This is a genomic window from Streptomyces mobaraensis, assembly GCF_020099395.1.
GTDB lineage: Bacteria > Actinomycetota > Actinomycetes > Streptomycetales > Streptomycetaceae > Streptomyces.
This window is the reverse complement of record NZ_CP083590.1, coordinates 3,143,362-3,198,281: the sequence shown is the minus strand read 5'-3', so window position 1 is coordinate 3,198,281 and position 54,920 is coordinate 3,143,362. Positions and strand designations below refer to the sequence as shown.

The window sequence follows — 54,920 nt, the reverse complement described above, 5'->3', positions numbered from 1 at the left end:
CGTGGTCGTCGCCCCGCCGGACGGCGAGGCCGAGGTGCGGTCCCTGCTCGACGAGTTCCCGCTCGCCGGCGACCGGACCGAGGTGGTGGTCGTCCCCGGCGGAGCCACCCGGCAGGAGTCCGTGGGCCTGGGCCTGAGGGCGCTGCCCGACGACGTCGGGACCGTCCTCGTGCACGACGCGGCCCGCCCGCTCGTCCCCGTCGACACGGTCGACTCCGTCGTCGCGGCCGTCCGCGCCGGTCACCCGGCCGTGGTGCCCGCCCTGCCGCTGGCCGACACGGTCAAGCAGGTCGCCCCGCGGGACGGGGCGGACGCGACCGCTCCCGAGACGGTCACCGGCACCCCGGAGCGCGCGCTGCTGCGCGCCGTGCAGACCCCCCAGGGCTTCGACCGGCGCACGCTGGACGCGGCCCACGCGCGGTTCGGGAAGGCGGTCGGCGACGGCGCCACCGACGACGCCGGGATGGTCGAACGGCTGGGCGTCCCCGTCGTGGTCGTCCCCGGCCACGAGGAGGCGTTCAAGGTGACCAGGCCGCTGGACCTGGTGCTGGCCGAGGCAGTGATCGCCCGGAGGAGGGCAAATGACGGTTTTTAGCCCGGGGCTCCTGCCTCTGGTGGGCATCGGCACGGATGTGCACGCCTTCGAGGAGGGCCGCGAGCTGTGGTGCGCGGGCCTGCTCTGGGAGGGGGCGACGCACGGACTCGCCGGCCACTCCGACGGTGACGTCGCCGCGCACGCCGCCTGCGACGCGCTGTTCTCTGCCGCGGGCGTCGGCGACCTGGGCGCCCACTTCGGCACCGACCGGCCCGAGTGGTCGGGTGCCTCCGGCGTGACCCTGCTGGCCGAGGCGGCCCGCATCGTCCGTGCCGAGGGCTTCGCGATCGGCAATGTGGCGGTGCAGGTCATCGGCGTCCGGCCGAAGATCGGGAAGCGGCGGGCCGAGGCGCAGCGCGCGCTGTCCGAGGCGGTCGGCGCGCCGGTGTCCGTCTCCGGGACGACCACCGACGGGCTGGGTCTGACCGGCCGCGCGGAGGGCCTGGCGGCGGTGGCGACGGCGCTGGTGTACCGGCGCTGAGCGCCTGGGGCGTTACGCCCTTGTGTGACGGCACGGTGGCATACCGTGATCCGGTACCGACACTCCGTCGTGCGCGCGCCCGCCCGGCGCGCGCCCGTCACTCAAGGGAAGGGCCCGGATGCTCTCGGACGACCTGAAGCAGTACCTGGACGACAATCCCGCCTTCGTCACCGTCGCCACGGTCCAGCCGGACGGCAGCCCGCAGCTGTCCGTCACCTGGGTCAAGCGGGACGGCGACGACCTGCTGATCTCCACGACCGCCGGGCGCCGCAAGGAGAAGAACCTCCGCCGCGACCCGCGGATCACCGTCATGGTGAACCCGCCGAACGCCCCCTACACCTACGCCGAGGTCCGCGGTGAAGCGACCCTGACCACCGAGGGCGGTCAGGAGCTCATCGACGAGCTGTCCCGGAAGTACACGGGCAAGGCGTACGCGGACTTCAACCCGGACGCGAAGAACGACGCCGAGCGGGTCGTCGTGCGTGTCTCGCCCCGCAAGGTGGTCGGCAGCCTCTGAGCGGCCGTGCGCGCCCGCCGTTCCCCGGCGGGCGCGTGCGCGGGGTCGTCCGTCAGCCGGCGTCGCCCGTACCGGCGCCCACGCGGCCGGAGTCGGCCGGTTCGAAGGGCTTGGGGTGGCGGGGCTCCTGGAGGATCGTCAGGCCGCTCTGCGGGTCGGGTGCGCGCAGGGCGGGGACGGTGGAGTTGCGGCGCATCTCCTCCATGCCCTGCTGCATCGCGCGCCTCAGGCGTTTGCCCACCGGGCGTTCGACGCACCGGTGGATCAGCCAGGCGGCCGTCAGCATCACCGCGATCAGGCCGGCCACCAGCGGGTACGGCGGGATGTACGAGCGCAGGCCGTGGATGACGGTCATGCCGATGTACTGGTGGATCAGGTACAGCGGGTAGGTGAGCGCGCCGGCGGTGGTGAGCCAGCGCCACTGGATCCGGTTGAAGTACCCCAGCGCGATCAGCGCCATGATCACGAAGGCCGCGAACACCAGCAGCTTGGCCGGCCAGGTGGGGATGCTGCTGTTGGTGTTGTCGGCGACCCGCTTGGGCACCCCGTGCAGCGCGATCAGCAGGGAGACCGTGACGATGGCCCACAGCAGCGCCGTGGGCTTGAACCGGTGCATCAGGTAGAAGGCGATGCCGGCCACGAAGTAGGGCGTGTAGAGCGGGGTCGCCCACATCTCCAGCAGCTTGCTGCCGGACTGCGGGGCGACGACCGCCGCGACGGTCCAGACGCCGCAGAACAGGACGCACTTGCGGTACGTGACGCCGGTGGCCACCACGATCGCGAAGAGGACGTAGAACTTGAGCTCGATGAACAGCGTCCAGTAGACGCCGTCCACGTCCCACACCCCGAAGGCCTCCTGGACCATCGTGAGGTTGGTGAGGACGACGTCCCAGCTCTCCACGCTGCGCACCTGCGGCCACAGCGTGATCACCCCGGCGGTGAGGAAGACCGCGAACCAGTAGGCGGGGTAGATCCGGGAGACGCGGGAGACCACGAAGTCGCCGAGCGACCGCCCCCAGGTGCTCATGCAGATCACGAACCCGCTGATCAGGAAGAAGACCTCGACGCCGACGAAGCCGTAGCGGGTGACCGTCCGCAGGACGGGGAAGACCTTGTCCGGGTGCTGGTCCCAGCCGCCGCGCAGGGCGGTGTAGTGGAAGACCACGACCATGAGGGCCGCCACCAGACGGAGTCCGTCCAGTACGGCGAGCCGGGGTGCCGGGCGCCGGACGGCTCGTGGGGCGCCGTCGAGTTCACCTCGCCTGGCGAAGCGCATGTCGTCCTCTTCCGTTTCCGTGGGCTAGTCGGATCGTCATACAGAGCGGGGGCGTGCGGGAATGCTGACACAGAGGACGTGCGCATGGCTGCGACCGTGGTCTCCTGTCCCTGTTTTTCTCCACCGTCTCCCCTGGATGGTGGTATTCATCCACGCCCTTCGCCGACGGTTCGGTGACGACCGGGTGACCGGACGGTGCCGGTGGCACCCGGCGGCCCGGCTCCCCGCCGGGTGACGGCGCGCCGGAGCGCGTCCCCGAGCCGGCGGGCCAGCGGGCGCTCGATCCCCCGGTGCACCAGCCAGGCGGCCGTCAGCGCCCCCACCAGCAGGAGAGGGAGCAGCACCAGGCGCGGAAGGTGTCCGTCCGCGTGCCGGATGACCACCCACCCGACGCGCTCGTGGAGCAGGTAGAGGGGATAGGTCAGTGCACCCGCGGTGGACAGCCAACGCCAGTCGAGCCGCCGTGTCCACCCCAGTGCGACCGCCATCACGGAGAGGTAGAACACGCCGACCAGGGCGAGGGTGGGCCAGTGGGGCACCCGGTGGCCCATGTACGCCTCCGCGCGGCGCTCCGCGACCAGCAGGTCGTGCTGGGCGATGAGGAAGGTGCCGCCGACGATCAGCCAGAGGAGCGGGGCCGGGCGGAAGCGGTACATCAGGTAGAAGGCGATGCCCGCGATGAAGTACCAGCAGTCGTAGGGCAGCAGGACGCGTTCGAGCAGCGGGTCGCCGGTCACCCGGGCGACGACCGCCCCGGCGCCCCACAGCCCGCAGAAGGCCACGACGCGCCGGTAGTCGAGCCCCTTGTGGACGACGAGCGCGAACAGCAGGTAGAAGCGGACCTCGATCCAGAGGGTCCAGTACACGCCGTCGACCGGTTCCACTCCCAGGGGGTCCTGGAGCATCGTGAGGTTGACGGCGACGTCCTGGAGGGCGGTGGGGGAGTTGACCACGGGCCACAGCCGGACGACGAGGGCGACCAGCGGCACCGCGAACCAGTAGGCGGGGAAGAGGCGGGTGATCCGGGAGACGGCGAACCGCCCGACGTCCTTGCCCCAGCCGCTCATGCAGATCACGAACCCGCTGATCAGGAAGAAGAGCTGGACGCCCAGCCAGCCGTAGGAGGCCGGCAGGTACGCGGTGGGGAAGAGGGCGCGGGCGGAGCGGTGGCCCCAGGCGCCGCTGTCGAAGGCGATCCAGTGGTACGCGACGACCATCAGCGCCGCGCACAGCCGCAGCCCGTCCAGGGCGGCCAGCCGGCCCGGGCGGCGCGCGGGGGGTGCCGGTGGCCGCGCCCGGGGTTGGGGGTGGTCCTGTTGTACCGGCAGAGTGGAGTGCAACGCCCCTCCTGGTGTCCGCGGCGCTCCGGTCCCGAGGTGTGCCCGGGAAGTTACCACGCGGAATTGCATTTTTGCCGCAAAACATTAAATAGCGGGCAAAGCGTGCCGAGCGGGCGCGCGCGGACCGCTCCGCGCCCCGCCGCGCACGCCCCCGAGGGCACCGGGGGTCCGGATCAGGGACGGATCAGGGTGCCGGGCGCCCGGGGCACTGCCGTGGGCCCACTACCCTGGTTCCGTGACTATTCGCCTGTACGACACCAGCGCCCGGCAGATCCGTGACTTCTCCCCGCTCGTCCCGGGCTGCGTCTCGATCTACCTGTGTGGCGCGACCGTGCAGGCCGCGCCGCACATCGGACACATCCGGTCGGGGCTGAACTTCGACATCATGCGCCGCTGGTTCGCCTACCGCGGCTACGACGTGACGTTCGTCCGCAACGTGACCGACATCGACGACAAGATCATCAAGAAGGCGGCCGAGCAGAACCGCCCCTGGTGGGCGATCGGCTACGAGAACGAGCGCGCGTTCAACGCCGGCTACGACGCCCTGGGCTGCCTGCCCCCGACCGTCGAGCCGCGGGCCACGGGCCACGTCCCCGAGATGATCGAGATGATGCGCGGGCTGATCGAGCGCGGTCACGCCTACGCCGCGGACGGCAACGTCTACTTCGACGTCCGCTCCTACGCCGACTACCTCCGCCTCTCCAACCAGGAGCTGGAGAATCTCCTCCAGCCCTCCGGCGAGGGCGAGACGGGCAAGCGCGACCCGCGCGACTTCGCCATGTGGAAGGCGGCCAAGGAGGGCGAGCCCAGCTGGGAGACGCCCTGGGGCCGCGGCCGTCCGGGCTGGCACCTGGAGTGCTCGGCCATGGCGCACAAGTACCTGGGGACCGCCTTCGACATCCACGGCGGCGGCCTCGATCTGATCTTCCCGCACCACGAGAACGAGATCGCCCAGGCCAGGGCCTTCGGCGACGACTTCGCCGCCTACTGGGTGCACAACGCCTGGGTCACCATGAGCGGCGAGAAGATGTCCAAGTCGCTGGGCAACTCGGTGCTGGTCTCCGAGATGGTCAAGGAGTGGCGCCCGATCGTCCTCCGCTACTACCTGGGCACCCCGCACTACCGCTCGATGATCGAGTACAGCCCGGAGGCGCTGCGCGAGGCCGAGTCGGCGTTCGCGCGGATCGAGGGGTTCACGCAGCGGGTCGTCGAGAAGGCGGGGCCGGTGGAGCCCGCGGCCGAGGTGCCGCCGGCGTTCGCCGAGGCGATGGACGACGACTTCGGCGTCCCGCAGGCGCTGGCCGTGGTGCACACCACGGTCCGGCAGGGCAACGCGGCCCTCACCGCCGACGACAAGGAGGGCGCCGTCGCCCGCCTGGCCGAGGTGCGGGCGATGCTCGGCGTCCTGGGCCTGGACCCGCTGGACGAGCGGTGGTCCGGCGGGGACCGCGGCGACGACCTGCACGGCGTGGTCGACTCGCTGGTCCGGATGGTGCTGGAGCAGCGCCAGGCGGCCCGCGTCCGCAAGGACTACGCCACCGCCGACGCCCTCCGCGACCAGCTCCAGCAGTCCGGTCTCGCGATCGAGGACACCCCGTCCGGCCCGCGCTGGTCGCTGTCCTGAGCATTGGTCGCCGTCCTGAGCGACACTTTTCGTACGTACGTCTACTGAGCCGCGGCCAGCGGCTCTGGCAGTGAAGAAACAGGTGACCCCATGGCCGGCAACAGCCAGCGCAGGAACCGCCGCACGTCCAACAAGAAGGGCGCGACGGTCGGCAGCGGCGGCCAGCGGCGCCGGGGCCTGGAGGGCAAGGGCCCGACCCCGCCCGCGCACATGCGCAAGGGCCACAAGAAGAACCGCGTCGCCAACGCCGCGGCCAAGCAGGCCGCCCGCCGCCCGGCCCCGCGCCGCGGCGGCCCCAAGGGCACCAACGAGCTCGTCGTCGGCCGCAACTCGGTGGTCGAGGCGCTGCGCGAGGGCGTCCCCGCGACCACGCTCTACGTCCAGCAGTACCTGGACAACGACGAGCGCGTCCGCGAGGCGATCCAGCTCGCCACGGAGAAGGGCCTCAACCTCATGGAGGCCCCGCGTCCGGAGCTCGACCGGATGACCAACGGGCTCAACCACCAGGGCCTGGTCCTCTCGGTGCCGCCGTACGACTACGCGCACCCCGAGGACCTCACCGCGGCGGCCCAGGCCGACGGCGAGGACGCGCTGATCGTCGCCCTCGACGGCATCACCGACCCGCGCAACCTCGGCGCCGTCGTCCGTTCCGTCTCCGCCTTCGGCGGGCACGGCGTGGTCGTGCCGGAGCGGCGCGCGGCCGGCATGACGGCCAGCGCCTGGAAGACCTCGGCCGGCACCGCCGCCCGGACGCCCGTGGCCCGCGCCACCAACATGACGCGGATGCTGGAGGCGTACCAGAAGGAGGGCCTGATGGTCGTCGGCCTGGCCGCCGACGGCGACGTCGAGCTGCACGAGCTGGACGCTCTGGAGGGCCCGGTCGTGATCGTCGTGGGCAGCGAGGGCAAGGGCCTCTCCCGGCTCGTCGGCGAAACCTGCGACTTCCGGGTGCGGATCCCGATGCCGGGCGGTGCCGAGTCGCTGAACGCCGGTGTCGCGGCGGGCGTCGTGCTGTACGAGGCGGCGCGCCGCCGGGCGTGAGGTTCCCGCCGTCCGCAAGGCCCCGGACGGGCTGATTCCCGCCCCGTCCGGCCCTTGCGGGCCCGCTCGTTGTCCGCCTTGACGGGTCTCGGACACCCGTGTCGGTCAAGGCAGTGTCCTAAGCTCCGGTCACTCGGTTAGATGAGCGTGGACACCAGAACACCCCGCACACCTACGGGGGGAAGCTCTTCCGGGTACGACGACCAGCCCGCGCTGAGTACGGTGAAAGTCCCGTCCGACCCCGCGCAGGTCTCCGGCAACCACCTGAGCTTCCGCGTGCAGCTCGCGCGTCCCCCGCACGCCGCCGCCCGGCACTACGCCGGAGTCGCCGCCGACACGGCGCAGCTGCCCACCGTCAAGGGCCCGGCCAGGCGCCGGGCCCCCGTGGTGTGGAGCGGGCGGGCCGAGCCCGGGGACGCGGCGCCGACCCGGCTCCTCGACGCCGTACGGGAGTCCGGGGCCGCCCGCACCGCCGGGGGCGGCGAGGCCGGGGCCACCCAGGTCCTGCCGCGGATCGGCGTCGACGACGCCCCGACCACCGTCATCGGCCCCCGCGGGCCCCTGGAGCCGGGGGAGCCGCTGCTCAGCGGCGTCCGCACGGCCCATGGCGCGTTCGACGAACAGCCGTACGGCCACGGCGGGTTCGACGAGGCCGGCGACGACTGGGCCGACGAGGACGACGAGGGCGAAGGCCGCGACCGCGGCGACTCCCTCCTGCACGCCTACTACCCCGGGCGCCGGATGAACCTGGGCGTCGTCCTGCTGCCGCTGCGCGTCTTCCTCGGGCTGATCTCCGTCTACGCCGGCATGGGCAAGCTCTGCGACCCCGTCTACTTCGACGGCGGCAAACGCGGCTCCATGGTCACCTGGCTGACCTCCCTGCACCCCTGGCCCGCCGCCGCCCCGCTCCGGGAGCTGGCGCTGGCCCACCCGGTGGGCGCGGGCCTGACCGTGGCCTTCCTCCAGATCATCGTCGGCGTCCTCACCATCTTCGGCCTCTGGCAGCGCCTCGCCGCGGCCATCGGCGTCCTGCTCTCGGCCACCCTGCTGGTCACCGTGAGCTGGCGGACCGTGCCGGCCTACGACGCGCCGGACATCATCTACCTGGCCGCCTGGAGCCCGTTGGTGATCGCGGGCGCCCCGGTGTACTCCGTCGACGGCCGGCTCGCGAGCGAGGCGTGGCGGCGGCTCGGCCCCCGGGCCGGGATCGGGCAGCTGCGACGGCGGGTGCTGCGCCGCGGCACGATCATGGCGACGGTGCTCATCGGCCTTTCCCTGCTGGTCGGTTCGATGCTCGGCGGCGCGGTCCGCTCCTCGCGGCCGGCTCCGGCCCCGGGCCCGTCCGCCCCGCCGGTCAACAACCTGCCCGGCTCGCCGCTGCCGCAGCGTCCGTCGGCCGGTTCCTCCCCGCGCGGCGGGACACACGGCCCCGCGACGCCGGGGACGCCCCGGCCGAGCGCCACGGGCCACAAGTCGCCGTCGCCGAGCGCGAAGCCGGCCGTCCCCGGGTCGGTCAAGACGCCCACGGGAGCGGCGACTTCCGGCCATGCGGAAGCCGGCACCGGCGGTCCGCGCCCCGCGACCCGGACGCCCCACCAGCGTCCCGCCGCCCCGGCGGCACCGCACAGCCCCTCGGGCGCCGCGAACACCGGAGGCTCGGGCGGCGGCGGGACGACGTCGGGCGGCACGGGAACGTCCGGCGGCACGACGGGCGGTGGCGGCGCCCTCGGCGGCCTCCTGGGCTGACGAACCGGTATCGCGCGCCGCGACCTCGTACCCACCCGGGTACGGGGCCGCGGCGCGTGCCGTGGGCGTCAGCCGGCGAGTTCCCTGGCCGCCTCCGTGAGGTCCTTGGCCGTGTCGATGGCCCGCCAGTAGGCGCCGTGCGGCAACGGGTAGCCGGCCAGCCGCCGTTCGCGGGCGAGGCGGGGGAAGGTAGTGCGCTCGTGGTCGCCGCGCTCGGGCAGCAGACCGGCGAAGTCCGCCGAGAAGACGTAGACGCCCGCGTTGATCAGGTAGGGCGAGGGCGGGGCCTCGATGAAGTCCAGGACGTGCCCGAACTCGTCGGTCTCCACCGCACCCCAGGGGATCCGGGGCCGGGCCAGGGCGAGGGTCGCGGTGGCGTCCCGCTCGTGGTGGAAGGCGGCCATCTCGCGCAGCGAGAACCGCGTCCAGATGTCCCCGTTGGTGGCGTACCAGGGCCGGTCCGGGTGGGGGAGCGAGGCGGCGGCGTGCCGGAGGCCGCCGCCGCGGCCGAGCGGCTCCTTCTCGACCACCGTCGTCACCCGCAGCGGGAGATCGGCCGACGCGAGCCACGCCTGGAGCACCTCGGCGAGGTGGCCGCAGGAGACGACGGCGTCGGTGACGCCCTCGGCGGCGAGCCAGGCCAGCTGGTGGCCGATGATCGGCATGCCGGTGCCGGGGATCTCGACCATCGGCTTGGGACGGTCGTCGGTGTAAGGGCGAAGCCGTGACCCCTGGCCTCCGGCCAGGATCACGGCTTGCGCGGGTGTGGGGACGGGGTGCGTGCCGGTCATGCCCCGCACGATATGCCGTGCCGCGGGGTGCGGTGCGACCGGCCGCCGCCGGGGGCGGGAGGGCCGTCAGTGGCCCTGGGCCACCCCGGAGGCGTACGAGGTGTCGCAGACCGGGCGCGAGTACGCCTGGGCCTTCTTCGCGGAGTGGTACTTGGCGACGGCGGCCTGGCCGAGGACGCGGGCGATGTCCACGCAGTAACGGGCCAGCGAGGGGCGGCCGTTGGTGGCGGCCTGGAGGTGGGTCAGGGCCACCCCGGGATTCTTCTCCTGGAGCTCCGTGAGCAGCTTGTCGCGCAGCACCTCGTGCGGGGCGCGGGCCCTGGCCTGGCTGGAGGCGGTGTCCGAGGACGCGGTGAGCACCTGGGACTCGGCGTTGGGCGCCGCCCACGGGACCCGGGTGACGGCGAGGGTCCCGGAGAGCACCATGACGACGGGGAGGACGAGGGCGAGGGTTCTGCCGATGCGGCGGGCGGCCTGGTTCATGCCGCAGATGGTAGCGAGGCGTAATGAGACCGCGACATTTAGTCACCCGATCGGGTGGCATTACCTCGGCCCTTCGGTGGGAAGGGTTGACGCCCGGGGCGCCGGACCAGGGAAGGACGGCGCCAAATCGGTGACGCGCCCGGTTGACTGGCCGTGAGGGGCGTCGCGCCGCCCGTCGTGCGGCTGTCGTGCGGTCCGTCGCGTCGCCCGTCCGCGGCCGTCGCGCGGTCCGTCGTGCCGCCCGCGCCGGGGCGGGCGGCACGACGGCGGGAATCAATCGCTCAGGCGCTCGCCCGACGAGGTCGAGAAGACGTGCAGCTCGCCCGGGCGGGGGACGACGTGGAGGGCGGAGCCCTTCTCCGGCACCCGCCGGCCGTTGACGCGGACGACCAGGTCCTTCTGCTCGCCGCCGACCTCCGCCGTGCCGTACACATAGCCGTCGGCGCCCAGCTCCTCGACCACGTTGACCGTGACGGCCAGCCCGGCGGGGGCGTCGGCGGCCTCCTTGCTCAGCAGCCGCGCCGTCTCGCCGTTCTGCTCGACGACGTCGAAGTGCTCGGGCCGGACGCCAACGGTGACCGTCCGGTCGCCGCGGTCGGCCGCGGCGGCCAGCGCCTCGCGGGAGACCGGCACCACGCTGTTGCCGAACTTCACACCGCCGTCGGTGATCGGCACCTCGACCAGGTTCATGGCCGGGGAGCCGATGAAGCCCGCGACAAAGAGGTTGGCCGGGCGGTCGTACATGTTGCGCGGCGAGTCGATCTGCTGGAGCAGCCCGTCCTTGAGCACCGCCACCCGGTCACCCATCGTCATGGCCTCGACCTGGTCGTGGGTGACGTAGACGGTGGTGATGCCCAGGCGCCGCTGGAGGCCGGCGATCTGGGTGCGGGTCTGCACGCGGAGCTTGGCGTCCAGGTTGGACAGCGGCTCGTCCATCAGGAACACCTGGGGCTCGCGGACGATCGCCCGGCCCATCGCCACCCGCTGCCGCTGGCCGCCCGAGAGCGCCTTCGGCTTGCGGCCCAGGTACTCGGTGAGGTCCAGGATGCGCGCCGCGTCCTCGACCTTCTGCCGGATCTCCGCCTTGGGCACGCCCGCGATCTTCAGGGCGAAGCCCATGTTGTCGGCGACGGTCATGTGCGGGTAGAGCGCGTAGTTCTGGAACACCATGGCGATGTCCCGGTCCTTCGGCGGCAGGTTGGTGACGTCGCGGTCGCCGATGCGGATCGAGCCGCCGTTGACGTCCTCCAGCCCCGCGAGCATCCGCAGTGAGGTGGACTTCCCGCAGCCCGAGGGGCCGACCAGGACGAGGAATTCGCCGTCCTCGATCTCGATGTCGAGCTGGTCGACGGCGGGCTTGTCGGAGCCCGGATAGATCCGGGTCGCCTTGTCGTACGTGACCGTGGCCATGGTGGTGGGTCCCTTCACCGGCAGGAACGTGCCGGACGATCCGAGTAGAGGGAGTGGTGCTGAGTGGTCCAGTCCAATGCGGACGGGATGCGGTGACGGTACCTGGGGAGCGGGCCGTTGTCAGCAGGTCGCGGTCGCGAAAATTGGGGGGAGCGACGAGGCTGTCTCCGGTTAGACTGCTCTCGCGTGCTTGCCGCGTGCCGCCTTAGCTCAGCTGGCCAGAGCACCTGTCTTGTAAACAGGGGGTCGTCGGTTCGAATCCGACAGGCGGCTTTTGCTGCGCGTAGCGCGAAGCCCGGGCCTTCGGCCCGGGCTTCGTCGTTGCCCCGGTCCCGCCCTTTCACCGTTTCCTGGGGGCAAGCCCCCAGACCCCCCTTGTCGCGGCTTCGCCGCTCGTCCTCAAACGCCGGACAGGCTGGATAGCGTGCCCGGGCGCGCACTCCAGCCTGTCCGGCGTTTGAGGACAACCGCGCGAAGCGCGGTTTCGGGGGTGCGGGGGCTTGCCCCCGCTAGAAACGGTGAAAGGGCGGGACCGGGGCTCCCCCCACCGCGGCAGCGGCGGAGGGAGCCACCGGGCTCCTACCGGTGTCCGCTGTACGACGGCGCGTCGTGCATGCCGCCGTACTCCGCCTTCGGCGGATCCTGACGCGGAGCGTCCTGGTGGCCCGGCCACCACGCCTTGTGCCCGAGCAGCGACGTGACCGTCGGCACGAGCAGCATGGCCATCACGAACGCGGTGAGCAGGATGCCGAAGGCGACCGCGAAGCCCATCTGCTGGAGCATGGAGTTCTCGGCGAGCAGCAGCACACCGAACGTACCGGCGAGGATGATCGCCGCGGAGGCGACCGTCGGGGCCGACTGGGCGACCGCGGTGCGGATGGCCTCGCGTGGGGCCACGCCCTTGCGGACCTCCTCGCGGAGGCGGGCGACCATGAGGATGTTGTAGTCCGTGCCGATCGCCACCACGAAGAGGTAGATGATGATCGGCAGCATGAAGAGCATGCCGTCCTCGCCCTTGAGGTCCTGGAAGAGCCAGACCGTGGAGCCGAGGGTGGCGCCGAAGCCGAGGGCGACGGCGATCATCAGGTAGAGCGGGGCGACGAGGCTGCGCAGCAGCAGGCCGAGGATCAGCATGATCGCGAGGCCGGCGACCGGGAAGACGACCTTGTAGTCGTGCTGGACGGCGTTCTCGATGTCGGTGAGGACCGCCGAGGTGCCGCCCACCAGGGCCTTGCTGCCCTTGGGGGCCGCTTGGTGCGCCGTGTCGCGCAGTTCGCCGCCGACGAGCTTGATGGCCTCGTCGTGGTTGGGCTTGGCCTTGGTGACCACGCTGAACTGGGCGACGGACCCGTCCTTGTTGGGCAGGGCCGGGCTGACCGAGGCCACGCCCTTGACGGCCGCGAGCTTGCCGCGGAACGCGTCCAGTTCGCCCTTGTCGAGCCGTGCGCCGTCCTTGGCCTTGACGAAGACCATGGCCGGGTCGGCCTGGCCGGCGGAGAAGCCCTTCTGGAGGTCCTTCATCGCCTGGACGGACTCCAGCTTGTCGGGCAGCTGGCTGTCCATGTCCCACTGCGACTTGAAGCCGAAGGCGCCGATCGCCAGGACGGCGAGCACCACGGTGGACAGCGCCGCCACGATGCCGGGGCGCCGGGAGACCAGGCCGCCGACGGCGTTGGCCGTGCGGTTCTTCGGGGTCTTCTTCCAGGCCTTGGAGGGCCAGAAGGCCTTGGTGCCGAGCAGTGAGAAGACGGCGGGGACCAGCGTCAGGGCGGCGATCAGGGTCACGCCGACGGCGATCGCCAGGGACGGGCCCAGGGCCTTCATCATGCCCATCGTGGACAGCAGCAGGGCCAGGAAGGAGGCGATGACCGCGCCGGCGGCGGAGGCGATGGTCTCGCCCACCCGCGCGACGGCCTCGGCCAGGGCCGCCTTGGGCTCCTCACCCTTGCGCAGCAGCTCGCGGTAGCGGAACAGCAGGAAGAGGATGTAGTCGGTGCCCACGCCGAAGAGCACCACGATGAGGATCGGGGTGACGCTGGCGTCGGCCTTGAGCCCGCCGACGTCGGCCGCGGTGCCGATGAGGCCGTTGGCCACCGAGGTGACGAGCAGGATGATGAGGACCGGCAGGATGGCGATGAGCGGGCTGCGGAAGATGGCCAGCAGCAGCACGATGATGAGGACCAGCGTGGCCATCATGATCATGCCGTCGGTGTCGCCGGACTGCTCCTTGGAGTCGAGGTTGGACGCCGCCGAGCCGGTGACGCCCAGCTGCAACTGGGTGCCCTTGAGCAGGGGTTTGGCGTCCTTGCGGAGGGACTTGACCGACTCCATGACGGTGTCGTCCGACCAGTTCTTCTCGCCGGAGTAGATGTTGGCCAGGGCTATCTCGCCGTTGGGCGAGACCGCTTCCGGCCCCGTCGTCACCTTGGATATCTTCTTGTAGTGCTTGTCCTGGAGGGCGGCGGCGATCTTCGCCACGTCGCGCTTGTCCTGGGCGGTGAGCTTCCCCCCGTCGGAACGCTTGAAGACGCCGACGGCGGCGGCCTGTTCGTCCTGGGGGAACGCCTTCTCCTGGACCTTGCCCGCCTGCACGGACTCGTAGTGGGACGGAAGGAACTCCGCCTGGTCCGTGGTGGACTTCAGGCCCGGCGCCAGGACACCGAGGGCCACGGCTGCCACGACCCAGGCCAGGATCGTGAGCCAGGGCCGGTGGACGGCGAACCGTCCGACTCGTCGGAACATGGTGTGGAGCTCCCCCTTGGAATTACGTGGATCTACGGCAACACTGAGTGGATACTGAGTGGGTGGTGCAAGGATCGGCGCGGCCCGGCGGAGGGTACTGATGTCCGAACGGGCATCCCTACGCTAGGGACGCTCTTTACCCGGGTCCAACGATTACTCGAGGATTAGGGGAAAATCGGTCCTGGGGTGGGGTCGTCTCCTCCCCTCGGAGGAGAGACGTCTCAACCCTGGGGTAGAGATCACCTGCCGAACGTCTCCACCCGGATTACGCTGCACCCATGGCGATCACGTCGATGGAAGCGTCCTCCGGCCCGCTGGGACCGGAGCACTACGCGGCCCGGATGGAGCGCGCGGCCCGCTCCGCCGCCCAGGCCGGCATGGCCGGACTGATCATCGCGCCCGGCCCCGACCTGGCCTGGCTCTGCGGCTACCACCCGCCCGTCACCGAGCGCCTCACCGCGCTGGTGGTGACCCCGGGCCGCAGGCCGCTGCTGCTGGTCCCCGAGCTGGAGCGGCCCGACGCCGAAAAGGCGCCCGGCGCGCAGGCGTTGACCGTCGCCGGCTGGCGGGACGCCGAGAGCCCCTACGACGCGCTCGCCGGGCACCTCGAACCGCAGGGCCGCTACGGGGTGTCCGACAACACCTGGGCGCTGCACCTGCTGGCCTTCCAGCGGCTGCGCCCCGGCGGTGCCCACGCCGCGCTGACCGAGGCGCTGCCCATGCTGCGGGCGGTCAAGGACGCGTACGAGGTCGAGCGGCTCGCGGCGGCGGGCGCGGCGGCCGACGCCACGTACGAGGAGGTCGTCCGGCTGCCGTTCGCCGGGCGCCGGGAGCGCGAGGTGGCCGCCGACCTGGACCGGCTGCTGCGCGAGCACGGCCACCAGCAGGTGGACTTCACCATCGTCGGCTCGGGCCCCAACGGCGCCAACCCGCACCACGAGGCGGGGGACCGGACGATCCAGGACGGCGACATGGTCGTCATGGACTTCGGCGGCCTGATGGACGGCTACGGCTCCGACACCACCCGTACGGTGCACGTCGGGGAGCCGGGCGCCGAGGAGCGCAAGGTCCACGACCTGGTCCGGGAGGCGCAGCAGGCCGCGTTCGAGGCCGTCCGGCCCGGGGCCGCCTGCCAGGACGTCGACCGGGCCGCCCGCCAGGTGATCGCCCGCAACGGGTACGGCGAGTACTTCGTCCACCGGACGGGCCACGGGATCGGCGTCACCACGCACGAGCCGCCGTACATGGTCGAGGGCGAGCACCTGACGCTGGTGCCGGGGATGTGCTTCTCGATCGAGCCCGGGATCTACCTGCCGGGCCGGTTCGGGGTGCGGATCGAGGACATCGTGGTCTGCACGGAGGACGGCGGGCGGCGGCTGAACACGACGGGCCGGGAGCTGCTCGTCGTGTCGTGACGGCGGCCCTACGGGCGGGTCCGGCCCGGCTCCCGTGCCGTCCGGGCCCCGCCGGGCTCGCCCTCCGGCGTCCGGTCGCCGTGGCGCGGGGCCGGGGCCGTGATCACCACCCAGGCCACCGCCGAGGCGGCCAGCATGATCACCGAGGCCACGGCCAGCCCGACGTGGAAGCCGTGCACCACCCCGTCCTTGGCGATCGCCGAGCGCGCCGCCGGCGTCACCGGCCCGGTGGCCGCCGCCGACTTCAGGTGCGCGGCGATGTACGTGCCGGCGGTGGAGGTCGCGATGGTGTTGAGCAGCGCGGTGCCGATCGAACCGCCCACCTGCTGGCAGGTGTTGACGGTGGCGGAGGTGACGCCGGAGTCGTTCGGGTCGACGCCCTTCGTCGCGGTGTCCATCACCGCCACGAAGATCAGGCCCATGCCCAGGCCGAAGAGGATCGTCGACGGCAGGACGTGCACCGCGTAGTCCGCCTCCACCGGCAGGAACGTCAGCAGGAACAGGGCGACGGCCGCCAGCAGCGTCCCCGGCGCGATCAGCAGCCGCGGCGGCAGCCGGTGCAGCAGCCGGGACGCGATCTGGGTACTGGTGACGATGATCGTGGCGGACATCGGCAGGAACGCCAGACCGGCCTGGACCGGCCGGTAGCCGAGGACCAGCTGGAAGTAGTACGTCATGTACAGGAACATCCCGAACATGGCGATCACGGCCAGGCCCAGCGTCAGGAACGCGCCCGCCCGGTTGCGGTCGCGCACGATGCGCGGTGGCAGCAGCGGGCTGCCGGCCCGGGTCTGCCACCAGCCGAACAGCGCCAGCAGTGCCACGCCCACGACGAGGAGGGTGAGCACCCGGGGGCTGTCCCAGCCGCGCGGTTCGGCCTCGCTGCACCCGTAGACGACGGCGACCAGGCCCGTACAGGCCAGGACGACGCCGCGCGGGTCCAGCCGGGTGCGCCGCTCGGGGCGGTGGTCGTGCAGGGACCACAGGCCGCCGGCGAAGGCGATGAGGGCGATCGGGGCGTTGACGTACATGCACCAGCGCCAGTCCAGGTACTCGGTGAGCAGACCGCCCGCGAGCAGCCCGACGGCCGAGCCCGCGCCCGCGATGCCGCTGTACACGCCGAACGCCTTGCCGCGCTCGCGCGGGTCCGTGAACGTCGTCGTCAGCAGGGAGAGCGCGGAGGGCGCCAGCAGGGCGGCGAACACGCCCTGCAGCGCCCGCGAGCCGAAGAGCTGCCAGTCCGTCCGCGCGGCGCCGCCCAGCGCCGAGGCGACGGCGAAGCCGATCAGGCCCGCGAGGAAGGTCCGCTTCCGGCCGACCAGGTCCGCGATCCGGCCGCCGAGCAGCAGCAGCCCGCCGAACGCCAGGGTGTACGCGGTGATCACCCACTGCCGGTTGGTGTCCGACATCGACAGGTCGCGCTGGGCGGACGGCAGGGCGATGTTCACGATCGTCGCGTCGAGGACGACCATCAGCTGGGCGAGGCCGATGAACACCAGTCCCCACCAGCGGCGGGGGTCGGCGGCGGGGGCGGCGCCGGTGGCGGTGGTCGGTTCGGACGTGGGGCTCATCGCGGAACCTCGCAGCCATGGGGTGCAGAAGCTCTCGGATCAGCGTAGGCGTGATGGGTGACGGCCGCCTCTCGGGTCACTTGGGCCCCGAGGGCCCCGGCGGTCGTCGGTTTGCGGCCGCCGTCAGGGCTCCGGTGGTCGTCAGGACCCGTCGGCGTTCGGCGGGTCTCCGGCGGTCGTCGGTCTCCGGCCTCCGTCAGGTATCAGGCGGACGTCGGGCCCCCGGCGGTCGTCACACGCGCGGGAAGCGGCTCTGCAGGGTCCAGACGACCGGGTTGTCCGCCAGGCCCTCGTGCATGTCGGAGAGGTCGGCGATCAGGTCGTGCAGGAAGTCCCGGGCCTCCCGGCGGAGCGCCCGGTGGTCGAGGACGAGCGGGGGCTCGTCGGCGGGGACCCAGTCCGCGGTGACCTCCACCCAGCCGAAGCGCCGCTCGAAGAGCAGGCGGTCGCTGGACTCGGTGAAGTCCAGCTCGGCGTACCGCGGGGTGGCCGACCGGGAGCCGCGCGGGTCGCGGTCCAGCTCCTCGACGATGTCGCACAGCGCCCAGGCGAAGTCCAGCACCGGCACCCATCCCCAGGCTGTGGACAGCTCCCGGTCCTCCTTGGTGTCGGCGAGGTAGACGTCGCCGCAGAAGAGGTCGTGCCGCAGGGCCCGGACGTCGGCGGTGCGGTAGTCCGTCTGCGGCGGGTCGGGGAAGCGGCGGGAGAGCGAGTAGCCGAGGTCGATCACGTCCCCGATGGTGTCACGACGCCCGTGCCCCCGGCGCGGCGGCCGGGGGCACGGACTGCGGTCCCTGGGGACCCTGCGAAGGGGCGGGGCTACTTGACGTTGATGGCGGACCAGGCCGCCGCCACCGCCTTGTACTCCGCGCTGTTGTTGCCGTAGAGCGACGCGGCGGCGTTCAGGGTGCCGGTACGCGCCTTGGCGTAGTTGGTGTTCGAGGTGAACTGCGTGGTCAGCGCCTTGTACCAGATCTTCTGGGCCTTGTCCCGGCCGATGCCGGTGACCTTGGACCCGTCGGCGGTCGGGCTGTCGTAGTTCACACCGTTGATCGTCTTCTTCCCGCTGCCCTCGGAGAGCAGGTAGAAGAAGTGGTTGGCCGGGCCGGACGAGTAGTGGACGTCCACGCCGCCGATGCCGGAGTACCAGCTGTCCTTGGACTTGCCGTCCTTGCTCGGCTTGTCCATGTAGCGCAGCGGCTTGCCGTTGCCGAAGATGTTGATCTTCTCGCCGATGAGGTAGTCGCCCACGTCGGTCTTGTTGTTGGCGTAGAACTCGGTGGCGGTGCCGAAGATGTCGCTGGTCGCCTCGTTGAGGCCGCCGGACTCGCCGCTGTACACGAGCTTGGCCGTGGCGGCGGTGACGCCGTGGCTCATCTCGTGGGCCGCCACGTCGAGGGCGGTGAGGGGGTTCTTGTTGCCCTCGCCGTCGCCGTAGGTCATGCAGAAGCAGGAGTCGGACCAGAAGGCGTTGACGTAGTTGTTGCCGTAGTGGACGCGGGAGTAGGCGCCCTTGCCGTCGTTGCGGATGCCGTTGCGGCCGAAGGTGTTCTTGTAGAAGTCCCAGGTCACGGCCGCGCCGTAGTGCGCGTCGACGCCGGCGGTCTGCCGGCCGCCGCCCCAGGTGTCGGTGCTGTTCGTGTACAGCGAACCAGTGCCGGACTGGCCTTGGTTGAGGTCGTACGTCTTGTGGCCGCCGCGCGCGCCGTCGATGAGCTGGTACTGCGAGCCCGACTTGGTGGTGGTCAGCGGGACGGTGCCGCTGTAGGTGCTGGTACCGGTGCCGGTCTCGATGGCCTCGTACTGGTACAGCTTCTTGCCGGACGCCGCGTCGGTGATCACGTGCAGCTCGCTCGGAGTGCCGTCCTTCTGCACGCCCGTGACCACGGTCTCGTACGCCAGGACCGGCTTGCCCTGCGCGGCCCAGACGACCTTGCGCGGGGCCTGGCCGGCGGCCTTGGCGGTCTTCTGGTCGGCGGCGGCGCTCAGCGCCGACTTCTTCGCCTCGGCCGGGGCCAGGGAGGGGCTGGTCGAGGGCACGGCTATGGCCGCGTCGGTCGCCTTGGTGACCTCACGGCCGCCCTTCGCGCCCTTGCCCTCATGGACGATCAAGTCGCCGCCGAGGACGGGCAGTCCGTCGTAGGTGCGCTCGTAGCGCGTGTGGACGGTGCCGTCGGCGTCCTTGACGACGTCGCGGACGACCAGCTTCTCCTTGCCGCCCAGGCCGATCTTGGCGGCGGTCGCCGAAGCGCCGCTCTGGGCTTCTTGGATGGCGGCGGTGCGCTGGGTCGCGGAGAGCGTCAGTGGCAGCCCTCCGCTGTCACGGTCACCCGAGGCGCTCGCGCTGCCCGTCTGCACGCCGACGACGACCATCGCCGCGGAGGCGACGAGGGCGGCGGCGCGCAGGGCCGTGGTGCGGGGGGTGGCGGTGAGTCTCAACTCTGTCTCCTCTGAGGGGGGTTACGAGCTGCCCGGGGTGGGGCTGCCCGCTGGTGCTTGAGGGGTGCAGAAGCGGAATGGAGGAGAGCGTGCCAGCAACTGACCGTTTTTGACAGGGGCGCAACAAGGATGTGATCTGCTGTTTTCAAAAAAGGGTCAGTTCCGGTCGGAGTTGGGGTTTCAGGTTTAGGAAAGGCAGAGTTGGGGCTGTAGTGGCGCGTGTGACACCTGGGACGCGTAGCGAGGCCGCGTCGGGGCAGGGGAGTTCGCGGGGATTCGTCCCCGGCGCGGGCGGCGTCGACAGGACGCTCCGCGCGGCGCCGGGGAACGCCGGACCGAGGAGGCGGAATGCAGGTCAGGACCTACGCGGAGGGGTGCGTTCCAGCGGAGTTGGCCGCCCGCGCGGACGCGTTGCGCGCCCAGGTGTGGGCCGGCGGCGGGCCGCCCGACCCCGCGCTGCGCCCGGTCGCGATGCTCCTCGTCTCACCCCGGGGTGAGGTGGCGGCGGCGCTGGACGTCCTGACGAAGGAGATCGAGCACGAGGGCGCGCGCTACCGCGCCGCCGGGCTGAGCGCGGTCGTCACCGACCGGGCCCGGCGGGGCCGCGGCCACGGGCGGCGGCTGGTGGCCGCCGCACGGGAGTGGATCGCCGCGGACGGGGCGGATCTCGGGCTCTTCACCTGCGACCGGCCGCTGCGGCCCTTCTACGAGAGCGCGGGCTGGGAGGCGCTCGAGGGCACCGTCCTCGTCGGCGGGACACCGGGCGATCCGCTCCCGAGCGACGGTCCGGGATTCGACAAAGTCACCATGGCCGGATTCTTTTCCGCCCGGGCGAGGCGGGCGGCGGGGTCGTTCCGGGGGTGCCGCATCGGGCTCTACCCCGGGGAGATCGACCGGCTGTGGTGAGGGGGGCGCGGAGCGTGGCGTGGGGCGCGCGTGGGGGCGCGTCGGGGCGTGCGCGGTGCCGGGCGGGCCGGCAGCGGTCGCCCGGCGCGGCGGGACTCCGCGCGGCATCGCCTACGCGCGGCGGGACCCCGCGCGGCGGCGATGCCACGCGGGGTCTGAGGACGGGGGGTGGGGCTGGGCTGGGGTGCTGCCCCAGCCGCCGATGCCGCTTACGGCCGGAGGCCGGGCCGTGGGTGGCACGGGGGACCGGGCCCCGGACCGCGCTGAGGGCCGTGCTGGGGATCGAGCCACGGGCCGTGCCGGCGGCCGGCGTCGGTCACACCAGCCGGCCGACGCCGGGTCACGGCTGCCGCCGGCGTTGTGTCGGCGCCACGGGCCGGTGCAGCGTCACGGCTGCCGCCCACGCTGTGTCACGTTGACGGGCCCACGCCGCGTCACGGACACGGACCGTCGCCGCGTCACGGTCACAGGCCCACGCCGCGTCACGGCTGCCGCCCGCGCCGCGCCACGGTCACGGGCCCGCGCCGCCTCACGGCTGCCGCCCACGCCCCGTCACGGCCACGAACCGCCGCCGCGTCAGGGCTGCCCGTCCGTGGGCGGCCGGTTGCCGAGCTGCTCGTCGATCTTCCGCTGGGCGGCGTCGACCTGGCTCTGGTACTTGTTCCCGGTCCTGTCGTCGAAGGCGTCACCGGCCTTCTCGACACCCTGCCGGGCGGTGTCCTCGTGGCCCTTGAGCAGACCCTTGAGCTTGTCGAGCATGGACATGGGCGTCCTCCTTACGCATGCCTGACCCACCCAGCATCACCGCATTCGTCCCGGTCCGCACTCCGGCGGCGGAGGGGCGTGCTGTTGCGGTCAGCGCCCGCCCCAGGGCACGTCACCCGCCCGGTCCTCGGGCCCGATCGTCGGGTCGAGGGCCGAGTCGTACGACCCCGTCCCCCGGCAGTGCCGGCACTGACCCGTGCGGTGCACGGTGTCGGCCGGGCCGCGGAACGGGTCGGGGCCGGGGTTGTGGGCCAGCACGCGGGGGACGAAGCCGGAGCCCTGGCACCAGTGGCAGACGGGGTGCGGACGGTGTTCGTCCGCGTCGCCGTCGCCGGGCTCGGGGGCGGGCTCCTGGGGTTCGTCGCTGTCGGCCATCGCGTCCGATGATGACGCCCGGCGGCCCGGCCGTCCCCGGAAAGGGACGGGCTTCATCCGTACGGGGCCGCCGGGCCTTCCCGACGGGCTCCGGCCCCTTGTCGTCGTCCCGCCATCGGTGCGGACGGGACCGGCCGCAGTCGGCCGTCCGGCACGCGAGGTGACGGAGTGTGCGCCGAACTCCCCCTCCCCGCAGCCCGTTGCTCCCCCGGGAGTACACCCCTCCGACGTGCGTCCCCGGGGAGTACGGCCGGCTCGGCCCCGCGGCGGACGCGTCCGTCCGTGTGGCGCGGAAGCCTGATCGTGGCGGTGACCGGCACCGCGCGAGGCGCCCGGGCCGGGGCGGAAGGGGCGGGACGTGAGGGGACCGAAAGGGAGGAGCGGCGGGGACGGCGTGGAGCGGACGGCTGGGCGGAGGAAGTGGCTGCCGTGGGCCGTGGTCGTCCTGTGGGCCGCGCTGCTCGCCGTCGCCGCGCCGTTCGAGGGGCGGCTGGGCGGGGTGACGCGGGACGGCGTCGTCGACTACCTGCCCGCGGGCGCCGAGGCGACGCGGGTGGAGGAGCTGGCCCGGCACCTGCCCGGCGGCGGTATCGCCGACACCCTCCTCGTCCTGCACCGGGACGGCGGACTCACCGACGCGGACCGGCGGTTCGAGCGCGTACGGGTGCGGCGGATCGCGGAGCGGCACCCGCTGCGGGACGCCCTCCCCCCGCGCGTCGAGTCCGGGGACCACGCCACGTCCCTGACCGCCCTCGCCCTCACCGGGCTGCCGGACACCGCCGAGCAGGCCGACGCCGTCGACGACGTGCGCCGTGCGGTGCGCGGGGCGCCCGCGGGGCTCACCGCCCGGATCGGCGGACCGGCCGCGCTGGCCGCCGACCAGAACGAGGTGTTCGCGTCGCTCGACGGCCGGCTGCTGCTGGGCACCGGCGTCGCGGTCGCGGTCCTGCTGATGCTGATCTACCGCAGTCCCTTCCTCTGGCTGGTCCCGCTCGCCGTCGTCGGGGTGGCGGGCACGGCGGCCATGGCGCTGGCGTACGGGCTGGCCGAGGCGTTCGGCGTCACCGTCACCAGCGTGGGCACCTCGGTGATGACCGTGCTGGTCTTCGGCGCGGGCACGGACTACGCCCTGCTGCTCGTCTCCCGGTACCGCGAGGAACTGCGCCGCCACCGGCGCCCGTACGACGCGATGGCCGCCGCCCTGCGCGGCTGCGGCCCGGCGGTGTTCGCGTCCGCTGGGACGGTGGTCGCGGGGCTGCTGTGCCTGCTGGCGGCGGACCTCAACAGCAGCAGTGGGATGGGCCCGGTGGGAGCCGTGGGGGTGGTGTGCGCGCTGGCGGCGATGACGACGCTGCTGCCCGCGGTTCTCGTGCTGCTGGGGCGCCGGGTGTTCTGGCCGCTTATCCCGGAGTACGGCGCGGAAGGGCCGGCGCGGCGCTCGCTGTTCGCGCTGCTCGGCGGCTCCGCGGCGCGCCGGCCGGTGGCGGTGCTCGCCGGCGGGTGCGCGGTGCTCGGCGCGCTGGCCGTGGGCGCCCTGCTGCTGCCGGGGACGCTGCGGCAGGAGGACGCGTTCGTGGACCGGCCGGAGTCGGTCACCGCGACGGAGGCCGTCGCGCGGTCCTTCCCGGGGGCGGGCGCCCCGGCCGTCGTGATCACACGGACCGCGCGGGCGGAGCGGGTGGCCGACGCGGCCCGGGCCGTGCCGGGCGTCGCGGCGGTGACGCCCGGCCGGAGCGGGCCGGACCGCACGGAAGTGCTGGTCTTCCCGGCGGCGCGGCCCGAATCGGCCGCCGAGAAGCGGACGGTGGCCGCGCTCCGCGACCGGGTGCACGCGGTGCCGGGCGCGGACGCCGTCGTCGGCGGGGCCACGGCCCAGCAGATGGACCTGGCCGACACCGACGCCGAGGACCGTCGCAGGGTGATACCGCTGGTGCTCGCCGGGGTGCTGGCCGTGCTGGTGGTCCTGCTGCGCTCACTGGTGGCGCCCGTCGTCCTGCTGCTCGCCGTGATCGCCTCCTGGGGTGCCGCGATGGGCGTCAGCGGCCTGCTGTTCCGGCCCGTGCTGGGCTTCGAGGGGCTCGATCCGAGCCTGCCCCTGCTGACGTTCGTCTTCCTGGTGGCGCTCGGCGTGGACTACGGCATCTTCCTGATGCACCGGGCGCGCGAGGAGCGTCTGAGGGGCGCGGGACCGGAGGACGCGGCGCTCACCGCGCTCCGGACCACCGGGGGCGTCATCGCCTCCGCCGGCATCGTGCTGGCCGCCACCTTCGCGGTGCTGGTGAGCCTGCCGCTGGTGTCGCTGGTGGAGATGGGGGTCATCATCGCGGTCGGCGTCCTGCTGGACACCTTCCTGGTCCGCACGTACCTGGTGACCTCCGCGAGCCTGCTGCTCAAGCGGTGGATGTGGTGGCCGGGGCGGCTCTCCCGGCGTCCGGTGGAGGGATGATGCCGTACCGGGATCTCGTCACCCCGCTGATCTCCCGCGTCCTGCTGCCGCAACGGCCGCCCCAGGAGCGGTGGTTCGGGGGACAGGACGTGGCCGTGGCGCTCGGCGTGCTCGCCGTGCAGAGCCTGCTGTGCGTGCTCGCGCCGGGCGGGGGACGCCCTCCGGGGCCCGGCGGCTGGGCGCTGCTCACGGGGTCGGCGCTGGTGCTGGCGGTGCGGCGGAGGGCGCCGCTCCTGACCGTCCTCGCCGAGGTCTGCCTGGCCGGCCCGTACCACGCGGGCCAGGACCCGTACTACGCCGTCCTGCCGTCCGGCCTGGTCGCCCTCTGGACGCTCGCCGCCGCCGGGCCGCCCGCGCGCAGCTTCCTGACGCTCGGCGGGATCCTCGTCGGCTCCGCCGTCGCCATGCTCGCCGCGGGCCGGGGCGACTCCGTCCTGCCGACGCTGCTGCGCGCCGGCTGGATCGCCGACATCGTGGTGTTCGGCGAGGCGGTGCGCGTCCACCGGGACCACGTCGCGGCCCTCGTCGACCGCGCGGCACGCGACGCCCGCGCCCGCGAACGGGAGGCCGAGCGCCGCGTGGTGGAGGAACGCCTGCGCATCGCCCGCGACCTGCATGACCTGCTCGCCCACAGCATCACCCTCGTCGGCGTGCAGACCTCGGTCGCGGCCCACGTCCTGCTCGCCGAGCCGGCCCGGCTCGACCGCGCGGCACTCGCCCGCTCCCTGGACGGCATCGCGGACACCTGCCGCGCCGCGCGCGTCGAACTGCGCGACATGCTGGAGGTGCTGCGCGCCGGCGAGCCCGCCGAGTACGGCCCGCCGCCCGGCCTGGACGGCCTCCCCGACCTGGTGCGCGCGGCGGGGAGCACGGGGGCGCGGGTGCGGTTGAGCGTGCGCGGCGAGTGCGCCGTCGGACCTGCGGTGGGCGCGGCGGCGTACCGCATCGTCCAGGAGGCGCTGACCAACGCCGTGCGGCACGGCGGCCCTTCGGCGGAGATCGGGGTGACGGTGTGCCGCGGCGAGGGGGAACTCCGGATCGCGGTGGTCGACGACGGCGGGGATCGTGTACGCGTGGACAACGCACCCTCGGGCGGCGGAGGTTACGGCATCATCGGCATGCGGGAGCGGGCCAGGAGCGTGGGCGGCGGTCTGCGCGCCGGGCCGCGGGCGGGCGGGCCGGGGTTCGCGGTGACGGCCGTGCTGCCGCTGACGGGAGGGGAGGTCGCGGGTCGGTGATCAGGGTGGTACTGGCGGACGACCAGCAACTCGTGCGCGCGGCCTTCGCGTTGCTGCTGGGCACCGCGCCGGACATGACGGTCGTGGGGGAGGCGGGCACCGGCCGGGAGGCCGTGGACCTGGCCCGGGCCGCCCGCGCGGACGTGGTGGTGATGGACGTCCGCATGCCGGATCTGGACGGCATCGAGGCGACCCGGCTGATCGCGTCGGACGGGGAGCTGAGGGGAGTCCGGGTGCTGGTGCTGACCACCTACGACACCGACGCGTACGTCCTGGGCGCCCTCCGCGCGGGGGCGTCGGGCTTCCTGGTGAAGGACGCCCGCCCGACCGTGCTCCTGGACGCCGTCCGGACCGTCGCCGCCGGCGAGTCCCTCCTGGCCCCCGGCCCGACATCCCGCCTGATCGCCCGCCTCCTCCGCACCACGGGCCCCGCCGCCGCCACGGCATCCCTCCCCTCCCTCTCCGGCCTCTCCGCCCTCTCCGGCCGCGAACGGGAAGTCCTCACCCTGGTGGCCCGCGGCCTCACCAACCCCGAACTGGGCGCCGCCCTCGGCCTGAGCCCCCTCACCGCCAAGACCCACGTCAGCCGCATCATGGGCAAGTTGGGCGCCCGCGACCGGGTACAGCTGGTGATCGCGGCTTATGAGGCGGGGCTGGTGGTGCCGGGGGACGGGTGACTCCGGGACCTGACGGGCTGCCGAACGCTCGCCGTCCTGGAGGGCGGTCGGCCGGTCAACGGCCCACCGGGGCGAGCCGCGCCGCGCGGCCGGTGAGGTGCCGGCGTTCCGGTGCGCTGGTGGTGCGGCGGGCGGCCTCGCGGTAGGCGTGGGCCGCGGCCTCGTGGTCGCCGAGCAGTTCCAGGAGGTGGGCCCGGGTGGAGAGCAGGCGGTGGTGGCGGGCCAGGCGCCGGTCGGACTCCAGGGTGGTGAGCAGGCCGAGTCCGGCGGCCGGGCCCTGGACCATGGCGACGGCGACCGCGCGGTTGAGGGTCACCATGGGGTTCGGCGCGGCCCGTTCGAGGAGCTCGTACAGGGCGAGGATCTGGGGCCAGTCCGTGGCGTCGACGTGCTCGGCCTCGTCGTGGACCGCGGCGATGGCCGCCTGGAGCTGGTAGGGGCCGACCCGGCCGCGCGGCAGCGTGCGGGAGAGCAGGCCGACGCCCTCGGCGACGAGGCGCCGGTCCCACCGGCCGCGGTCCTGCTCGGCGAGGGGCACCAGGTCGCCGCCGGGCCCGGTCCGCGCCGGGCGGCGCGCGTCGGTGAGCAGCATCAGCGCCAGCAGGCCGGCCACTTCGCCGTCGTTGGGGGCGAGGCGGTGCAGCATGCGGGTGAGCCGGATCGCCTCGGCCGAGAGGTCCGGTGCGGTCAGCCCGTCGCCGGCCGTGGCGGTGTATCCCTCGTTGAAGATCAGGTAGAGCACGTGCAGGACCTCGCGCAGCCGCTCCTCCCGCTCGGCGGGCTCCGGCAGGCGCGGGGAGGTGCCGGAGTTCCGGATGGTCTGCTTGGCCCGGCTGATCCGCTGGGCCATGGTCGCCTCCGGGACGAGGAAGGCCGCGGCGATGCCGGCGGTGGTCAGGCCGCCGACCGCGCGCAGCGTCAGCGCGATCCGGCTCGGCGCGGACAGCGCCGGGTGGCAGCACAGGAACAGCAGCGCCAGGGAGTCGTCCCGGTCCGCGTCCGGCGCGGCGTCGGCGGCGCGGGCGAGCAGCTCCGCCTGCGGCGTGGCCAGGGCGATCCGTTCCTCGCGGCGCCTGCGCGCGGTCTCGCCGCGCACCTGGTCGACCAGCCTGCGGGAGGCGACGGTGACCAGCCAGCCCCTGGGATTGTCGGGCGTGCCCTCGGCCGGCCACTGGAGGGCGGCGGCGAGCAGCGCCTCCTGGACGGCGTCCTCGCACGTGTCGAACGCGCCGTACCGGCGGACCAGCGCGCCGAGGACCTGCGGCGCCAGCTCGCGCAGCAGGTCCCCGACGCCTCGTGCCCCGCTCACGCGCCGGACGCGGACTCGTGGAGGACCGGCCAGAGTTCGACCGGGTCGGTGTCGGCGAACGGCATCTCCGCGGCGATCTGCTGCGCGCGCTCCTCGCTCTCGCAGTCGAAGAGGTAGAAGCTGGCCATGTACTCCTTGGTCTCCAGGTACGGCCCGTCGGTGACGGACGGGACCCCGTTCTCGCGGCGCACGAGCCGGGCGTTGGCGGCGTCGGCCAGGCCGTAGGCGCCCAGCAGCTCCCCGGTCTCCCGGTACTTCTTGTTGAACGCCTCCTGCCGGGCGATGGCTTCCGGCCATGCCTCGGCGGGGAAGGCGTCCCATTTGGCCTGGTTGCCGTAGATCATCGCGAGGTACTTCATTCCGGGTCTCTCCTCGTTCTCGCGCGCCCCCTTGGCGCGCTGTCACCCCTCGGTCGGAGCGGGGAGCGCCGCCTCGACATCCGGCGGCGATTTTTTTCTCCGCTTTTCCCGGCGGAGCCTTCCGGGAGCGCGAAGCCCCCTCCGGCGGAAGGCGGAGCCGGAGGGGGCTTCGTACGGTCGCTCAGCGGCGAGCGGGACCTCAGACGTTGACGCCGAAGTCCTGGGCGATGCCCTGGAGGCCGGACGCGTAGCCCTGGCCGACGGCGCGGAACTTCCACTCGGCGCCGTTGCGGTAGAGCTCGCCGAAGACCATGGCCGTCTCGGTGGCCGCGTCCTCGCTCAGGTCGTAGCGGGCGATCTCGGCGCCGCCGGCCTGGTTGACGATGCGGATGTAGGCGTTGCGCACCTGGCCGAAGTTCTGCGAGCGCGCGGTGGCGTCGTAGATGGAGACCGGGAAGACGATCTTGTCGACGTCGGCCGGGAGGGCGGCCAGGTTGACGTTGATCTGCTCGTCGTCGCCTTCGCCCTGACCGGTGGTGTTGTCACCGGTGTGCACGATGGTCTGGTCCGGCGTCTGCTTGTTGTTGAAGAAGACGAAGTGGGCGTCCGAGTAGACCTTGCCGCCGGGGTTCACCGCAATCGCGCTCGCGTCGAGGTCGAAGTCCGTGCCCGTGGTGGTGCGGACGTCCCAGCCGAGGCCGACGGTGACGGCGGTCAGGCCCGGGGCCTCCTTGGTGAGGGAGACGTTGCCGCCCTTGGACAGGCTTACAGGCATGGGGGTGATCCCTTTCTCGTCGACTCGCGGACCGGGTGCTGCTGCCACACGGTCCCGTCACCCGGGATAACGCCGACTGAGGGGGGTGGGGTTCCATCCCGCTTTACTTTCTTTACCGGTTTCTGATGGCCGGTCGGGGACGGCGGCCCCGCGGCCCCGGCGCGGAGCGGGGCATAACGTGGGGCATAACGAGGTGACGCGGGCGGACCGGACGGGGGACGATGGGGGCATGTCCGGTCCCTACGTCATCCGCGGTGCCGTCAGCCTGCCCGAGGCGGAGCTCGTCTGGCGCTTCTCGCGCTCCTCCGGGCCGGGCGGGCAGCACGTCAACACCAGCGACAGCCAGGTGGAGCTGCGCTTCGACCTCGCCGCCACCGACGCCCTGCCCGCCGTGTGGAAGGAGCGCGCCCTGGAGCGGCTCGCGGGCCGGCTGGTGGGCGGGGTGGTGACCGTACGGGCGTCGGAGCACCGTTCGCAGTGGCGCAACCGGGAGGCGGCGGCCGTCCGGCTGGCCGCGCTGCTGGCCGAGGCCACCGCGCCGCCGCCGAAGCCGCGGAAGCCGACGCGCATACCGCGCGGCATCAACGAGCGGCGGCTGCGGGAGAAGAAGCAGCGCGCGGAGACGAAGCGGGGGCGCTCCGCGCGGGACTGGGGCTGAGGGTCCGGTCCGGGGGCCGGTCCGCGCCGCGCGTTCACGACAGGTGCCGGTACCGCCCTTTGAAGTACGTCAGCGGTCCGCTCTCCGTCGTCGAGGCGGCGGCCTTCAGGACGCGGCCGATGAAGAGGGTGTGGTCGCCCGCGACCACCCGCTGTTCCGTCCGGCACTCCAGTACCGCGAGGGCGCCCCGGACGAGCGGGGAGCCGGAGAGCTCGCCGCGGTCGTGCGGGAGGTCCTCGAAGAGGAGCCGGTCGCTGACCCGTCCCTTCATCGCGAACCGTCCGGCGACCTGCCGCTGGCTCTCGGCGAGCAGGGAGACCGCCCAGAGGGGCTGCCGGGCGAGCAGCTCCTCCATCCGGGAGTCGTTGCGAACGCTCACCATCACGAGGGGTGGGTCCAGGGATACGGAGAGGAACGCCGTCGCCGTCATGCCGACGTCCTCGCCGCGGGGGCCGTCGTCGGGGTCGTGCGCGGTCACCAGGACCACGCCCGCCGCCAGGCGGGCGAGGGCGGCGCGGAATTCCTCGGCGGTCACACCGTCAGCATGCGGTATGCGGGCCTCGGTGGGCGAAGTCGTCTGCAACACACGACGCACGCTAGCCGCCCGTGACGAACCGCTGCATCGGGCTGCGGTACCAGGACCGTCCTGGTATTGCGGACTAGGCCCTCGGGTGGCCCCGGGATGTTCCGGACGGGTTTCCGTCCCGTCATTCGGTCACCTGTTCGTACCGCCTCTGACCTCGTCGATCTCCTCGTAAAGGCCCGGAATTACCGTCGGAAAACGCGGCAGGCTCTGCCTTATTTGCGGACCAGAACCGTAGGACGACTGCGAACGCAAGGTAAGGGGCGTCGTTACGCACTGTGACATGAGTCACAGAAGGCCCTATTTGTTGACCCTGTGTACCGAGTTGTCAGCTCCCTGTGATTCAGTGGCCGTGTAATCGGACGACAAGAAAATCTGGAGAGTCGCTGTCGAGGTCTCGGGGGAGAGCGAGCTATGGACACCGAGTCGGAGCCGTATGTGCGTCTGACGACCCTGCGGCAGGTTCACCAGGCGGTGGCGAATCTGAACACCGCCCGCAGCCTCGCGGACACCTTGCAGACCGTCGCGGAGGGCGTGGTGAACGGGCTCGGCTACGAGCTCGCGGCGGTCAACCTGGTCCGCCCGGACGGTGACCTCGTGGTCGCCGCCGTCGCCGGGAGCGCGAGTGCCGAGGCGTTCCTGTCCGGCCGGGTCGGTTCGCGGGTGTCCTGGGAGCGCCGGCTCAGCATGGGCGAGCGCTGGGGCGAGCTGCGCTTCATCCCGTACACCGAGGGCTGGGTCCTCGACGACGACGACGTCCCGCAATGGCGCACCACCGGCCCCGCCCCGCGCTTCCCCGACGAGTGGCACCCCATGGACCGCCTCCTCGCGCCCATGTACTCGGCCGGCGCGGCCGGCGGCGAGCTGCTCGGCGTGATCTCCGTCGACCGGCCGAGCAACGGCCGCCGCCCCGGCGCCTGGGGCCGGGAAGCGCTCCAGATGTACGCGTTCCAGTCCGCGATCGCGATCAGCAACGCCAAGCTGCGCGCCAACATGCAGCGCGCCCTCGTCCGCCTTGAGCGCGAGCAGCAGGCCCTCCGCGCCAGCGAGGAGAGCTTCCGGCAGGCGTTCGAGTACGCCCCCAGCGGCATGGCCATCGCCGAGCTCGGCGGCGACCAGCACGGGCGGCTCCACCGCGCCAACGACGCCCTCTGCCGGCTGCTCGGCCGGTCCGCCTCGCAGATGCGCCGCTACTCGTTCTCCGACCTCGTCCACCCCGAGGACATCGGCACCCTGCTGCGCACCTCCGCCGAGGGCGGCCGGGCCGAGCTGCGGCTGCGCCGCCGGGACGACACGTTCGTCTGGGTCTCGCTGCGCAACTCGGTGGTCGCCGACGCCGCCGAGGGGCCGCGCTACCTGCTCACCCACGTCGAGGACATCGAGGACCGCAAGCGGCACGAGCTCCAGCTCGCCCACCGCGCCAGCCACGACTCCCTCACCGGCCTCCCCAACAGCGCCGAGCTGCGCGCCCGGCTCAGCAGCCGGCTCTGCGCCCGCCCGCCCGGCAGCGAGCCGCAGCACGCCACGGCCGATCACGGGCCTTTCGGGCGGCTGGAGGGCTTCGAAGAGGTCGTGGGCGTCGGAGACCCCTTCGGCGGTCCGTTCGGCGAGCCGCTGGGCATACCCGGCGGCATCCCGGGCGGCCCGGGCGGCATTCCGGGCGGCGACGGTGCGTACGGGCACGACCGCGCCCCGGACGCGCTCGCCGACGACCGGTCGCCCGGCGGTTACCGCCCGGGCGACTACGCCGTGGGGGACTACGGCATGGCCGACTACCCGGCGGGGACGGGGGCGGGCGACTTCGGAGCGGCTTACTCCGGCTCCGGCGGCTACGACCACCGCGACCACCACGTGCACACCGTCCCGCTCGACGAGGACAGCGACGAGAGCGAGAAGGGCCTCGCCGTCCTCTTCTGCGACCTGGACGGCTTCAAGTCGATCAACGACCGGTTCGGGCACCACACGGGCGACGCGGTGCTGATCGAGGTCGCCCGGCGGCTCAGCAGCGGCGTCCGCGACGGCGACACCGTGGCCCGCATGGGCGGCGACGAGTTCGTCGTCCTCGCCGACGGCCTCGGCCGCGCCGACGCGGAGGACCTGGCGGTCCGGCTGCGCAACGCGATCATCCCGCCCATCCGGGTCGACGGCCGGGCGGTGCGCGTGGGGGCGAGTTTCGGCATCGGCTGGGCGGGCTGCGGCATGTCCGCCGACGAGGTGCTGCGCTCCGCCGACCAGCGGATGTACGTCGAGAAGCGGTCCCGCGCCCGGGCCGGCCGGCGGGCCGGGTGACCGGCCGGTAGCCCCCGTGCCAGGGCGTGCCCCTTGCCGCACGGGGTAGGCTGCGCCGATGCGGCACCGCCGCCGGACCGTGGTGGCCGAACCGGCCTCGACAGCCGCGGATCCGGTTACACGAACGTGGGTGCCGGACGGCACATCACGTGGGGAGTGACAGGGGATGACGGCCGGTAACAACGGCAACGGAAAGCCGGAGGACGAGGATCCGTTCGGCTACCTGTACCGCTCGGAGGGCGGTGACCAGGGCACCGACGCGGCTGCGTCCGCGCCGCAGCCCGGCGTCCCCCGTACGTCGTACAACCAGGTCCGGCCGGTCGGCTCACGCCAGTACACGCCGCAGCAGGGCGGCGGTACGTACGGCGCGGGCATGCCCGCCCCCCAGCAGCCGACGCCGCACTACGCCGCCCCGGAGACCCTCCCCGGCGGCGCCCCCCGCCACCCCGGCCCCCCGCCCGGCGCCCCGGGCCCGCAGCGCCCGAAGCGGCGCGGCCTGCTCATAGCCGCGATAGCCGTGGTGGTCGTGGTCGCCGGCGGCATCGGCGCGGCGGTGTACGCGAACCAGGGCGACGGGGACGACGGCAAGAACAATTCGGCGCAGCAGACGCCGTCGGGGAAGCCGTCCGAGAAGACGGAGAAGAAGGACGGGAAGAAGGACGAGACGAAGCCGTCGGCGAAACCCGTCAAGGACCTCAATCGAGACGCGGCGACGTTGCAACTGGGCGGCGGGGCGTCCACGGCGAAGGACGTGAAGGGCGCGCCCACGGAGGGCGGCGTCTACGTCACCATGAAGCAGGGTTCTTCGATCGAGTGGAAGGACCTGCCGGTCACAGAAGCCGGCAAGTACACAGTGTGGGTGGACTACGGCGCGCAGAATGGCGCTGCGACCGGATCCCTCTGGGTCAACGGCGAGAAGTTGAGCACTACGGTCAACTGGAAGAAGTGGCCTGGTGACGGGTGGTCGCACACCTTCAACTACGTTCAACTCAACGGCGGAAAGAACGACATCAAGCTGTCGTGCGAGTCGCAGTGCGACATCAACATCGCGCGACTGAAGATCCTTCCGGGCTGGTACAAGTCGTAGTCGGCTGCTCCGGCGACCCTCAGCGCAGGGCCGTCGGAGTGCTTCGTGCGATTGATCACAAGTCCTTGATGAGGCGGTTGATGAAGTCGCGTGAGGCGGCTATGTCGAGGGCCTGCTCGCGGAGCTGGTTGAACGCCGAGTCGTAGCGCACGGTGTGGGTGTCCTCATCCAGGCAGAAGGACGTCGTCAGCGGCTCGATCGCCACGACCGGCACGCCCTCGTCGAAGTGGAAGACGGTGTATGCGCCGCTGACGCTGGTGTGTGCACCGGCGGCGAACGGGATGACGCGTATCTCCACGTTGGGCATCTGTGAGGCGTCCAGCAGGTACTTGAGTTGTTCTGCGAGCACTTCGGGCGGTCCTGCCTGGCGTCTCAGGCACGCCTCGTCCAAAACGCAGCGCATCATGAGCGGCGGAACGGGCAGATCGTCGAGCCGACGGTTGTGCAGAGCCCGTTGGCGCTTCATGCGGAGGTCGGCGACGGTCCTCACCTGGCGACTGGTATTCCATGCGCGGCTGGCCTCGATGACCGCCAAGGCGTAGTCCACGGTCTGCAGCAGGTCCGGAATGGCCAGGGCTGCGTAGGTATCGGCTTGGCTTGCCAGCTCTTCGAGCTCGATGATGTCGGCGATCGAGTCGTCGATGACATCACTGTATTGAGTGAACAGGCCCCTCCGGCGGTTTGTCTCGGCGAGCTTCGCCAACCTTCGGATCTCCGCGATCCGTACCTCGTCTTCGAAGCCGTACACGGCGAAAAAGCTATCGAGGCGACTCCGCAGCTTGCCGTTCTCAATCTTGCTCAGGCTTGGCGATGAGGTGCCGAGCAGCTTGGCCGCCTCCGCAAGGCTCAATCCTGCCCGGACCCGCAAGGTCCGCAGCTCCGCCCCGAGCCGCCGGCGCATCAGGGTGGGAATGGCGTCCGACAAGTGATCACCCCCTCGTTTCGCGGGGCGACTCTACGGCAACCGTCAGCACGCATACGGCAGTTAATCCGTTAGTGGTAACGCTAAAGCGAAACGTTGCAATCAAGTACTTCGGAGCTCCAAAGTGGCCGCAGGGGTCGATTCAAGCCACTTCCGGGGTGTGGGCAGTGACATACAGAGCAGGCAGCTACGTGGTGGACGTCCGCGACGGCCGCCTCGCGCAGGTGGCGGAGGCCGCCGACGGCCTCGTCCACGTGCGGAGCCCGAGCGGCGGCGAGTCGTGGACCGTTCCGCCCGAGGCCCTCCGCCTCGCGACCCGCGAGGAGCGGCAGGCGGCCGGGCTGCGCCCGTACCAGACCGGCTGCGACGAGTGCGCCGCGCTCGAAGCGGTCAGGAGGGCCGCCGGGGGCGGGGACGCCACCGCCGCCGTGTACACGCACTGGATCGTGGCGCACTCCGCGTCCGCGATGGGGATGAGGAGGGGCAACTGATGCGAGCCGTAGGGCGCTTGATCCACCACTGCGGGCACCGCGCCGGCTGGGAGCGGGGCGGAGGCGAGGAACGCTGCCGCGACTGCGGCGCCCGCCGCTTCACGGACTACGCGGCGCTGCTGATGCCGGAACGTCCGGTGGCGGTCGTCGCGGAGCCGCGCCGCGACCCCCGCCCGCGCGGACCGCTCGGCCGCCGCCGTGATCGCGTCGGGGCTGCGCCGTCTCAACCGCAGGCGCGCCAGGGCCGTGGCCTGGCGGCTGGCGGTCTGACCGGCGCCGCGGTGGGCGGGTACGGCGTGGGTGATCTGGGACACAGTGGCTGATCCGGGTGCCGTACGATCGCTGTGCTGCGGCATTGATGCGGCAGAAAGGAGCACAGAGTATGAGTGCACCCGCAGAGCGTCCGTGTGGCCCTCCGGAGCGTCTGCGTACGAGCGCGGAGATCCGGCGTGCCCTTCCGGAAGGTATGCGCGGAGAGTTCGACAAGGCCATCGGCAGCGCGACCTTGACCGAGCGGGCACACGTCTTGGCCCTGTGGTCCGGTATCGCGATCGAGGCCGCCGACCCTTCCGGCGACGAGCAGGTCCGTCGATTTCAGGAGGGGCACTTGGAAGCGCACCCGCTGGAGTGGTACCAGGAGCGAGAAGGGCGTGGTTGGTGAGCTACGCGTACCGCGTCGCGTACACCCCGGAGGCGCGTGCCGACCTGATCAAGCTGGGTGAGCAGCTTGCGAAGACCGTCAGTGCCGCCATTTCCGCCGAGATCGCTCCGGCTCCCTACGGGGGCTTGTCCATTCCGCGGCCCATGGGGGGAGGCGAGTGGGACCGAACGGCCCTGGTCGCCATGTCGGCCGTTCGTTACGTCGTTTCGGATGGGGAAGGCATCGACCCGCCGACCATCACCATCGTGCGCGTCATCAACCGGGGGGCTTCGTAACCTTCCGGTGGGCCTGGTCGCAGGATGCGGCCGGGCCGGCGCGTCCAGCGAGCCGCTCCATACCCACCGGCCTGGCCGATGGACTCGTCACGGTCATGTCGTATTCGTCGACGTCGAGTTCGGCGCCGTGGCGGCCAGGAAGTCCAGAACGTTGCGGTCCAGGTGCCAGCCGAAGAGACAGGGGCGTCGGTGGCATTCGGCCGGGCCTGGTCGTCGTCGAAGTAGCGCACGACTTGGAGCACCGCTCCGCCGCCGGTCCCGGTCAGCTCGCGGGCGAGGGCGGAGACGCGGTGCGTGTGGGGCCGGAGCCGATCGAGGAGGCGGGCGATCTGCTCGTCGACGCGGAGCCCCGGATCTCGGCACACGACCTTCCACGAATGGTCGACCGGGACCACCGCCGGCTCGGTGAACCGACTGCCGTGAACGCTCACTTCGTCGGGCCTGATGCCGATCCGGGAGATCATGTCGTCTGCCGGGACATGCCGGCTGAACAGCGCGAAGTAGCCGTACTGGTGCAGTGGCATTCCCCGGAGGACATCCGCACGGCCGGCGGCCGGGCGCCCGGACAGTGTCTCGGCGGGCGGGTGCGATCTGCGGCCTCTTAGACTGGGCGTCCGTCCGCACTGCCTGGGGGAGTAGTGGCCAGTAGGTTCACCGAGTTGGTCGTCGACTGCCGCGATCCTGAGCGGCTCGCGGCGTTCTGGTGCGCGGTTTTGGGCTTCAAGGTGATCGACCGGATCGAGGGGAAGGTCGAGATCGGTTCCTGGGAGCCGACCGTCGAGGAGGTACGGGCCCGCCAGATGCCGCCCACCCTGGTGTTCATCCGAGTGCCCGAGGGCAAGATCGTGAAGAACCGGCTCCACCTGGACGTCAGCCCGATCGACCGCAGTACCGACGACGAGGTGGCCAGGCTGCTCGCCCTTGGCGCCACCACGGTGGACGTGGGCCAGGGCCCGGGCCGGAGCTGGGTGGTCATGGCCGACCCCGAGGGCAACGAGTTCGATGTCCTGCGCACCCTCGCACCGTCCGACTAGGCCGTCGGCGGCGCCACAGGCGTCCACGCCGTCCTGCCCGGCATGAGGGCGGCATCAAGGCCGGGCACCGCTGACGAACGGTCCGCGAGGTCGTGGAGGGGGCGAACGCTGTGCGACGCGGTCCTAGTCGCGGAAGGCCGCTCATCCGCCCCCGCCGCCGAGAACGTTCCTGGCCCCTTACCGGCGTCGTGCCCTCGTTACGGGCCTGTCGGGGAACGGCCCTCGGGCGGCAGCACTGCTCTGGCCGCCGTGTCGGCCGTTCGTCACCTCGTTCCCGCGCGGTGTGGCCGTGGCAGCGAGTCCAGGAACCGCTCCACCGTCGCCGCCATCGCTTCCCGGGCCGGGGCGAGGTAGCGGCGGGGGTCGACCGTCGACGGGTGGGCCTCAAGGAAGGCGCGGACGGCGCCGGTGAAGGCGGTGTTGAGGGCCGTGCCGACGTTCACCTTCCGGATGCCCGCCGCCACCGCGCGGCGGAGTTCGGCGTCCGGGACGCCTGAGGAGCCGTGGAGGACGAGGGGGACGGGGACGGCCGCCCGGAGTTCCGCGATCAGGGGGTGGTCGAGCGTTGCCGTGCGGGCCGTCATCGCGTGGGTGCTGCCGACCGCCACCGCCAGGGCGTCCACGCCCGTGTCGGCGACGAACGCCGCCGCTTCCGACGGGTCCGTGCGGACTCCCGGCGTGTGGGCGTCGCCCGGTTTGCCGCCGACGCGGCCCAGCTCGGCCTCCAGCCAGAGGCCGCGGGCGTGCGCCCAACGCACCGCCTCCGCCGTCGCCTTGACATTCTCGGCGTAGGGGAGCGCCGACGCCTCGTACATCACCGACGAGAAGTCGTGCGCGCCCGCGGCGTGCAGGAGGTCCACGGACTCGACATGGTCGAGGTGCAGGGCCAGGGGAGCGGACGAGGCGCGGGCCACGGCCGCCGTGGCGGCGGCGATCGGGGCCAGGGCGCCGCCGTGGAACTTCACGGCGTTCTCGGAGATCTGGAGGACGGCGGGGCGGCCGGCCGCCTCCGCGCCGGCGGCGATGGCCTCCGCGTGCTCGACGGTGATGACGTTGAACGCGGCGACGGCCGCTCCGGAGACGAGGAGGTCGGCGGTACGGGCCAGGGGCATCGGCTCAACTCCCGTGCGCGAGCGGGCGCGGGCCGCCGTGGCGCCCCGTCGTCCTGTCTGCTGGTGTGTGGGGCGCTGTCGAGGGGGCGGGGGCGCGTGGTCCGCCCGGGGCGTCGGAAACGTCGCGCGGGCGCCGGCACCTCGGACGGCCACCCCGTCGCGACGGGCCCTCACACCGCCACCACCTTCACCAGCGGCAGCGCCGCCTCGTACGCCTCCGCGTCGAACTCGCCCGCCACCGGCGCCCGGACCGTCGCCGCCGAGACGGCGACCGCGCGGCGGAGGCGGTCGGGCCAGGGGAGGCCGTCCAGCCACGCCGACAGCAGGCCGGCGACGGCGGAGTCACCGGCGCCCGTCGGGTTGCCCTTGAGGCGGGCGGGCGGGGTGGCGCGCCAGGTGCCGTCGGGGGTGACGGCGAGCATGCCCTCGGTGCCGAGGGACGCGGCGACGGCGTGGGCGCCGCGGCGGCGGGCGTCGAGGGCCGCGCGGACGGGGTCGGTCGAGCCGGTGAGGGCGGCGAGTTCGGCGGCGTTCGGCTTGACGACGTCGGGGCGGGCGGCGACGCCGCGTCGCAGGGGTTCCCCGGAGGTGTCCAGGAGGACGGGGATGTCGCGGGTGCGCGCCTGGCGGATCAACTGCGCGTAGGCGCCCACCGGGACGCCCGGCGGGAGGCTGCCGCACAGGGCCACCGCCCGTGCGCCCTCCAGGAGTTGGGCGTAGCGGGAGGTGAAGGCCGCCCATTCCGCCGCGGTGATCGCCGGACCCGTCTCGTTGAGCTGGGTGGTGTCGCCGGTGCTCGCGTCGACGACGCCGACCGTGCGGCGGGTGGAGCCGGCGATCGGGACGAGGGCGTCGGTCAGGCGGCCTGCCGTGTCGGCGGCCGTTGTGGCCAGGAGTGCGCGGAGCGTTTCGCCCGTCGGGCCGCCCGCGAAGCCCGTGACGGTGGTGTCGTGGCCCAGCCGGGCCAGCACCCGGGAGACGTTCAGGCCCTTGCCGCCCGGCCGTTCGACCGCCTCCGCGACGCGGTGCGAGGTGTGGGGACGCAGCCGGGGGACCCGATAGGTGAGGTCGAGCGCGGCGTTGAGCGTGACCGTGAGGATCATCGGCGCCTCTCTCGGACCGGTCCACGGGGACCCAGGGGGACACGATTGCGGGAGCGATCATGCCAAAACAGCGGCGGCAGGCCCAGTCCCCGGACCTGCCGCCGTTCCCCAATCCGAGGACGAATTAGCGCACTTCGGGGCGGACCAGCCATTCGCCCTTGCGCATCACGCCGACGAGTTCGAACGCGCCGTCGAGGACGACCAGGTCGGCGTCCTTGCCCGGTTCCAGCGAGCCGACGCGGTCGGCGACGCCCAGCAGCCGGGCCGGGTTGGCGGACAGGGCGGCGACCGCGTCCTCGACCGGCAGCCGGTCGACGGTCACCGCGCGGCGGAACGCCGTGTCCAGGGTGAGGGTCGAGCCGGCGATCGAACCGGCCGTGGGGCCGTCCGCGATGCGCGCGACCGCGTCCTTGACCTCCACCCGCATCGGGCCCAGCGCGTACATGCCGTCGCTCATGCCCGCCGCGCCCATCGCGTCCGTCACGAACGCGACCCGGCCGGCGCCCGCGCGGGCGAACGCCAACTCCAGGACGGCCGGGTGCAGGTGCGTCCCGTCGTTGATCAGCTCGACGGTGACCCGCTCGTCCTCCAGCAGCGCCGCGATCGGCCCGGGCGCGCGGTGCAGCAGCGAGGGCATGGCGTTGAAGAGGTGGGTGGCGACGGTCGCGCCCGCGTCGACGGCGTCCAGCGTCGCCTCGTAGGTGGAGTCCGTGTGGCCCACGGCGGCGATGACGCCCAGGTCGGCGAGCATGCGGACGGATTCGAGGCCGCCGGGGAGCTCGGGGGCGAGCGTCATCATCCGGGCCGTGCCGTGCGCCGCGTCGATCAGCTTGCGGACGTCGGCCGGGTCCGGGTCGCGCAGCAGCTCCGGCTGGTGGGCGCCGCAGCGGTGCGGGGAGATGAACGGGCCCTCGAAGTGGACCCCGGCCAGATCGCCCTGCTGGGTGAGCTCCGCGAGGACCGCCGCCTGCCGGGCGAGGTCGTCCAGGTCGCCGGTGACGGTGGAGGCGACCATCGTCGTCGTGCCGTGCGCGCGGTGCGCGCGGACCGCCGTCAGGGCCTCCTCCGGGTCGCCGGACGAGAAAGAGGCCCCGCCGCCGCCGTGGACGTGCATGTCCACGAAGCCGGGGACGATCCAGTGGCCGGTCAGGTCCCAGGTCGGCGTCTCCTCGGCGGCATCCGCGACGACGCGGGTGCCCTCCACGGTGACGCGGCCGTGCTCCACCACCCCGGTCGGCAGCACGACACGGGCGCCGTCGAGAACCGTTCGTTCGACCATCAGGCGGATACCTCCGTGGATTCCGTGGCTGCTGTGGCTGGCGTGGACGCCCGGGCGGCCAGCAGGTCCCGGGCGAGCAGACCCGCGCCCAGGCAGCCGGCGGTGGCCCCGAGGGCCGCCGGGACGATGAGGGGGAGTTTCTGGAACGTGAGGCGCTCCGCGACGGCGGCGCGCAGCGGGCCGAACAGCGTTTCGCCCGATTCGGCCAGCCCGCCGCCGACGATCAGCGTACGGGGGTCGAGCAGCGTCAGCCCGACGACGAGGCCGTCGGCGAGCGCGTCCACCGCCTCCTGCCAGACGCGGCGCGCGCGGGCGTCACCGGCCTCGACGGCGCGGGCGCAGGCGGCGGCGTCGGCCGCCGGGTCGCCGCTCGCCGCGGCCCAGGCGCGGCCGACGGCGGCGGCCGACGCGAGCGTCTCCAGGCAGCCGCGGCCGCCGCAGCCGCACTCCGGGGCGTCCGGGCCGCGGCGTACGGCGATGTGGCCGATCTCGCCGGCCGAGCCGTTCGCGCCCTCCTCGACGCGGCCTTCGATGCCGATCGCTCCCGCGATGCCGGTGCCGAGGGCGACGAAGAGGAAGCGGTCCGCTCCCTGGCCGGCGCCCAGGCGGCCTTCGGCCAGGCCGCCCGTCCTGACGTCGTGGCCCAGGGCCACGGGGGTGCCGCCCAGGCGGCGGCTCAGGAGGTCGCGGAGGGGGAGGTCGCGCCAGCCCAGGTTGGCGGCGTAGACGGCTGTGCCGGTGCTCGCGTCCACCACGCCCGGTACGGCTATGCCTGCGGCTGCCGGGGGTTCGCCGAACTCCTTCTCGGCGCGGTCGCGGAGTTCCTCGGCGAGGTCGAGGATGCGGGCGACTACGGCGTCGGGGCCTTGTTCGCGGTCCGTGGGGCGGAGGGTTTCGTGGACGAGGGTGGTGTCCGCGCCCATGAGGGCGGCTTTTATCCCGGTGCCGCCCACGTCGAGGGCGATGACATGTTTCACCGGGACAGTTTCGCGCGTGGGGGTGGAAAGGTCTAGTCCACTGTCCGGGGGGTGGGTGGGTGCGTGGGTGCGCCTGCGGCGGGCTGTGCCCCGGTCCCGCCCTTTCGCCGATTCCTGGGGCTGCGCCCCAGACCCCCCTTTCGCGGCTCCGCCGCTCGTCCTCAAACGCCGGACGGGCTGAAAATCAGCCCGTTGGGGGTACCCCCTCTGGGGGAGTTTGAGGACAACCGCGCGGAGCGCGGTTTCCGGGGCGCGGGGGCGGAGCCCCCGCAAGAAACGGTGAATGGGGGTGCCCCCTCTGGGGGAGGGACCGGGGCACCCTCAAGCGCCGAGCACCACGCTCCGCGTCAGCCCCCGCGGCCGGTCCGGGTCCAGGCCCCGCGCCTCCGCGACGGCGACCGCCACCCGCTGGGCCCGGACAAGCTCGGCCAGCGGGTCGCTCGGCGTATGGACGAACGTTCCGCCGGCCGCGCCGACCGCCCCCTCCAGCCCCTCAGGAACAGGGCCGAAGGCCCACGTCACCCGCCCCGGCCCCGCGATGGCCACCGGCCCATGCCGGTACTCCATCGCCGGATACGCCTCCGTCCACGCCCCCGCCGCCTCGCGCATCTTCAAGGCCGCCTCCTGGGCCACCCCATAAGCCCAGCCGCGCCCGAGGAACGTCCACTGCGACGCGGAGAGCAGCGCGTCCGGCAGCGGCTCCCCGACGGCCCCGGCCGCCTCGTCGGCGGCCCGCAGCACCGCCTCCGTCCCGCCCGGGAGGGCGGAACGCAGCAGCGCCAGGGCCGTCGTCGCGAACCGCGTCTGGACGACGGACTCCTCGTCCGCCCAGTCCAGTACCGCCAGCGCGTCGGCCGCGTCCCGCACCGGAGTGGCGGGGTCGGCGGTGAGCGCCAGCAGTGGCGCGGTGCCGCGGAGGGCGGCCAGCAGGTCCAGGACCTCCGTCGTGGTGCCGGAGCGGGTGATCGCCACCACCCGGTCGTAGCGGCGCGCCGTGGGGAACTCGGACGCGGCGAACGCGTCCGTCTCGCCCTCGCCCGCCGCCTCGCGCAGGGACGCGTACGCCTGTGCCATGAACCAGGACGTGCCGCAGCCGGTGATAGCGACGCGCTCGCCGGTTCTGGGCAGTCCGTCCGTGACCGGGGCGGCGTCGGCGGCCCGGCGCCAGCAGGCGGGCTGGGTGGCGAGTTCGGCGGCGGTGCGGGAGGGGGACTCAGGGGGTGGTACGGCCATGACCTGGGCTCCTTGCGGTCTGCGTGAGCGATCCACGAGTGATCCATCAGTGATCCGTCCGTGCCCCACCGTGGATAGCAGCCCGCCACCGGGAGGGGGAAGGGCGAGGCCGGAGCGAGCCCCTGTTCGAAGAGCCTTTAAGGTGGCGCGGGAGAACATGCGGAGCCCGCGGCTCCCGCGGTCCCCACCGGGCAGGTCGTCCGCATCACGGCCGGGGGCGCGCGCACGGGCACGGCACGGGCACGGCACGGTCACACGGGTCACAATCACAAGGGCGGAAAGCAAGTGCAGCGGCGGCGGTTCTTGAGTCTCTCGGCGGCGGGTGCCGCGACGGCGGCGATGGTGCCCGCACTCTCGGCGTGCGGGAGCGGTGGCCCCGGCGGCGGCAAGACGCTGAAGCTGGTCGCCGCCGAGTACGGCGACGGCAAGCCGGAGAACAGCTCGAAGAAGTACTGGGACTCGGTCGCCCGGACCTTCATGGGCGACCACAAGGGCGTCAAGGTCGACGTCGAGGTCTACAGCTGGACCGAGGTCGACAAGAAGGTCGCCGACATGGTCGCCGCGGGCAACGCCCCGGACATCGCGCAGATCGGCGCGTACGCCGACTTCGCCGCGGCCGGCAAGCTCTACAGCGCCGACCAGCTGCTCTCCATATCGACCCAGGCCGACTTCATCGCCTCGATCTCCCGCGCGGGCGAGGTGCACCGGACGCAGTACGGCCTGCCGTTCGTCTCCTCCACCCGACTGCTGTTCTGCAACGAGACGCTGTTCCGCAAGGCCGGCATCATCAAGCACCCCGAGAGCTGGGCCGAGGTCCAGACCGCCGCCACGAAGCTGAAGGCCGCCGGGGTGAAGATCCCGTTCGGGCTGCCGCTGGGTCCCGAGGAGGCGCCCGCCGAGACCATGCTGTGGATGCTGGGCGGCGGCGGTGGCTACACCGACAAGAACGGCAGCTACACCATCCGCTCGCAGGCCAACGTCCGGACGTTCGAGTGGCTGCGGGACGAGCTCGTCGGCAAGGAGCTCACCGGCCCCGGCAACCCCGCCCGTACCAACCGCCAGGATCTTTTCGACGCCTTCTGCAAGGGCCAGGTCGGCATGCTCCACGGCCACCCCAGCCTGATGCAGCAGGCGGAGGCGGCCGACATCAAGTACGAGATGATCCCGCTCCCCGGTATCGACGGCAAGGCGAAGTCGACGATGGGTGTCGCCGACTGGGTCATGGCCTTCAAGACCGCCCCCCGCAAGGAGACCGGCCTCTTCCTGGACTTCCTCTACGGCACCCAGACCGTGCTCGACTTCACCGGCAAGTACGACCTGCTGCCCGTGACCACGTCCGCCTCCCGGCAGATGCGCAAGGACGACTCGAAGCGGTCGAAGAAGCTGCGGCCGTTCCTGGACCCGCTGCCGCAGGCCGAGTTCTACCCCGCCGACAAGACCTCCTGGGCCAAGGTCAGCAAGACCATCAAGGAGAAGATCGGCGGCGTCGTCCAGAAGGGCGCCGACGTGGCCGGCATCCTCGACGAGATCCAGCGCGAGGCCGACTCCACGGACGGCGTGGCGCGCTAGGCACGCAGGCGGGGCGGACCGGGTCGTTCCCGGGCCCGGATCGTTCCCGGGCCCGGGTCCGTACCGGTCCTGGATCCGTACCGGGCCCGGAACCTTCCCGGGCCCGGCCTCTCCCCGCCGTCGCCTACGCTGGACCGCATGGACGACAGGCCCCCCTCCGGGAGCGACCGGCCCCTCTCCGAGCGGGACCTGGCCGTGCTCGCCCTCGAACGGCGGTCGTGGCCCGGCCCCGGCGCCAAGGAGCGGGCCGTGCGGGAACGGCTCGGCATCACGCCCACCCGTTACTACCAGCTCCTCAACGCCCTGCTGGACGATCCCCGGGCCCTGGCCCACGACCCCGTCACGGTCAACCGGCTGCGCCGGCTGCGCGAGGCCCGGCGGGCCCGCCGCTGACCGGCGGCCGTACGCCTCGCTGGAACACCGTCCGGAACCTTCGCCCCACGAAATCCGGAAGCCCCCGACTCGACGGCGCGCGCCTGGGTAGGGTCGACGGCATGGGAAGCCACCCCCTTCCGGAACCCGTGACGTCCGCCGGGCGCGAGGGCCTCGCCGCGCTCCTCGCCCGGCCCGGCCGCGCGATCGTCGCGCTGGACTTCGACGGGACGCTCGCCGAGATCGTCCCCGACCCCGAACGCGCCCGGGCGCACCCCGCGGCCGTCCCCGCCCTCGCCCGGCTCGCGCCGCACCTGGAGTCGGTGGCAGTGATCACCGGCCGGCCGGCCGGGGTCGCCGTCCGCTACGGCGGCTTCGCCGGGGTGCCGGGCCTCGAACGCCTGGCGGTGCTCGGTCACTACGGCGCCGAACGCTGGGACGCGGCCACCGGCACCGTCCACTCACCGGCCCCGCACCCGGGCATCGCCGCCGTCCAGGCCGAACTGCCCGGCGTGCTCGACGCGTCCGGCGCCTGGCACGGCACCTGGGTGGAGACCGCGCCCATCGAGAACAAGGGCGGCCGGGCCATCGCCGTCCACACCCGCCGCGCGCCCGATCCCCAGGGCGCGTTCCGGGCGCTGGAGAAGCCGCTGGCCGAACTCGCCGCCCGGCACGGGCTGATCGTCGAGCCGGGACGGCTGGTGCTGGAGTTGCGCCCGCCGGGCATGGACAAGGGCGTCGCCCTCGCCGACCACGTCCGCGCCACCGGCGCCGACTGCGTCCTCTACGCCGGCGACGACCTCGGTGACCTGGCCGCCTTCGACGCGGTGGAGCGGCTGCGCGCCGAGGGGCTGACCGGTGTCCTGGTCTGCAGCGGCAGCACGGAGGTCACCGAACTGGCCGACCGCGCGGACCTGGTGGTGGACGGCCCCAAGGGTGTGGTGGGGCTGCTGGAGGCGCTGGCGGACGGGGTGACGGGCGAGGCAGCGCCGGAGAACTGAGGCGTTCCGGGCCGCATGCCCGTCGCGGCCCTCGCTCAGTCGCCGTCCGCGTCCTCAGTCGCCGTCCGCGTCGGCTCCCTCCCGCCGTGCCTTCCCGTCGTCCTTGATGCCGACCGCCGCCAGCGCGGTCGTCCAGTCCCGGGCGATGGCCTGCTGTGCCTTCCGCAGGTCCGCCTTGCCCGAGCAGATCGCGTTCTTCAGCTTCGTCTCGACGACGTCCTTGGGGTTGTTGGGGCCCGCGCCGTCCTTGTGGCCGGGGGAGGGCGGCTCGACCCACAGGTTGCGCGGGTCGTTGGGGTCGCCGCCGAGCTGGAGGCTGATGAGATGGTCGTACTCGGCTTCACGCAGCGACTTCTTGTAGCCGTAGGAGGCGGCGTTGGCGGTCTTCTCGCGACCCGTGATGTTCGTGGGCGGCCTGATGTCCTTGGTGTAACCGGCGCGGCAGATCGTCGTCTTGAGCGTGTCCGGGGTGACCTTGGGGTTGGTCGCCCCGGGGGTGCACTTGGGGTCGGGCAGCGGCTCCTTGGCCGAGGTGTAGTGATAGGCGCAGGTGCCGGGAGCGGGCTGCTTCTGCACGGTGTACGAGGACTGGGGGCCGGGCCCGACCGGTACCGAGCCGTCGCCGGACCCGGCGGACGGGGCAGAAGGGGCCGGCCCTTTGGCCGCATCGGAACCGGAAGGCGAGGCCGTACTTGTGGCCGCGGCCCCCTTGCCGCTCTTGGACTCCGACTTCCCGTCATCGGAATCGGACGAACAACCGGTCGTGGTCACGGCGAGGACGGCGGCCGTGGCCGCCGCCAGGGCGAGCCGGCGCGGTGGGATCGACATGCCCCATGACTACCCGCCCGCACCGCCCGTCAGCCGGGCGGCCGAAGCACACCGGCGCGCACGGGAGCACGCCACACGCCCCGGCGCCCCTCCCGCCCCCTGGCCTCCGGCGCTACAACGCCCGCAGCGCGTCCAGCTGTTCGACGAACCAGCGGGCCGGCGGCAGCGCCGTCGCCGCCGCGGCCAGCCGCTTCGACCGGTCCGCGCGCTGCCCGTGGTCCATCAGCAGCGCCTCGTGCAGGGCGCGGGCGGTGGCCTCGACGTCGTACGGGTTGACGACGATCGCGTCCGCGCCCAGCTCCGCCGCGGCCCCCGCCTCCCGCGAGAGCACCAGCGCGCAGCCGTCGTCGGAGACGACCGGCACCTCCTTGGCGACCAGGTTCATCCCGTCGCGGATCGGGTTGACCAGGGCGACGTCCGCCATCCGGTAGGCCGCGAGGGAGCGTGCGAAGTCGTCCTTGACGTGCAGGGCGACCGGCTGCCACCCGGGCGTCCCGAACTCCTCGTTGATCAGGCCGGCGACGCGCTCGACCTCCGCCGTGTAGTCGCGGTAGACGGTGAGGTCCTGCCGGGACGGGTACGCGAACGCGATGTGCACGACGCGCTCGCGCCACTGCGGGTGGTCCTCCAGGAGCCGCCGGAAGGCGTGCAGGCCGCGGACGATGTTCTTCGACAGCTCGGTGCGGTCCACGCGGACGATCGTCCGGCGGCCGGCCCCGACCTGCTCGCGCAGCGCGGCCATCCGCTCCTCGACGTCCGGCCGGTGGGCGCGCTCGCGCAGGAAGGCGGCGTCCGCGCCCAGGCCGTGGACGCCGAGCAGCGTCGTCCGGCCGTCGAGGCGCACGGCCGTCGCCGACCCGTCGTCCGCGCGGACGACCTCCGCGCCGAGGACGTCCGCGCAGCAGGCGGCGAACGCGTCGGCCCAGCGGCGGGTGAGGAACGCCGCGCGGTCGCCGCCCAGGATGCCGCGGAGCACCTGCGCGGCCACGTCGTCGGGGAGCATCCGGTAGTAGTCCGGCGGCGCCCAGGGGGTGTGCGAGAAGTGGCTGATGCGCAGGTCGGGGCGGCGCTCGCGGAGCAGGCCCGGGACCAGCGTCAGGTGGTAGTCCTGGACGAGCACCACCGCGCCCTCGGCGGCCTCCTCGGCGAGCGCGTCCGCGAAGGCGGCGTTGTACGTCTCGTACGCGGCCCACTGCTCGCGGAACCCGGCGTCGAAGACGGGCTCCAGCGGCGTCTGGTAGAGCAGGTGGTGGACGAACCACAGCACCGAGTTGGCGATGCCGTTGTACGCGGCGGCGAAGGTCTCGGCCGGGACGTCGAGCATCCGCACGCCGTACCCGCCGGTGTCGGCCGGGTCGAGCCGGCGGCCCGCGCGGCGGGCGGCGAGCCGGTCGCCCTCGCCGAGCGCGGCGCAGACCCACACCGCGCCGGAGTCCGTACCGATGGCGCTGAGCCCGGAGACCAGGCCACCGCCGCCCCGGCCGGAGGTCAGGGAGCCGTCCTCGGCGACCCGGTAGGAGACCGGGCCGCGGTTGGATGCCACGACGATGGGGGCGTTCTGCACGTGCTCAGCGACCATGACGCGAGCCTTGCCACGCCGCCATCCGCTCAAACGTACGCCTCCCCCCGTTGCCCTTTCGCGTACGCCTACGCCGCCCGTCTCCGTAGGTCTACGCCGCGCGGTGCCGCGCGTACTCGGGGACCTGCGTCATCGGCGGGCGCTCCTCGGTGTCCACCGGATACGTCCGCGGAACGAACCCCTCCGCCGTGCGCTCGAACTGGGTCAGCTCCGGGCGCACCAGCGGTTCGCGGCCCAGCCGCAGCTGAGCGGTGCGGTAGATGGCGGCGGCCATCCGGCCCAGCGCCCGCCCGTCCTGGTGGCGGTGCTTGCGCACCCCGACGTCGACCTGGGCCAGCGCGTCCAGGCCCACCGTGTGCAGCGCGTCGACGAGCAGGCCGAGCTCCACGCCGTAGCCGACGGGGAACGGCAGCCGCTCCAGCAGCGAGCGCCGGGCCGCGTACTCGCCGCCCAGCGGCTGCACGAAACCGGCCAGCCGCGGCCAGTGCAGGTTGAGCAGCGGGCGGGCGACCAGCTCCGTCACCCGGCCGCCCTGGCCCGCCGCCTCGCCCAGCGGGCGGTCGTACATCGCCTTGACGAAGTCCACGTCCGGGTCGGTCAGCAGCGGGCCGACGATCCCGGAGACGAAGGCGGACGAGAAGTCGCGCAGGTCGGCGTCGATGAAGCAGACGACGTCGCCGGAGGTCACCAGCAGGGACCGCCACAGCACCTCGCCCTTGCCGGGGACGGCGGGCAGGCCGGGGAGCACGGCGTCCCGGTGCTCGACCCGGGCCCCGGCCGCCGCGGCGACCCGCGCCGTGCCGTCCGTCGAACCGGAGTCGAGGACCACCAGCTCGTCGACGAGCGGCATCTCGTCCGTCATGAGGTCGCGGCGGATCGCGGCGGTGATGTCCCCGACCGTGGCCTCCTCGTTCAGCGCGGGCAGGACGACGCTGACCGTGGTACCCGTCGCGCGCTTCGCGGCGAGCAGCCGGTCGAGCGGGCGGTCCGCCGCGGTCCAGGACCGCCGGGACAGCCAGCGCTCCACCTCTTCCAGCACGTGAACGACTCCTCGCTTGTGAACGGTGTGGTGATCTGTCTCGCGGTGCGAAACGGCCCTCTCGCCGCGCCGCACCTTCCGATACAGTCTTGAACAACGCGGAGCCCGCCCGTATGTCGGGGGTGCCGCGCGCACAAACGCCTGGGTGCTGCCCAGTGCCATACCGCTCATCCAGAGGGGCAGAGGGACACGGCCCGTTGAAGCCCCGGCAACCCTCCAGCCGGTCTCCTTGTGAGGCTCCCGGCGGGGAAGGTGCCAATTCCGTCTCGTGGCGAGGTTCGCCACGGGGAAGATGAGGAGAAAGGGCCTCGCCTCCATGGCTGTGCAAGCCGTCGAAAGCGTCACTTCCGCCACCACTTCTTTTGGCGGTTCCTTTGGTCCCGCCGTCGCGCTGTCCTGCCGCGAGTGCGGCGAGCGCGTCCCCCTCGGACCGGTCTTCGCCTGCACCTCCTGCTTCGGCCCGCTGGAGGTCGCCTACGAGCTGCCGCTCGGCGACCCCGAGGGCCTGCGCCGGCGCATCGAGTCCGGCCCCGCGAACATCTGGCGGTACGCGCCGCTGCTGCCCGTCCCCGCCGACGTCGCCTCCCGGCCCAACCTCCGGCCCGGCTTCACCCAGCTCGTCCGCGCCGACAACCTGGCCAGGGAGCTGGGCGTCACCGGAGAGCTGCACGTCAAGGACGACTCCGGAAACCCCACGCACTCCTTCAAGGACCGCGTCGTCGCGGTCGCGGTGGAGGCGGCGCGCGCCTTCGGATTCACCACGCTGTCCTGCTCCTCGACCGGCAACCTGGCCGGCGCGGTGGGCGCGGCGGCCGCCCGCGCCGGGCTCCGGTCCTGCGTCTTCATCCCGCACGACCTGGAGGCCGGCAAGATCGTCATGGCCGCCGTCTACGGCGGCGACCTCGTCGGCATCGAGGGGACGTACGACGACGTCAACCGCTTCTGCTCCGAGCTCATCGGTGACCCGCTGGGCGAGGGATGGGGCTTCGTCAACGTCAACCTCCGCCCCTACTACGGCGAGGGCTCCAAGACCCTCGCCTACGAGATCTGCGAGCAACTGGGGTGGCGGCTGCCCGACCAGCTCGTCATCCCCATCGCCTCCGGCTCCCAGCTCACGAAGATCGACAAGGGGCTGCGGGAACTGATCGCCCTCGGGCTGGTGGAGGATCGCCCGTACCGCATTTTCGGCGCCCAGGCGGAGGGGTGCTCGCCGGTCTCCCGCGCCTTCAAGGACGGCCAGGACGTGGTGCGTCCCGTCAAGCCCGACACGATCGCCAAGTCCCTGGCCATCGGGAACCCGGCCGACGGGCCGTACGTGCTCGACATCGCCCGGCGCACGGGAGGTGCCGTCGAGGACGTCACCGACCCGGAGATCGTGGACGCCATCCGGCTCCTCGCCCGCACGGAGGGGATCTTCGCGGAGACGGCGGGCGGCGTGACGGTGGGCGTCACGCGGAAGCTGCTGGAGGCGGGGGTGCTGGATCCTTCGCTGACGACCGTGGTGCTGAACACGGGGGACGGGCTGAAGACGCTGGACGCGGTGGCGGCGGGGCCGTCGGTGACGATCAGGCCGAGCTTGGGGGCTTTCCGGGAGGCGGGGCTGGGGTAGGGGTGGGCGGCCCCGGTCCCTCCCCCAGAGGGGGTACCCCCACTTTCACCGTTTCCTGGGGCTGCCGCCCCTGACCCCGCAGGGCGCTTGTGGGTGCGGGGGCGCAGCCCCTGCAAGAAACGGTGAAAGGGCGGGACTGGGGCACCCCACCCGCGCCCCCCCGCGCACGCACACACGCCACACCACTCACAAGAAAGGCGACCCCATGAGCGTCACCGTCCGCATCCCCACCATCCTCCGCACCTACACCGACGGCCGCGCCGAAGTCCCCGCCCAGGGATCCACCCTCTCCGAGGTGATCGGCGACCTGGAGAAGAACCACCCGGGCATCGCCGCCCGGCTCCTCGACGACGCCGGCAAACTGCGCCGCTTCGTCAACGTGTACGTCAACGACGACGACGTCCGCTTCGAGGGCGGCCTCGCCGCGGCGACCCCGGACGGCGCGGGCGTGTCGATCATCCCGGCGGTGGCGGGCGGCTGAGCGCCCGCGACGCCGAGCGCCCGCGAGGCGGCGCGCCCGACGGCATCGAGAGACTCACCCGGCAACGGGAACCACACGCGAACCGTGAATCGCCCCGGCCGCTAAGCGGACGGGGCGATTCCGTCTGTTGAAGCGCGATACAGTTGGGACGTTCCCCCTCCGGTGTCAGAGCCGAACGCATATGAGAACCCGTCAAGTTGCGCGGGAATTACGCGTGCGAATTGTCGGGTTGGCCGGTGTATGTCCGGCCCGACTTGCCCTGGAACATCCCCTGTTGGGTGGAGATCGCCGCTCGGCGACGCCGGTATTTCTCGTCCGTCTGACCTGTTGCAGACGGCATCCGTGCAGATACATTCAGCCGCGGTCGACGCGTTCCGGCGCACACCCCTCGGTGTCACAAGGGGTGAGGTCTGACCCGGGTCCGCGAAGTGCGGTCCTGTGCAAGGGCCAGTAATAGGGGAGTTAGGCATGGCTCAGGGCACCGTCAAGTGGTTCAACGCGGAGAAGGGGTACGGCTTCATCGCGGTCGACGGTGGTGCGGATGTTTTCGTCCACTACAGCGCGATTCAGATGGACGGCTACCGCACCCTGGAAGAGGGGCAGCGGGTCGAGTTCGAGATCTCGCAGGGCCAGAAGGGACCTCAGGCCGACATGGTGAGGGTGACCGCCTGACCGCGGCGCATCGACCACCGATCGCTCAGTCTGTCAAAGGGGTCCGCACCGGGAGGTGCGGACCCCTTTGTCGTGTCCGTTCGTCTGTTCGGTGGACGGACTGTTCGGCCGTCCGGGCCGGCGGTGCGGGGAGTGCGCCGGTCTCCCGCTGGGCAGGGTCTCCGGGGCGCCTCCGGGATCCGTTCGAAACGAGGCCCGGAACCCCTCCGGGACGGTGTCCGGGATGACCCCGGTCTTCGGAAGGACGCTTGCACTCGGAGGTGCCGAGTGCTAATCATTGGCTTAGCACTCTCCCAGTGAGAGTGACAGACTTGGACCGTCGGTGAGGTCCACGGGCCCGGCGGGGCAAGGAACCGCCGAGCATGTGGGCCGTCCGTCGCGGGCGCCTGTGCGGTCCGGAGCAATCCACCCCCAGTCCGGGAGGACCACTTCACATGGCCAAGATCATCGCGTTCGACGAGGAGGCGCGGCGCGGCCTTGAGCGCGGTATGAACCAGCTCGCCGACGCCGTCAAGGTCACCCTCGGCCCCAAGGGCCGCAACGTCGTCCTTGAGAAGAAGTGGGGCGCCCCCACGATCACCAACGATGGTGTCTCCATCGCCAAGGAGATCGAGCTGGAGGACCCGTACGAGAAGATCGGCGCCGAGCTGGTCAAGGAGGTCGCGAAGAAGACGGACGACGTCGCCGGTGACGGCACGACGACCGCGACCGTCCTCGCCCAGGCGCTGGTCCGCGAGGGTCTGCGCAACGTGGCCGCCGGTGCCAACCCCATGGCCCTGAAGCGCGGTATCGAGAAGGCCGTCGAGGCCGTCTCCGCCGCCCTCCTGGAGCAGGCGAAGGACGTCGAGACCAAGGAGCAGATCGCCTCCACGGCCTCCATCTCCGCCGCCGACACCCAGATCGGCGAGCTCATCGCCGAGGCGATGGACAAGGTCGGCAAGGAAGGCGTCATCACCGTCGAGGAGTCCCAGACCTTCGGTCTGGAGCTGGAGCTCACCGAGGGTATGCGCTTCGACAAGGGCTACATCTCGGCGTACTTCGCCACCGACATGGAGCGTATGGAGGCGTCCCTCGACGACCCGTACATCCTGATCGTCAACTCGAAGATCAGCTCGGTCAAGGACCTGCTGCCGCTCCTCGAGAAGGTCATGCAGTCCGGCAAGCCGCTGCTGATCATCGCCGAGGACGTCGAGGGCGAGGCCCTGTCGACCCTGGTCGTCAACAAGATCCGCGGCACCTTCAAGTCCGTCGCCGTCAAGGCCCCGGGCTTCGGCGACCGCCGCAAGGCCATGCTCGGCGACATCGCCATCCTCACCGGTGGCACGGTCATCTCCGAGGAGGTCGGCCTCAAGCTGGAGAACGCCGGTCTCGACCTGCTCGGCCGCGCCCGCAAGGTCGTCATCACCAAGGACGAGACGACCATCGTCGACGGTGCCGGTGACAGCGACCAGGTCCAGGGCCGCGTCAACCAGATCCGCGCCGAGATCGAGAACAGCGACTCGGACTACGACCGGGAGAAGCTCCAGGAGCGCCTCGCGAAGCTGGCCGGCGGCGTGGCCGTCATCAAGGCCGGTGCCGCGACCGAGGTCGAGCTCAAGGAGCGCAAGCACCGCATCGAGGACGCCGTTCGCAACGCGAAGGCGGCCGTCGAGGAGGGCATCGTCGCCGGTGGTGGCGTGGCCCTGCTCCAGGCCTCCCAGGTGTTCGAGAAGCTGGAGCTCGAGGGCGACGAGGCCACCGGTGCCAACGCCGTCAAGCTGGCCCTGGAGGCCCCGCTCAAGCAGATCGCCGTCAACGGTGGTCTCGAGGGCGGCGTCGTCGTGGAGAAGGTCCGCAACCTGACCGTCGGCCACGGCCTCAACGCCGCGACCGGCGAGTACGTCGACATGATCGCCGAGGGCATCATCGACCCGGCGAAGGTCACCCGCTCCGCCCTGCAGAACGCCGCCTCCATCGCGGCGCTCTTCCTCACCACCGAGGCCGTCATCGCCGACAAGCCGGAGAAGGCCGCCGCGGCCGCTCCGGGCGGCATGCCCGGTGGCGAGATGGACTTCTGAGCCGACCCGGCTCGCCAGTCCTGAAGCAGACCGAGGGCGGCATCCCCATCACGGGGATGCCGCCCTCGGGCGTTTCCGGGGAAAACCGAAGAAGTACGTGGCGAGGAAGCCGGCCGCGTACCCGACCAGCAGCCCCGCCGCGTACACCACCACCGCCTCGACCGGCCCTTGATCCCCTCTCAGCAGCGGGAACAACGCCCAGCCGGACGGCCCGATCGCCGTCGCGCCCACCGTGCCGCTTCCGCCCTGCGCCATGAACCCCACGAACCCGCCGCCGAAGGCGCCTCCCACACAGGCCGTCGCGAAGGGCCGCCCCAGCGGCAGCGACACCCCGTAGACCAACGGCTCGCCGACCCCCAGCAGTCCAGCCGGAAGCGCGGAACGCACCGTCCGCCGCACCGAGATGTCGTCCGGCAGCCGCAGGTAGACGGCGACCGCCGCCCCCACCTGGCCCGCGCCCGCCATGGCGAGGATCGGCAGCAGGACCGTGCTGCCCCGCTCGGCGATCAGCGTGGCGTGGACCGGGATCAGTGCCTGATGCAGCCCCAGCATCACCAGCGGCAGGAACAGCCCGCCCAGCACGAACCCCGCCACGGCACCCCCGTGCGACAGCAGCCAGTCCGCGAACTGGCCGACGGCGCTTGACGCTTCACCCGCCGCCCACATCAGCCCGTACAGCGTCGCCAGCCCCGGCAGCAGCACGGTGAGCGCCGGGGTGAGCAGAACGTCCAGCGCCTCGGGGACGACGCGCCGGCACCCGCGTTCCACGGCCACGGCCAGCAGCGCCGCGGCCAGGGCCCCGAGCACCCCGCCCTGCCCGGGCGTCAACCCCCGCCCGAACGCCTCCACTTGCCCCACCCCCGGCCAGACGGCGACCGCCGCGACGGCTCCGCCGAGAACCGGCGTCCCACCGAACTCCTTCGCCGTCTGGTACCCGACGAAGACGCCGATCAGCGCCATGAACCCGGACGCGACGGCGTTCAGCGCCGGCACGAGGGCGGGCGCCCACTGGAGATTGGCGAGCAGGCCGGCGAGGCCGGCGATGATGCCGCAGCCGATGAGGGCGGGGATGAGGGGGATGAAGATCTGGGCTACGCGGCGGAGGAGTTGTCCGGAGGGGGCGGCGGTGCGCGCCCGGCGCTCGGCGCGGAGGGCGGCGGCCACTTGGGTGACCTTGCCCGGGCCGAGAACGATCTGGACGGCCGTGCCGTCCACGACCACTCCGAGGACGCCGGGAGCGGCCCGGAGCTCCGCCGTCCGAACGAGGGCGGGGTCCGCCACGTCTGCGCGGAGGCGGGTCATGCAGTGAGTGAGGGAGCGGAGGTTGGTGGGGCCTCCGAGGAGGGGGAGGAGGGTGGTGGCGAGAGGGTGCTCGGTGGGCATGGGGGATGTGTCCCACGCGGGGGCGCCGTTTGTAACGGTTGGGTGCCCCGGTCCCGCCCTTTCGCCGTTTCCTGGGGGCAAGCCCCCAGACCCCCTTTTCGCGGCTTCGCCGCTCGTCCTCAAACGCCGGACGGGCTTAAAGGCGCAGGAGCCAACCCGGCCCGTCGGGGGAGCCGAGCCAGACCTTCTGGTGATCAGGGGTGACGGTCAGACCGAAGGCGGTCTGTGGCGGCGCACCGGCCGCCTCCCATGTGTCGATCGCCTCCTCGACGGCGTCCCAGAGGCGAACCGGGCCGCCCTGGCGA

At 72.6% G+C, this 54,920-nt stretch carries 53 protein-coding genes, 1 tRNA gene, 1 pseudogene and 1 riboswitch (2 of these 56 only partly in view); of the genes and pseudogenes, 28 read left to right on the top strand and 27 right to left on the bottom strand.

All coding sequences use genetic code 11. From position 1 onward, the window contains the following. From ispD to K7I03_RS13640, 3 genes are all read left to right on the top strand, one after another. On the top strand, positions 1 to 595 hold the 3' portion of the coding sequence (gene ispD, locus K7I03_RS13650; protein WP_185941560.1) for a 2-C-methyl-D-erythritol 4-phosphate cytidylyltransferase. 200 nt of this gene lie to the left of the window's left edge; only the last 595 of its 795 coding nucleotides appear in the window; its start codon lies off the left edge, out of view; it ends in the stop codon at positions 593 to 595. After that, a complete protein-coding gene (ispF, locus tag K7I03_RS13645; RefSeq protein WP_185941559.1) occupies positions 582 to 1,076 on the top strand; it encodes a 2-C-methyl-D-erythritol 2,4-cyclodiphosphate synthase in 495 nt (164 codons plus the stop codon). The genes ispD and ispF overlap by 14 nt, the downstream gene beginning before the upstream one ends. Before the next feature lie 118 nt (positions 1,077 to 1,194). Further along, positions 1,195 to 1,593, top strand: a complete 399-nt coding sequence (locus tag K7I03_RS13640) for a PPOX class F420-dependent oxidoreductase (protein ID WP_185941558.1) — start codon at positions 1,195 to 1,197, stop codon at positions 1,591 to 1,593. 52 nt (positions 1,594 to 1,645) lie between these two features. Here the strand turns inward: K7I03_RS13640 and K7I03_RS13635 are convergent, their stop codons facing one another. Further along, on the bottom strand, positions 1,646 to 2,869 hold the full coding sequence (locus K7I03_RS13635) for an acyltransferase family protein (protein ID WP_185941557.1): 1,224 nt from the start codon (positions 2,867 to 2,869) through the stop codon (positions 1,646 to 1,648). A gap of 146 nt (positions 2,870 to 3,015) precedes the next feature. After that, on the bottom strand, positions 3,016 to 4,209 hold the full coding sequence (locus K7I03_RS13630) for an acyltransferase family protein (protein WP_185941556.1): 1,194 nt from the start codon (positions 4,207 to 4,209) through the stop codon (positions 3,016 to 3,018). Positions 4,210 to 4,444: 235 nt separating this feature from the next. Here K7I03_RS13630 and cysS point away from each other — a divergent pair, with 235 nt between their 5' ends. The 3 genes from cysS (at position 4,445) to K7I03_RS13615 (ending at position 8,620) form a co-directional block, all read left to right on the top strand. Then, on the top strand, positions 4,445 to 5,833 hold the full coding sequence (gene cysS / locus K7I03_RS13625; protein WP_185941555.1) for a cysteine--tRNA ligase: 1,389 nt from the start codon (positions 4,445 to 4,447) through the stop codon (positions 5,831 to 5,833). 90 nt (positions 5,834 to 5,923) lie between these two features. Beyond that, a complete protein-coding gene (gene rlmB, locus K7I03_RS13620; RefSeq protein WP_185941554.1) occupies positions 5,924 to 6,874 on the top strand; it encodes a 23S rRNA (guanosine(2251)-2'-O)-methyltransferase RlmB in 951 nt (316 codons plus the stop codon). A 141-nt stretch (positions 6,875 to 7,015) separates the two neighbouring features. Next, positions 7,016 to 8,620 carry a DoxX family protein gene (locus K7I03_RS13615; protein WP_185941553.1) on the top strand — a complete coding sequence of 535 codons (1,605 nt, stop codon included), beginning with the start codon at positions 7,016 to 7,018 and terminating at the stop codon, positions 8,618 to 8,620. A 68-nt stretch (positions 8,621 to 8,688) separates the two neighbouring features. Here K7I03_RS13615 and K7I03_RS13610 read toward each other — a convergent pair whose 3' ends face one another. From K7I03_RS13610 to K7I03_RS13600, 3 genes are all read right to left on the bottom strand, one after another. Beyond that, positions 8,689 to 9,411, bottom strand: a complete 723-nt coding sequence (locus K7I03_RS13610) for a nucleotidyltransferase family protein (protein WP_185941552.1) — start codon at positions 9,409 to 9,411, stop codon at positions 8,689 to 8,691. A 66-nt stretch (positions 9,412 to 9,477) separates the two neighbouring features. After that, on the bottom strand, positions 9,478 to 9,894 hold the full coding sequence (locus tag K7I03_RS13605; protein WP_185941551.1) for a hypothetical protein: 417 nt from the start codon (positions 9,892 to 9,894) through the stop codon (positions 9,478 to 9,480). A 273-nt stretch (positions 9,895 to 10,167) separates the two neighbouring features. Continuing rightward, positions 10,168 to 11,304, bottom strand: a complete 1,137-nt coding sequence (locus tag K7I03_RS13600; protein ID WP_185941668.1) for an ABC transporter ATP-binding protein — start codon at positions 11,302 to 11,304, stop codon at positions 10,168 to 10,170. Between the two features lie 199 nt (positions 11,305 to 11,503). On the opposite strand from K7I03_RS13600, the gene K7I03_RS13595 reads away from it, so the two are divergent. Further along, a tRNA-Thr gene (locus K7I03_RS13595) sits at positions 11,504 to 11,577 on the top strand. A gap of 306 nt (positions 11,578 to 11,883) precedes the next feature. Here the strand turns inward: K7I03_RS13595 and K7I03_RS13590 are convergent. Then, complete coding sequence (locus K7I03_RS13590; protein ID WP_185941550.1) at positions 11,884 to 14,046, bottom strand: MMPL family transporter; 2,163 nt, start codon at positions 14,044 to 14,046, stop codon at positions 11,884 to 11,886. A 278-nt stretch (positions 14,047 to 14,324) separates the two neighbouring features. On the opposite strand from K7I03_RS13590, the gene K7I03_RS13585 reads away from it, so the two are divergent. Continuing rightward, positions 14,325 to 15,461, top strand: coding sequence for an aminopeptidase P family protein (locus K7I03_RS13585; protein WP_185941549.1), 1,137 nt, complete (start codon positions 14,325 to 14,327; stop codon positions 15,459 to 15,461). Positions 15,462 to 15,469: 8 nt separating this feature from the next. Here the strand turns inward: K7I03_RS13585 and K7I03_RS13580 are convergent, their stop codons facing one another. The 3 genes from K7I03_RS13580 to K7I03_RS13570 all read right to left on the bottom strand — a co-directional run bounded on the left by K7I03_RS13580 (position 15,470) and on the right by K7I03_RS13570 (position 19,405). Further along, the gene (locus K7I03_RS13580; protein WP_185941548.1) at positions 15,470 to 17,032 is read right to left on the bottom strand and encodes an MFS transporter; all 1,563 of its coding nucleotides are present in this window, start codon (positions 17,030 to 17,032) and stop codon (positions 15,470 to 15,472) included. Positions 17,033 to 17,264: 232 nt separating this feature from the next. After that, positions 17,265 to 17,762, bottom strand: a complete 498-nt coding sequence (locus tag K7I03_RS13575) for a hypothetical protein (RefSeq protein ID WP_185941547.1) — start codon at positions 17,760 to 17,762, stop codon at positions 17,265 to 17,267. 89 nt (positions 17,763 to 17,851) lie between these two features. Continuing rightward, positions 17,852 to 19,405, bottom strand: a complete 1,554-nt coding sequence (locus tag K7I03_RS13570) for a M4 family metallopeptidase (RefSeq protein WP_398858517.1) — start codon at positions 19,403 to 19,405, stop codon at positions 17,852 to 17,854. Positions 19,406 to 19,819: 414 nt separating this feature from the next. Between K7I03_RS13570 and K7I03_RS13565 the strand changes: the two genes are divergently transcribed. Continuing rightward, positions 19,820 to 20,377 carry a GNAT family N-acetyltransferase gene (locus K7I03_RS13565; RefSeq protein WP_185941545.1) on the top strand — a complete coding sequence of 186 codons (558 nt, stop codon included), beginning with the start codon at positions 19,820 to 19,822 and terminating at the stop codon, positions 20,375 to 20,377. A gap of 576 nt (positions 20,378 to 20,953) precedes the next feature. Here the strand turns inward: K7I03_RS13565 and K7I03_RS13560 are convergent. Together K7I03_RS13560 and K7I03_RS13555 are read right to left on the bottom strand one after the other, a co-directional pair. Beyond that, positions 20,954 to 21,142 carry an antitoxin gene (locus K7I03_RS13560; protein ID WP_185941544.1) on the bottom strand — a complete coding sequence of 63 codons (189 nt, stop codon included), beginning with the start codon at positions 21,140 to 21,142 and terminating at the stop codon, positions 20,954 to 20,956. A gap of 90 nt (positions 21,143 to 21,232) precedes the next feature. Further along, positions 21,233 to 21,517 (bottom strand): hypothetical protein, encoded by a 285-nt coding sequence (locus tag K7I03_RS13555; protein WP_185941543.1) that lies wholly within the window; start codon positions 21,515 to 21,517, stop codon positions 21,233 to 21,235. Positions 21,518 to 21,911: 394 nt separating this feature from the next. Here K7I03_RS13555 and K7I03_RS13550 point away from each other — a divergent pair, with 394 nt between their 5' ends. From K7I03_RS13550 to K7I03_RS13540, 3 genes are read left to right on the top strand one after another with little or no spacing between them, the layout of a single operon-like run. After that, positions 21,912 to 23,963, top strand: a complete 2,052-nt coding sequence (locus K7I03_RS13550; protein WP_224347035.1) for an MMPL family transporter — start codon at positions 21,912 to 21,914, stop codon at positions 23,961 to 23,963. Beyond that, positions 23,963 to 25,201 carry a sensor histidine kinase gene (locus K7I03_RS13545; protein ID WP_185941542.1) on the top strand — a complete coding sequence of 413 codons (1,239 nt, stop codon included), beginning with the start codon at positions 23,963 to 23,965 and terminating at the stop codon, positions 25,199 to 25,201. The genes K7I03_RS13550 and K7I03_RS13545 overlap by 1 nt, the downstream gene beginning before the upstream one ends. Next, positions 25,198 to 25,878: a response regulator transcription factor gene (locus K7I03_RS13540; RefSeq protein ID WP_185941541.1), complete on the top strand. Its 681-nt coding sequence runs from the start codon at positions 25,198 to 25,200 to the stop codon at positions 25,876 to 25,878. Before K7I03_RS13545 ends, K7I03_RS13540 begins: the two co-directional genes overlap by 4 nt. A 55-nt stretch (positions 25,879 to 25,933) precedes the next feature. Here the strand turns inward: K7I03_RS13540 and K7I03_RS13535 are convergent, their stop codons facing one another. From K7I03_RS13535 to K7I03_RS13525, 3 genes are all read right to left on the bottom strand, one after another. Further along, positions 25,934 to 27,187, bottom strand: a complete 1,254-nt coding sequence (locus tag K7I03_RS13535) for an RNA polymerase sigma factor (protein ID WP_185941540.1) — start codon at positions 27,185 to 27,187, stop codon at positions 25,934 to 25,936. Next, positions 27,184 to 27,546, bottom strand: coding sequence for a YciI family protein (locus K7I03_RS13530; protein ID WP_185941539.1), 363 nt, complete (start codon positions 27,544 to 27,546; stop codon positions 27,184 to 27,186). Before K7I03_RS13530 ends, K7I03_RS13535 begins: the two co-directional genes overlap by 4 nt. Before the next feature lie 199 nt (positions 27,547 to 27,745). Continuing rightward, the gene (locus tag K7I03_RS13525; RefSeq protein WP_185941538.1) at positions 27,746 to 28,321 is read right to left on the bottom strand and encodes a TerD family protein; all 576 of its coding nucleotides are present in this window, start codon (positions 28,319 to 28,321) and stop codon (positions 27,746 to 27,748) included. Positions 28,322 to 28,550: 229 nt separating this feature from the next. Between K7I03_RS13525 and arfB the strand changes: the two genes are divergently transcribed. Beyond that, positions 28,551 to 28,979, top strand: coding sequence for an alternative ribosome rescue aminoacyl-tRNA hydrolase ArfB (gene arfB / locus K7I03_RS13520; RefSeq protein ID WP_185941537.1), 429 nt, complete (start codon positions 28,551 to 28,553; stop codon positions 28,977 to 28,979). A gap of 34 nt (positions 28,980 to 29,013) precedes the next feature. Here arfB and K7I03_RS13515 read toward each other — a convergent pair whose 3' ends face one another. Continuing rightward, positions 29,014 to 29,565 carry a flavin reductase family protein gene (locus K7I03_RS13515; protein WP_185941536.1) on the bottom strand — a complete coding sequence of 184 codons (552 nt, stop codon included), beginning with the start codon at positions 29,563 to 29,565 and terminating at the stop codon, positions 29,014 to 29,016. 411 nt (positions 29,566 to 29,976) lie between these two features. Here K7I03_RS13515 and cdgB point away from each other — a divergent pair. From cdgB to K7I03_RS13505, 3 genes and pseudogenes are all read left to right on the top strand, one after another. Continuing rightward, positions 29,977 to 31,095 (top strand): annotated as a pseudogene (gene cdgB, locus K7I03_RS34495) (diguanylate cyclase CdgB); the annotation flags it as partial. A gap of 231 nt (positions 31,096 to 31,326) precedes the next feature. Next, the gene (locus K7I03_RS34490) at positions 31,327 to 31,851 is read left to right on the top strand and encodes a GGDEF domain-containing protein (RefSeq protein ID WP_423229702.1); all 525 of its coding nucleotides are present in this window, start codon (positions 31,327 to 31,329) and stop codon (positions 31,849 to 31,851) included. 166 nt (positions 31,852 to 32,017) lie between these two features. Next, positions 32,018 to 32,938, top strand: a complete 921-nt coding sequence (locus K7I03_RS13505; protein ID WP_185941534.1) for a carbohydrate-binding protein — start codon at positions 32,018 to 32,020, stop codon at positions 32,936 to 32,938. Between the two features lie 55 nt (positions 32,939 to 32,993). On the opposite strand, the gene K7I03_RS13500 is transcribed toward K7I03_RS13505, so the two are convergent. Further along, a complete protein-coding gene (locus K7I03_RS13500) occupies positions 32,994 to 33,863 on the bottom strand; it encodes a helix-turn-helix domain-containing protein (protein WP_185941533.1) in 870 nt (289 codons plus the stop codon). A 164-nt stretch (positions 33,864 to 34,027) separates the two neighbouring features. Between K7I03_RS13500 and K7I03_RS13495 the strand changes: the two genes are divergently transcribed. The 4 genes from K7I03_RS13495 (at position 34,028) to K7I03_RS13480 (ending at position 35,287) form a co-directional block, all read left to right on the top strand. Further along, positions 34,028 to 34,351, top strand: coding sequence for a hypothetical protein (locus tag K7I03_RS13495; protein WP_185941532.1), 324 nt, complete (start codon positions 34,028 to 34,030; stop codon positions 34,349 to 34,351). Then, on the top strand, positions 34,351 to 34,674 hold the full coding sequence (locus tag K7I03_RS13490) for a DUF6255 family natural product biosynthesis protein (protein WP_224347034.1): 324 nt from the start codon (positions 34,351 to 34,353) through the stop codon (positions 34,672 to 34,674). Before K7I03_RS13495 ends, K7I03_RS13490 begins: the two co-directional genes overlap by 1 nt. 143 nt (positions 34,675 to 34,817) lie before the next feature. Further along, positions 34,818 to 35,012: a hypothetical protein gene (locus K7I03_RS13485; protein WP_185941530.1), complete on the top strand. Its 195-nt coding sequence runs from the start codon at positions 34,818 to 34,820 to the stop codon at positions 35,010 to 35,012. Further along, positions 35,009 to 35,287: a hypothetical protein gene (locus K7I03_RS13480; RefSeq protein WP_185941529.1), complete on the top strand. Its 279-nt coding sequence runs from the start codon at positions 35,009 to 35,011 to the stop codon at positions 35,285 to 35,287. The genes K7I03_RS13485 and K7I03_RS13480 overlap by 4 nt, the downstream gene beginning before the upstream one ends. On the opposite strand, the gene K7I03_RS13475 is transcribed toward K7I03_RS13480, so the two are convergent. Next, on the bottom strand, positions 35,209 to 35,751 hold the full coding sequence (locus tag K7I03_RS13475; protein ID WP_238513590.1) for a DUF4279 domain-containing protein: 543 nt from the start codon (positions 35,749 to 35,751) through the stop codon (positions 35,209 to 35,211). The genes K7I03_RS13480 and K7I03_RS13475 overlap by 79 nt on opposite strands. A 174-nt stretch (positions 35,752 to 35,925) precedes the next feature. On the opposite strand from K7I03_RS13475, the gene K7I03_RS13470 reads away from it, so the two are divergent. After that, positions 35,926 to 36,321: a VOC family protein gene (locus tag K7I03_RS13470; RefSeq protein ID WP_185941528.1), complete on the top strand. Its 396-nt coding sequence runs from the start codon at positions 35,926 to 35,928 to the stop codon at positions 36,319 to 36,321. Positions 36,322 to 36,584: 263 nt separating this feature from the next. On the opposite strand, the gene K7I03_RS13465 is transcribed toward K7I03_RS13470, so the two are convergent. The 5 genes from K7I03_RS13465 to K7I03_RS13445 all read right to left on the bottom strand — a co-directional run bounded on the left by K7I03_RS13465 (position 36,585) and on the right by K7I03_RS13445 (position 42,025). Next, positions 36,585 to 37,433: a class II fructose-bisphosphate aldolase gene (locus K7I03_RS13465; RefSeq protein ID WP_185941527.1), complete on the bottom strand. Its 849-nt coding sequence runs from the start codon at positions 37,431 to 37,433 to the stop codon at positions 36,585 to 36,587. Between the two features lie 170 nt (positions 37,434 to 37,603). Then, complete coding sequence (locus tag K7I03_RS13460; RefSeq protein WP_185941526.1) at positions 37,604 to 38,536, bottom strand: 1-phosphofructokinase family hexose kinase; 933 nt, start codon at positions 38,534 to 38,536, stop codon at positions 37,604 to 37,606. 124 nt (positions 38,537 to 38,660) lie between these two features. Further along, positions 38,661 to 39,815, bottom strand: coding sequence for an N-acetylglucosamine-6-phosphate deacetylase (gene nagA / locus K7I03_RS13455; RefSeq protein ID WP_185941525.1), 1,155 nt, complete (start codon positions 39,813 to 39,815; stop codon positions 38,661 to 38,663). Then, on the bottom strand, positions 39,815 to 40,792 hold the full coding sequence (locus tag K7I03_RS13450; protein WP_185941524.1) for an ROK family protein: 978 nt from the start codon (positions 40,790 to 40,792) through the stop codon (positions 39,815 to 39,817). The genes nagA and K7I03_RS13450 overlap by 1 nt, the downstream gene beginning before the upstream one ends. 321 nt (positions 40,793 to 41,113) lie before the next feature. After that, positions 41,114 to 42,025, bottom strand: a complete 912-nt coding sequence (locus K7I03_RS13445; protein WP_185941523.1) for an SIS domain-containing protein — start codon at positions 42,023 to 42,025, stop codon at positions 41,114 to 41,116. 285 nt (positions 42,026 to 42,310) lie between these two features. On the opposite strand from K7I03_RS13445, the gene K7I03_RS13440 reads away from it, so the two are divergent. From K7I03_RS13440 to otsB, 3 genes are all read left to right on the top strand, one after another. After that, a complete protein-coding gene (locus K7I03_RS13440) occupies positions 42,311 to 43,594 on the top strand; it encodes an extracellular solute-binding protein (protein WP_185941522.1) in 1,284 nt (427 codons plus the stop codon). A gap of 138 nt (positions 43,595 to 43,732) precedes the next feature. Beyond that, positions 43,733 to 43,987: a DUF3263 domain-containing protein gene (locus K7I03_RS13435; RefSeq protein WP_185941521.1), complete on the top strand. Its 255-nt coding sequence runs from the start codon at positions 43,733 to 43,735 to the stop codon at positions 43,985 to 43,987. A 101-nt stretch (positions 43,988 to 44,088) separates the two neighbouring features. After that, positions 44,089 to 44,967, top strand: coding sequence for a trehalose-phosphatase (otsB, locus tag K7I03_RS13430; RefSeq protein ID WP_185941520.1), 879 nt, complete (start codon positions 44,089 to 44,091; stop codon positions 44,965 to 44,967). Between the two features lie 54 nt (positions 44,968 to 45,021). Here otsB and K7I03_RS13425 read toward each other — a convergent pair whose 3' ends face one another. The 3 genes from K7I03_RS13425 to K7I03_RS13415 all read right to left on the bottom strand — a co-directional run bounded on the left by K7I03_RS13425 (position 45,022) and on the right by K7I03_RS13415 (position 48,413). After that, positions 45,022 to 45,795 (bottom strand): RAD23 family protein, encoded by a 774-nt coding sequence (locus tag K7I03_RS13425; RefSeq protein ID WP_185941519.1) that lies wholly within the window; start codon positions 45,793 to 45,795, stop codon positions 45,022 to 45,024. A 112-nt stretch (positions 45,796 to 45,907) separates the two neighbouring features. Beyond that, the gene (locus K7I03_RS13420) at positions 45,908 to 47,374 is read right to left on the bottom strand and encodes an alpha,alpha-trehalose-phosphate synthase (UDP-forming) (protein ID WP_185941518.1); all 1,467 of its coding nucleotides are present in this window, start codon (positions 47,372 to 47,374) and stop codon (positions 45,908 to 45,910) included. Between the two features lie 91 nt (positions 47,375 to 47,465). Beyond that, a complete protein-coding gene (locus K7I03_RS13415) occupies positions 47,466 to 48,413 on the bottom strand; it encodes a glucosyl-3-phosphoglycerate synthase (RefSeq protein ID WP_185941517.1) in 948 nt (315 codons plus the stop codon). Between the two features lie 164 nt (positions 48,414 to 48,577). Then, positions 48,578 to 48,712, top strand: a riboswitch (SAM riboswitch). A 17-nt stretch (positions 48,713 to 48,729) separates the two neighbouring features. Here K7I03_RS13415 and thrC point away from each other — a divergent pair. The 4 genes from thrC (at position 48,730) to groL (ending at position 53,232) form a co-directional block, all read left to right on the top strand. After that, entirely contained in the window at positions 48,730 to 50,022 is a 1,293-nt protein-coding gene (gene thrC / locus K7I03_RS13410; protein WP_185941516.1) for a threonine synthase, read from the top strand. 205 nt (positions 50,023 to 50,227) lie between these two features. Then, positions 50,228 to 50,503 carry a MoaD/ThiS family protein gene (locus tag K7I03_RS13405; protein WP_185941515.1) on the top strand — a complete coding sequence of 92 codons (276 nt, stop codon included), beginning with the start codon at positions 50,228 to 50,230 and terminating at the stop codon, positions 50,501 to 50,503. 468 nt (positions 50,504 to 50,971) lie between these two features. Continuing rightward, positions 50,972 to 51,175: a cold-shock protein gene (locus tag K7I03_RS13400; RefSeq protein ID WP_004986573.1), complete on the top strand. Its 204-nt coding sequence runs from the start codon at positions 50,972 to 50,974 to the stop codon at positions 51,173 to 51,175. 434 nt (positions 51,176 to 51,609) lie between these two features. Beyond that, complete coding sequence (groL, locus tag K7I03_RS13395; protein WP_004954155.1) at positions 51,610 to 53,232, top strand: chaperonin GroEL; 1,623 nt, start codon at positions 51,610 to 51,612, stop codon at positions 53,230 to 53,232. Between the two features lie 48 nt (positions 53,233 to 53,280). Here groL and K7I03_RS13390 read toward each other — a convergent pair whose 3' ends face one another. Next, the gene (locus K7I03_RS13390; RefSeq protein WP_185941514.1) at positions 53,281 to 54,615 is read right to left on the bottom strand and encodes a PTS transporter subunit EIIC; all 1,335 of its coding nucleotides are present in this window, start codon (positions 54,613 to 54,615) and stop codon (positions 53,281 to 53,283) included. Between the two features lie 136 nt (positions 54,616 to 54,751). After that, positions 54,752 to 54,920, bottom strand: the final stretch of a protein-coding gene (gene tgmC, locus K7I03_RS13385; protein ID WP_185941513.1) for an ATP-grasp peptide maturase system methyltransferase. The gene runs 1,034 nt beyond the window's last position; 169 of the gene's 1,203 nt are visible here — the last part of the coding sequence; its start codon lies beyond the right edge, outside the window; it ends in the stop codon at positions 54,752 to 54,754.

Excerpts from the sequence above, each read along its gene's own strand:
- K7I03_RS13445 (WP_185941523.1), bottom strand. The coding sequence starts at position 42,025 with ATGGCCGTACCACCCCCTGAGTCCCCCTCCCGCACCGCCGCCGAACTC.
- K7I03_RS13585 (WP_185941549.1), top strand. The coding sequence starts at position 14,325 with ATGGCGATCACGTCGATGGAAGCGTCCTCCGGCCCGCTGGGACCGGAG.
- thrC (WP_185941516.1), top strand. The coding sequence starts at position 48,730 with ATGGCTGTGCAAGCCGTCGAAAGCGTCACTTCCGCCACCACTTCTTTT.
- K7I03_RS13465 (WP_185941527.1), bottom strand. The coding sequence starts at position 37,433 with ATGCCCCTGGCCCGTACCGCCGACCTCCTCGTCTCCGGAGCGGCCGTC.
- K7I03_RS13580 (WP_185941548.1), bottom strand. The coding sequence starts at position 17,032 with ATGAGCCCCACGTCCGAACCGACCACCGCCACCGGCGCCGCCCCCGCC.
- K7I03_RS13390 (WP_185941514.1), bottom strand. The coding sequence starts at position 54,615 with ATGCCCACCGAGCACCCTCTCGCCACCACCCTCCTCCCCCTCCTCGGA.
- rlmB (WP_185941554.1), top strand. The coding sequence starts at position 5,924 with ATGGCCGGCAACAGCCAGCGCAGGAACCGCCGCACGTCCAACAAGAAG.
- K7I03_RS34490 (WP_423229702.1), top strand. The coding sequence starts at position 31,327 with ATGGCCGACTACCCGGCGGGGACGGGGGCGGGCGACTTCGGAGCGGCT.
- K7I03_RS13435 (WP_185941521.1), top strand. The coding sequence starts at position 43,733 with ATGGACGACAGGCCCCCCTCCGGGAGCGACCGGCCCCTCTCCGAGCGG.
- K7I03_RS13555 (WP_185941543.1), bottom strand. The coding sequence starts at position 21,517 with ATGGCCGACAGCGACGAACCCCAGGAGCCCGCCCCCGAGCCCGGCGAC.
- K7I03_RS13530 (WP_185941539.1), bottom strand. The coding sequence starts at position 27,546 with ATGAAGTACCTCGCGATGATCTACGGCAACCAGGCCAAATGGGACGCC.
- K7I03_RS13610 (WP_185941552.1), bottom strand. The coding sequence starts at position 9,411 with ATGACCGGCACGCACCCCGTCCCCACACCCGCGCAAGCCGTGATCCTG.
- groL (WP_004954155.1), top strand. The coding sequence starts at position 51,610 with ATGGCCAAGATCATCGCGTTCGACGAGGAGGCGCGGCGCGGCCTTGAG.
- K7I03_RS13420 (WP_185941518.1), bottom strand. The coding sequence starts at position 47,374 with ATGGTCGCTGAGCACGTGCAGAACGCCCCCATCGTCGTGGCATCCAAC.
- K7I03_RS13560 (WP_185941544.1), bottom strand. The coding sequence starts at position 21,142 with ATGTCCATGCTCGACAAGCTCAAGGGTCTGCTCAAGGGCCACGAGGAC.
- K7I03_RS13400 (WP_004986573.1), top strand. The coding sequence starts at position 50,972 with ATGGCTCAGGGCACCGTCAAGTGGTTCAACGCGGAGAAGGGGTACGGC.
- K7I03_RS13605 (WP_185941551.1), bottom strand. The coding sequence starts at position 9,894 with ATGAACCAGGCCGCCCGCCGCATCGGCAGAACCCTCGCCCTCGTCCTC.
- K7I03_RS13490 (WP_224347034.1), top strand. The coding sequence starts at position 34,351 with ATGCGAGCCGTAGGGCGCTTGATCCACCACTGCGGGCACCGCGCCGGC.
- K7I03_RS13615 (WP_185941553.1), top strand. The coding sequence starts at position 7,016 with ATGAGCGTGGACACCAGAACACCCCGCACACCTACGGGGGGAAGCTCT.
- K7I03_RS13570 (WP_398858517.1), bottom strand. The coding sequence starts at position 19,405 with ATGGTCGTCGTCGGCGTGCAGACGGGCAGCGCGAGCGCCTCGGGTGAC.
- K7I03_RS13545 (WP_185941542.1), top strand. The coding sequence starts at position 23,963 with ATGCCGTACCGGGATCTCGTCACCCCGCTGATCTCCCGCGTCCTGCTG.
- ispF (WP_185941559.1), top strand. The coding sequence starts at position 582 with ATGACGGTTTTTAGCCCGGGGCTCCTGCCTCTGGTGGGCATCGGCACG.
- otsB (WP_185941520.1), top strand. The coding sequence starts at position 44,089 with ATGGGAAGCCACCCCCTTCCGGAACCCGTGACGTCCGCCGGGCGCGAG.
- K7I03_RS13635 (WP_185941557.1), bottom strand. The coding sequence starts at position 2,869 with ATGCGCTTCGCCAGGCGAGGTGAACTCGACGGCGCCCCACGAGCCGTC.
- K7I03_RS13475 (WP_238513590.1), bottom strand. The coding sequence starts at position 35,751 with ATGATCTCCCGGATCGGCATCAGGCCCGACGAAGTGAGCGTTCACGGC.
- nagA (WP_185941525.1), bottom strand. The coding sequence starts at position 39,815 with ATGGTCGAACGAACGGTTCTCGACGGCGCCCGTGTCGTGCTGCCGACC.
- arfB (WP_185941537.1), top strand. The coding sequence starts at position 28,551 with ATGTCCGGTCCCTACGTCATCCGCGGTGCCGTCAGCCTGCCCGAGGCG.
- K7I03_RS13485 (WP_185941530.1), top strand. The coding sequence starts at position 34,818 with ATGCGCGGAGAGTTCGACAAGGCCATCGGCAGCGCGACCTTGACCGAG.
- K7I03_RS13405 (WP_185941515.1), top strand. The coding sequence starts at position 50,228 with ATGAGCGTCACCGTCCGCATCCCCACCATCCTCCGCACCTACACCGAC.
- K7I03_RS13425 (WP_185941519.1), bottom strand. The coding sequence starts at position 45,795 with ATGTCGATCCCACCGCGCCGGCTCGCCCTGGCGGCGGCCACGGCCGCC.
- K7I03_RS13590 (WP_185941550.1), bottom strand. The coding sequence starts at position 14,046 with ATGTTCCGACGAGTCGGACGGTTCGCCGTCCACCGGCCCTGGCTCACG.
- K7I03_RS13565 (WP_185941545.1), top strand. The coding sequence starts at position 19,820 with ATGCAGGTCAGGACCTACGCGGAGGGGTGCGTTCCAGCGGAGTTGGCC.
- K7I03_RS13460 (WP_185941526.1), bottom strand. The coding sequence starts at position 38,536 with ATGATCCTCACGGTCACGCTCAACGCCGCGCTCGACCTCACCTATCGG.
- K7I03_RS13525 (WP_185941538.1), bottom strand. The coding sequence starts at position 28,321 with ATGCCTGTAAGCCTGTCCAAGGGCGGCAACGTCTCCCTCACCAAGGAG.
- K7I03_RS13505 (WP_185941534.1), top strand. The coding sequence starts at position 32,018 with ATGACGGCCGGTAACAACGGCAACGGAAAGCCGGAGGACGAGGATCCG.
- K7I03_RS13600 (WP_185941668.1), bottom strand. The coding sequence starts at position 11,304 with ATGGCCACGGTCACGTACGACAAGGCGACCCGGATCTATCCGGGCTCC.
- K7I03_RS13640 (WP_185941558.1), top strand. The coding sequence starts at position 1,195 with ATGCTCTCGGACGACCTGAAGCAGTACCTGGACGACAATCCCGCCTTC.